Genomic DNA, 51,939 nt, shown 5'->3' on the forward strand with positions numbered 1-51,939 from the left:
AATAATTTTGATACTTTCAACCTGTAGGCCGATAATAAAAAATCTGTGATCACCAGTAGTTTTTCAACTACCCTGATCACAGATTTTATTTTTTCTTAAAATCTTTATCAAATCGTGTCAGCCAGCGAGAAGGACTCACCGATTGACTAGTTGTCTCATTTAAGATAAGTTCATCCATACTAATTTCATAGATTGAATGCAACTGACGCAAGATAGTTAGACTTGGCTCAGATTCGCCACTTTCCCACTTGGCAACCTGATTAAGACTAACACCCAGTTCTTTGGCTAAGGCACTTCTCGTGTAACCAGCCCGTTTTCGTTGACTGGTCAGTTGGTCTGCAAAAGTCATAACGAGTCCTCCTTCTGGCACAGAGTATGGTAGTAACTTTTATAAGTGTTTAGAGATGTTATATTTGGTTCCGTGTTTATCTTTATTATTCGCAGGATCAACCGCATCTTTGGCGTAAAAAATCAGATACTCTTCATCGTTTTTAGGATCCGTTGCGATCACTAATTCATGAGGCGTTTCATCCTTATGCCGGTATAGTTGACCACTACGGACTGCTTCGTTGTAATCATGAAAATTTCCTAAAGAATCACCAGGATTAAAAAATACAATTTCACTTGCCATAACTAACAGCTCCTTTGGACAATCAAAAATATTGGAAAACACAAGCAAACTTTAGAAATCAGTTTATTTGAATAAACTTGTCTGTGCTTTAACTAGAATATAAACTAAAACATTATAGAAAGCAAAAGATTTGGTTAATTTACTGCTGACTTTTTAACCCACTTTATAATAAGTTTAGAATTTGGCGTTTGTAGTCGAGAAACGACGTGCTCAACTCGAAATCGGGTTGTTTTTTTAGTTCAGAATCAATTATGATTTCCTTTGTAATTGATGCGGGTGTGCCACTTAAAATGTAAATTCGGTCAGATAAGAGGATCGCTTCTTCAACGTCGTGTGTAATGAGTAAAGTTGATAAATTAATTTTACTCATTAAGTTGAGATACCAAGCGTGTACCTGATGTTTTGTGATTTCATCTAGAGCACTGAAAGGTTCATCCAATAAAGCGACTTCTTTATTGAACATGTAAGTTCGCAATAGGGCAGCTCGTTGGCGCATCCCGCCAGATAAAGCCTGAGGGTACCGTTTTTCGGTATGTTGCAATCCAAAGAGTTTAAACAACGGAGCGGCCTTCGCTTCGGCTACTTTTTTTGAGGTGCCCCGCATCAAAGCCGGTAGAATAACGTTGCCCATAATTGTTCGGTAGGGTAGCAGAAGGTCTTTTTGCAGCATGTAACTGAGTTGACCCGTTTTATTTGTAATGGGTTGATTTTTAAGCAGAACCTCACCATTTTCTGGGGAAAGCAGACCAGCAATAATGTTGAAAAGAGTGGTTTTCCCGATACCGCTGACACCAAGAATACTAACTAATTCACCTTGATTTAGCTGAATATTAATATCGGCAAGTATCTGGTGATCCGAATATGTTTTAGAAATATGATGCGTTTGTAATAACGCCATAGTTAAGACCTCATTTAGAAAGATATTGATTTGTGAATCCCTGATTTTTCTTGAGTTTGACGGAAACAAGTTTATGTTGATTTAGCCACTGATAGAATCGATTCCAGCGAGTTGATGAAATTTTTCCCCATTGCTTTGAACCTAAGGTGTACTGTTTGGAAAGGTAGGTTTGACTCGCATAAATTAACTTTTGGTTGCTTTTAAGCTCAGGCACCTGATCCATTAAAATGGTGGCCGATTGATGGGGATGGTTAGCCACATAGGTATATCCCTTAGCAGTTGCTTTCATGAAATCTTTAGCCAGTTTAGGATGGGCCTTTAAAAATTGGTTGTTGCCAATGAGGGTCGGCGTGTAATAATCAAAAACCTTGTTCAAAGAACGAAATGAAAAATAATTGATGGGAAGGTTTTTAATTTTAGCATTTTCGCCAGCCCAACCATAAAACACCCAGATCAAGTCAGCTTGTTTTGTCTTTAAGGCCGCCACCTCATCGGTAATGTTATTAGGAATTTTTTTAATTTTGCTATATTGGCCGCCATCATCTTCGACTACTTGTTTGATAGTTGCTTGCTCAATTGGCAAGTCCCAAGTTGCATAACGTTTACCCATCATTTTTTTCGGTGAAGTAATCCCATCTGCTTTGCGCGACATGATCCCCGAAGTGTTGTGCTGAATAATGGCCCCGATTGTGGTGATAGGCAATGGGTCACGACGGGCAATCGCCCCAGCAAACGTATCTTGTGCAGAAATACCAATTTGAGCTTTGCCACTCGCAACAAGCTGTTCGGCGCCATCTTTGGGTGGTTGTACAAACTTCACATTGAGATGATATTTTTTGTAGTAGCCTTTTTGTTTGGCAACATACATTCCGGTATGATTGGTGTTCGGTGTCCAATCCAAAACCACGGTAATCGTCTTCATTTGCGACTTATTAGAACTAGTTTTGCAGCCACCTAAAACCAACATCAATAAAAAACTCAAGCTTAAGTAGAGCCAAAAATGTTTGGAATGTTTCATTTTTTTACTGCCTCCCAGGGCATGACTTTATGTTGAATCAGAGTGACCAACCAAATTAAAAGCAAACTTAAAGCCGAAATTAAAAAGATGACGGCAAACATTTTGTCGTAGGCATAGGCCTTCATGACCCGCGTCATATAGACACCCAAGCCACTAAAACCACCAACCCATTCAGAAATTACGGCACTCACAATTGCATAAGATACAGAGATTTTTAAACTCGAGAAGAAATGATTCAACGAATTTGGAAACTTAACATAGTAATATAATTTCCATTTGCTTGCACCCATCGTTTTCATTAAATGAATTAAATCAGGATCGGTAGCGCGAAAGCCGGTCAGCATTTCCACGGCCACCGGGAAAAATGTCGTGATTGTGATTAAAACAATTTTTGGCAGCATGCCATAGCCAAACCATAAAATCAAAAGGGGCGCGATAGCCACCGCCGGAACAGTTTGACTGAGGACTAGCAGGGGATAAACAGCTTTATAGAGTGGATTAAACAAGTCCATAATTATGGCGATAAGCACACCACCAATGACGCCAATTAATAGTCCCCAGAACGCTTCCAAGAGGGTAACGCCGGCATTTTTCATAAGCAACGGAAAATCGGTGATAAAGGCTTTGACTACATTAACAGGTGAAGGCAGCATGAAAGTCGGGACGATTTGGAAATAACTGATTAATTGCCAGATAACTAAAAGCGCCAGAATGACCAAAATAGGTAGAAAATTAATGTTGATATTTGTCTGTTTTTTCATGGATTCCTAAGACCTTGCCCTCAGATTTATAATCAATTTTTACATAAGTCATCACTTGAGGGGCACCAGCATCAGCGGCAATTTTGGTAATGTTTTTAACAATTTCCATGAGTTGGTCGTAGTCACCTTCGAGTGTAGTTTCAAACGCACCGACTTCATATGAAACGCCCGTGGATTGAATGTACTCGATTGCTTTGTCCACAACAGCCACAACTTTTTTGTCGTCCTCTAACATTGGTAAAACTTGAATTGCAACACTTGTATTCATAAGATAGTTTCCTTTCTTGAAACAAAATAAAAAAGCCAACGACAACGCGCCAGCTTTTGATTGCATGTTTAAAATTGGTCATCAAATGACGGAATGTGAGCTGTCACTTGATCATCAAAACGATTAAACTTCCTGCGCTGGCATTATCCATATCAGGTTCGAGGGTCAAAAACCACTAGTTTTTATCTCAGCCGGATTGGATCCAGCACCCCTGTATTTGTTACGAATTCAGTATATCGATAAATATAAAATTCGGCAACTAATTTAATTCTCAGGGTGGTGTCTAATTTCAGTAGGGAATATTTCTAGATATCGTGATTTATAGAAATAATTTTTGATTTTTTGGTCTATACCCTTGCAATTTATAGAGGGAGAATATATAATTGGGCTATACCAATGTGAATGGGATTTTTATTCTTATAGATCTCATCGGAGTCGAAAAAGAAAATAAAAAGGAGCTTGATTATGCAAATTATTATTGTTAAAGATGAAGTTGAAGGCGGACAAGAAGGCTACAAGATTTTTGCTGATGCTAAGAAAAATGGTGCTCATACTTTTGGTTTAGCTACCGGAAGTACACCAATTACAACTTACAATGACATTATCGCTAGTGATCTTGATTTCAGCGATTCCATTTCTATCAATTTGGATGAATACATCGGGTTAGCTGCTGACAATGACCAAAGTTACAACTACTTTATGCATGAACATTTATTCAACAAAAAGCCATTTAAGAAATCTTACCTACCAAATGGTTTGGCTAAAGATATCGATGCTGAAGCAAAACGTTATGATAAAGTAATTGAGGACAACCCAATTGATTTACAAATCTTGGGTCTTGGCCGCAATGGTCATATTGGTTTCAACGAACCAGGAACTTCACGTGAAATTGGCACTCATCGTGTCTCATTAACTCAATCAACGATCGATGCTAATGCCCGTTTCTTCGCACATGAAGAAGACGTGCCTAAGGAAGCTTTATCAATGGGATTAGCTTCAATTATGAAATCAAAACATATCTTATTGGAAGCTTACGGTGAAGAAAAGGCTGATGCTGTTAAGGGAATGATCGAAGGCCCTAACACTCCAGACTTACCTGCAAGCGTGCTTCAAGACCATGACAACGTGACTGTTATTCTTGATGAAGCAGCTGCAAGCAAATTAACAAACAAATAAACTACCAAATTAATTGGCACAAAGAGATTTATCCTATACAAGTTAACGCTATATAGAATAAATCTCTTTTTTTAAATATTTAGTTTCTAATAACAAATAGGCATATGGTTTTCATGTTAAAAACAATAAGGTATAATTTATGTAAATGAGCGTTGAGAATTTAGGGCAAACGCGGTGGAGTGAAAGTATTAAAAGAAGATCGAATCGGATCCATAGAAAAGTGAGTGGGGGTTTACTTTGGAAAAAACAATTGCAATTAATGCAGGAAGTTCATCACTTAAGTTCAAACTGTTTGAGATGCCAAGCGAGAAAGTTCTCGCAAGTGGCCAGGTGGATCGAATTGGTATTGATGGCTCCACATTTACAATGATTTATGGCGATCAGGAAAACACGCGGTTTGAAGAGCCAGTTAAAGATCATGAAGTTGCGATCCATATGGTTCTAAAGGCTTTGATTGACCTGAAAATTATTCGAAGTTTTGATGAAATTACAGGCGTTGGTCATCGCGTTGTAGCGGGTGGCGAAATTTTCAATGGCTCCGTCGAGATTACAGAAAAAGTAATTAAGCAAATTGAGAGTTTATCGGAGTATGCTCCATTGCACAATCCGGCCAATGTGATTGGAATTCGGGCAGTGCAAAAGGTCCTGCCAAACGTCACAAGTGTTGCGGTGTTTGACACTTCTTTTCATGAAACATTACCCGCAAAAAATTATTTGTACAGTATTCCTTATGAATACTATGAAAAATATGGCGCACGTAAGTATGGTGCCCATGGTACGAGCCATCAATTAGTTGCTTTGGATGCGGCCAAACTACTTGGCAAACCATTAAGTTCTTTGAAGATGATCACCCTTCATTTAGGGGCCGGTTCCTCAATTGACGCTATTTTGAATGGCCAGTCATATGATACATCAATGGGCTTTACCCCGGTTTCTGGGATTACAATGGCAACCCGTTCAGGAGACATCGATGTTTCTTTAGTCAATTATTTGATGGAAAAACTAAAGATTACTGACTTTTCTGAAATGATTGAAATATTAAACACCAAGTCTGGATTGTTAGGTATTTCTGGAATCTCTTCTGACATGCGCGACGTTTTGGAGGCTAGACATAAGAGCCGTCGGGCTGAGTTGGCCGTTGAAATTTTTGTGAATAACATTGTGAAGTATATTGGGGCTTACATTGCTGAAATGCACGGAATTGATGTTTTAGTTTTCACAGCAGGCATTGGTGAGAATGGGATGTTAGTCCGAAAAATGATTGTTGATGAGTTGGATTATTTTGGACTTAAAATTGATAACGAAAAAAACCAGGTTCAAGGTGAGTTGCGAGATATTAGTGCTTCGGATTCTAAGGCAAAGGTGTTAGTTGTGCCTACGAACGAAGAATTGGCGATCGCCCGTGAAGTTGAACGATTTAAAAAAGAAACTAAGGCATAACCTATAATTAAATATAAAATTCTGTCTTTTATGGAAGGAGTTTCAAACATGGATTTATTTGACGGTTTAAAGGCAAAGATTAAGGGTCAAAATAGAACGGTTGTATTTCCAGAGGGGGACGATGTCAGAATTTACTCTGCGGCTGCGCGGTTGGCACAAGATGGGTTGGTCAAACCAATTCTGTTGGGCGATGCAAAGAAAATTGTAGAAAAGGCTTCAAAAGATGATGTTGATTTAAAAAATGTTGAAATTATTAATCCGGACAATTATTCGGAAGAAGAAAAGCAAGAAATGGTGGATGCTTTAGTAGAGCGGCGTAAGGGAAAGAACACTATTGAAGAAGTGCTGAAGATGTTAACTGACGTGAATTATTTTGGCACAATGTTGGTGTATCTGCACAAAGCAGATGCAATGGTTTCTGGAGCTGTGCACCCAACGGGAGATACAGTTCGTCCGGCGTTACAAATTATTAAAACAAAACCTGGTGTAAAACGAATTAGTGGTGCGTTTGTGATGCAGCGCAATAATGAACGTTATATTTTTGCGGATACGGCGATTAATATTGATCCAGATGCGGCAACACTGGCAGAAATTGCGGTGGAAAGTGCGCATACGGCTGAAATTTTTGATATTGAGCCTAAGGTAGCTATGTTGAGTTTTTCAACGAAGGGTTCGGCAAAGGGCGATATGGTCACAAAGGTGCAGGAAGCAACTAAATTGGCACAAGAGAAGGAACCGGAGATGGAGATTGATGGTGAGCTGCAGTTTGATGCGGCGTTTGTGCCGGATGTGGGTGCAAGTAAGGCACCAGATTCAAAGGTAGCGGGGCATGCAACGGTGTTTGTGTTCCCAGAATTGCAATCAGGAAATATTGGGTATAAGATTGCGCAGAGATTGGGACATTTTGAGGCAATAGGGCCAATTTTGCAGGGATTGAATGCGCCGGTGTCGGATTTGTCACGAGGAGCAAGTGAAGAAGACGTGTATAAAGTGGCGATAATGACGGCGGCACAGGTAAGGTAAGAGTAAAAGTGCGCGAGGCAAAATGGTAAAAGGCAAATCCTAAGTGCGACATATGCGGGATCGCAATCCCGCGGGAGTCGTACTTAGGATTTGCCTTTTATTTTGCCGAGCGGTCCTAGAGCTCAGCGGAAAGAAGCTATCCAAACAATAAACCATCCAAACTTAGTAGAGTGAGTTTGGATGGTTATTTGAATTCTTATTTTTTTAATTTAGCTTGGCATTCAGGACACAATCCATAAATTTCGAAGCGATTACCCGAAATTTGATAGCCTGTTTGTTGAGTCGCTTGTTTTTCCATCTTTCTCGCATCTTTTTGAAAGTCAGGATAAAAAACATCAGTGATTTTACCACAGTTTGTGCAAATTACGTGGTAATGCGGCTTATTGAAATAGTCGTAATGCACGCCATCTTCGCCGTTTGCCAGTTCAATGACAATTCCTAAGTCGACAAATAATTTTAATGTGTTGTAGATCGTTGCCAAACTCATATTTGGCGTGGTTTGTGCCAAGGCCTCGTGAATGGTTTCAACAGTTGGATGATTATGATGGGTGACTAAATAAGCCAAAATCGTGCGTCGCTGAGGGGTAATTCGAATGCGTTTACTTTGTAAATCTGTAATAGCTTCATCCACTTCTGCGTTTGCCATACCTAAACCTTCTTCCATTTCGTTAGTCACAATTAATAAGTACAATCAACTTAATCACTTTTTTAAGATGACTTCAACTCTATGCAGGCAATAAAATCGTTTAGAATTTTCAAATTCAGTTTACACCAGTCTAAATATGAAATACAATTAAATCGATTTAAAATGATTCTAACTTAGGCATAAGTTAGTGAGGAGTGAGTTTGATGGAAGAACGGCTTGGAATTTTTAAAGGGGATAAAAAACTTCGCAGTTGGTTTGTGGGGATCTTATTGGCGGGCACTTTTACAATGTCGATCAGTCAATCTTCATTATCAACGGCTTACCCAACTTTAATGCGCTATTTTGGTGTTACCGCGCCAACCATCCAGTGGCTGACGACAGGCTTCATGTTGGTTATGTGTATCATGATGCCTATCAGTCCCTGGCTATTAAGTAATGTACCGTTTAAACGGCTATTTCAAGCCGTGTTAGTGTTGTTTGACGTTGGAACGATTGTTATTTTATTTGCACCTAATTTTCCGATCATGATGTTTGGACGAGTCCTAGAAGCGATTGGCGTTGGGATCTTATTTCCGGCTTACCAGAGTGTCATGTTGACAATTACACCGGAAGAATCACGCGGGGTCACAATGGGCATTGTGGGGCTGGTGATGGGATCAGCATTAGCTGTAGGACCAATCATTTCTGGAATTGTTTTGAAATTTACGACCTGGCAAGGACTTTTTGTGATTTTTGCCATTATTATTACGCTAGTTTTTCTCTTGTCATTTAAATTCATTGCAAATGTCATGTCACTGAAACTAGATCGGTTAGATTTTATCTCGGTTTTTAGTTCGTTAGGGTTGATCGGACTGCTTTTTGTTATCAATCAACTAGGTAAAACTGGTGTTAACTGGACGAACCAGTTTGGTTTACTTGCCGTTAGTTTAGTGATGTTAGCCTATTTTGTGTTTCGTCAATTTCACATCAAAACGCCAATGCTCGAATTGCGTGTACTTAAAACGTTTAATTATGATTTAGCCGTGTTACTGACGGGCTTTTCTTACATTGCCTTAATTGTGACGACAATTATTTTTCCGCTTTATTATCAAGAGGTGCTTAAGTTATCGCCTTTTGCATCCGGAATGTCGCTTGTACCAGGGGCCGTATTTTTAAGTTTACTAAATCCTGTTACTGGCAAGTTGGCTGATCGATTCGGGTTCAAACGCGTGCTGTTAATAGGAATGAGCATGATTACAATAGGTTGGGGAATTTTGTTTGTATTCTCTAGTGAGCTAAATTTGATTGGCATGGTGATTTTGTCAATGTTGATCGAAGGCGGCAATGCGTTTGTCATGATGCCCGCGATGACACTGGGGGCAAACTCTTTGCCAGACAGTCTCATTGCTCATGGAACGGCCGTTATTACAACTGTTCGTCAAATACTTGGTTCGTTGGGAGTAGCGGTTGCCACCATTATATTAACGGCGATTACGCAAAGTGAGTTGACCAAAGGCAGTCACGTGGAAGTTGCTACTCAAATGGGATATCGGGCAGTGTTCTTTACTTTCTTTCTTGTAGAGGTTGTGGGATTATTGCTTTCAATTTTGATTAAAAATTCAGAAAAAAAGGGTTAACTTAGTAAATTGTTGTATACTATTAAAGTTAAATAAAAACGGGGTATATAACATGACTTGGAAGAGGTTTGGGCATAAATGTAAAACATATTGGCAAGGCTTTATGATGCGATTTAATCGTGCAGATGCCGCAAATAATGCAATTGTCCTTGCCTTCTATACGTTGCTTGCTATGTTTCCGGCAATTATCTTTGTAGGAAACTTGTTGCCACTGTTTCATATTGACGTGACAACAGTGCTGGAATACATTGAAACGGTTGTCCCAAGTACGATTTATCAGATTAGTCAGCCCATTGTCAAAGACTTTTTGGAAAAAGGAAACGGCGAGTTGATGTCCTTTGGTGCCATTTTGATGTTGTGGTCTGCTAGTCAGGCGGTTGCCGCGTTTCAAAGGTCGATTAATCGAGCGTATGGAGTGGCAAAATTTCAAAATCCGATTATAAATCGCGTCGTTTCATTCTTGTTTACTATTTTCTTTGCGGTTTTAATTAGTTTGATGATGTTTTTCTTTAGTTTTGGACAAACAATTGTTGCGTATTTGACGCCTATTCTGCAGTTACCGCATAGCCTTTTTCATATTGTGGGTAACGTGAAACTGCCATCAGCTTTGATCGTTATTTTTTTAAGTTTGATGATTTTGTATTATGTTGTTCCAAACGCCCGCATTAAGTTTAGATATGTGATCTGGGGAGCCGCAGCGGCAACCATTGGATTGATGGGTGTTTCTCAATTTTTTACTGCCTATTTGCGTTATTTTGCTCATTCTGTAAACAGTTATAAGACTTTAGGAACGTTTATTGCGTTGATGTTTTGGCTAGATTTTTCCGGCTTAGTGATTATGATTGGCGGCGTTATTAACGCGACAAGCCAAGAATTGCGCTTTGGAAATATGGAAGATACGACCAAGAATTGGAGTAAACGTTTTAAAAAATATTGAAAATAAGAAAAAAGTTATGGATTAGTGAAAGATCGCTAAATCCATAACCTTTTGAAGTTTTGTTTGCTATACTTAAACAGTTAACAATTTTGGAGGAGGTTGGGGAACTGTGTCAGCAAAAGAGAATGAAGCTTTATTTGAAGGTTCAATTGAAATTTACATGACTACATTGAAATTTTTAGAGTATGTCCTTTCGGAACCGACAAAGGAATATGAGATCTCGTTTGAACAATTTTTGGTTTTACGGGATATTCGCTACCAGGAAAATGTGACGCAGATGGGAATTGCGACCGAACGAAATGTTACTCGGAGCGCAGTTTCTAGACAAATTAAATCTTTATTGAAATTAAACTATATTTCTCAAACACCGGACCCAAAGGATCAAAGAAGGTTGTATCTTCACCTGACCCAGCGTGGTGCAGAAGTGGAAAAACTGATTGATCAAAAAGTGCATTTAGTTTTTGAGGGCTGGATCATTAAGTTTGGCCAAAAAAAGGTTGATATGCTACTCAAGCTACTAAAAGAGTTTGGCAACGAAGTGATTAATTTAAAATAGTGATAGAAAAGGGCAATTTCACTGATAGTACTCGGTGAAATTGCCCTTTTAATTTGAAATATGGGTTGCAAACTATTGTTTTTTATCCCCATTTTTTTAGTTAAAATCATTTACTCCGTGTAAAATGACATAATCTACTTTGCGGATGGCATCCAATGAGCGGCCACCAGCGTAAGAAATTGAGGACTGTAAATCTTGATGAATTTCTTCAAGGGTATCTTTAATGTGACCCCGATAAGGAACCAACATTTGACGACCTTCAACGTTTTTGTGTTGGCCTTTTTGCGTTTCAGAAGCTGAACCATAATACTGTTTATAGTTTTTGCCATCGATGGTAATCATGTTGCCAGGAGATTCTTGGTGGCCTGCCATCAAGGAGCCAATCATGACCATGGTAGCGCCAAATCGAATCGACTTGGCAATGTCACCATTTGTCCGAATGCCACCATCAGCAATGATGGGTTTGCTGGCAGCTTTGGCACACCAACGAATTGCAGCCAATTGCCAACCACCAGTTCCGAAACCGGTTTTGAGCTTAGTAATACAAGCTTTTCCAGGACCAATTCCAACTTTGGTTGCATCGGCACCAGCGTTTTCAAGTTCACGGACGGCTTCTGGCGTTCCGACATTTCCCGCAATTACGAACGCCTCAGGAAGCAGGTGCTTAATATGTTGAATCATGCGAATCACACTATTGGCATGCCCGTGGGCAATATCAATTGTAATAAATTCTGGTGTGATATTTTGATCAGCCAGTTGAGAAATGAAATCAAATTCCTCTTGTTTCACACCCACACTAATAGACGCGATTAATTTTTGCTCATGCATTTTATTGATAAAAGCCAACCGTGTTTCCGGTTCGAAACGGTGCATGACATAAAAGTAGCCATTTTTTGCCAGCCAAACGGATAACTCTTCGTTGATGACCGTGGCCATATTTGCGGGAACCACTGGAATTTTAAAGGAGTATTTTCCTAGTTTTACAGTGGTGTCCGCTTCAGAACGGCTGTCAATAATACATTTGTTAGGAATAAGTTGAACGTCTTCATAATCAAAAACTCTCATGGTTATCGCTCCTATTCAAAGTTAAAATTCTAAACGTTATTTTGCATTCCAAATATCAGTCAAAACGTTGGTTTGTTCGCGATCGGGTCCTACTGAAAATGTAGAAAGGGGAATACCAACTAATTCTGAAACGCGGTTCAGGTAATTACGCGCATTTTCAGGTAGTTCAGCCAGTGTTTTACAGTTAGTAATATCTTCTGTCCAGCCAGGAAGTTCTTCGTAAACTGGTTCACATTTTTCGATTTGCTTTTCAGAAGCGGGATAGTGATAAATTGTTTGACCATCCAACTGATAGGCTGTACAAATTTTAATCGTTTTTAAGTTAGTTAAAACATCCAAGCAGTTTAAGCATAAACTGGTTAGGCCACTTACTCGCGTTGCGTGGCGTAAAACGACAGTGTCTAACCAGCCAATGCGCCGGGGACGACCAGTAACTGTGCCGTATTCATGACCGGCTTCGCGAATGAAATCACCGGTTTCGTTTAATTGTTCAGTTGGGAAAGGACCATCACCCACGCGGGATGTGTAGGCCTTACATGCCCCGACAACTTGGTTAATGCGCCATGGACCAACACCGGCCCCCACAGCAGCACCACCGGCAGTGGGATTTGAAGAGGTGACATAAGGATAAGTCCCGTGATCGTAATCCAACATAACTCCCTGAGAGCCTTCGAATAGCACATGTTCGTTCTTATCAAGGGCCTCATTAATTAAAACCGAAGTATCGGTGACACGATCTTTGATTTCTTGACCGTATTGGTAGAAAGATTCAAAAATATCTTCAAATTTTAAAGGTTCTGTTTCATATAATCTGGTAAATAATAAGTTTTTATTTTTAAGGTTAGTTCTGAGTTTTTCTTCAAAAGTATCGCGTTCCAGCAAGTCACAAATTCGGATTCCGATTCGTTCCGCTTTATCCATATATGCTGGGCCGATTCCCTTGTGGGTAGTACCGATTTTGCCAGCTGCTTTAGACTGTTCTTGTAATTCATCTAAACGAATGTGGTAAGGCAAAATAACTTGAGCACGATCTGAAATCCGTAAATTATCAGTTGTGATACCGTTACTTTCTAAATAATGCAATTCGTTGTGTAAAGATTCAGGATTAACAACGACGCCATTGCCAATCACACTCAAACCATTACGGTTGAAGATTCCGGATGGAATAAGTTGTAATGCGAATTTTTTTCCTTTAAAGACGATGGAATGTCCGGCATTATCACCACCAGAGAAACGAACGGTTAAAGCCGCGTCACTCCCTAAGAAATCTGTTATTTTACCTTTTCCTTCATCGCCCCATTGGCTACCTACAACTACGATTGATGACATTTAATGACCCCCGAATAATATAATTTAAACAACCAAATAAGTGTAACAAGGTTTTTGACGAAAAGCAAGCAAAACACGAATTATATGTATGATGTATATTTTAAAGTACGGTTTATCACTGATAAATAGCAGGTGAGAAACCTCAATCAGTTTAATGTATGTGGAATATCCGATATATGTATGCTATAGTATTACACGGATATTTAAAGCACTTATTTTAAACTCGAAAATGTGAGGGATACGAATGTTAGAGAGATATACACGTGAAGAAATGGGTAATGTATGGAGTTTACACAACCAATATGCATCTTGGTTGAAAGTTGAAATTGCGGCCGTCAAAGCCTGGGGAAAATTAGGGAAGATCTCGGCGACCGATGTTGAAAAAATAACAAAGAATGCCCAATTTAGTGAAGAACGAATTGCCGAAATTGAAACTGTGACCCATCATGATGTAATTGCCTTTACCCGCGATGTTTCGGAATCTTTAGGTGAAGAGAAAAAGTGGGTACATTATGGTTTAACGAGTACCGATGTGGTGGATACCGCTCAGGGATATCGTTTAAAAGAAGCCAATGTGATTATTCGTAAAGACCTTGAAACTTTTAAAGATACCTTGGCATCACAAGCCAAAAAATACAAATATACCGTTATGATGGGAAGAACCCATGGCGTGCATGCAGAACCCATGACCTTTGGATTAAAATTGGCGCGCTGGTATTCAGAAATCAAACGAGATATTGAACGATTTGAGCATGCTGCAAAAGGGGTTGAAGCAGGTAAAATTAGTGGTGCTGTGGGGACTTTTGCTAATGTGCCACCGGAAGTTGAAGGATTTGTTTGTGAGGAGTTAGGTTTGAATGCACAAGAAATTTCGACTCAAATTTTACCCCGTGATTTACATGCCGAATATATTGCGACACTTGCGTTAATTGCCACAAGTGTAGAAGAGTTTGCCACTGAAATTCGCGGGTTACAAAAATCAGAAGTCCGTGAAGTGGAAGAACATTTTGCGCCAGGACAGAAAGGGTCTTCTGCAATGCCTCACAAACGTAATCCAATCGGTTCTGAGAACGTTTCCGGCTTGGCTCGGGTAATTAGAGGTCACGTTCAAACTGCGTACGAAGACGTCAATTTATGGCATGAACGCGACATTTCGCATTCTTCTGCAGAACGAATTATTTTGCCTGATACAACCATCTTGGTTGATTACATTTTACATCGGATGAACAGCATTATTGGTAACCTCACTGTATTTCCAGAACATATGAAAGCCAACATGCATCGGAGTTTTGGATTAATTTATAGTCAACGGGTGCTGTTAAAGTTAATTGATGCTGGGTTATCACGAGAGGCTGCTTATGATCGCATTCAACCATTAACCGCTAAAGCATGGGACGAAGAAATTCAGTTTAAGCCGTTGGTTGAATCTGATCCGGTGATTAAGAGTCATCTTTCGCCAAAAGAAATAGATGATGCCTTTGATTACAGGTATCATCTAAAAAATGTGGATTATATTTTTAATCGTGTTGGGCTAGATTAATGCAAATCTTTGAGCTTGTCAGTTAATTGAGGGAGCCGTTTATAAAAGAGTCCCGCAACCAAAATTAATAAAATTCCGGTGACAATCAAAATGTAACGGATCGCCACCACATCGGCTAAAGGCCCATAAAACAGCATGGCAATTGGGTAGATTCCGGTTGACACAATTTGGAGAATTGAGAAAACCCGTCCCATTTTGGTGGGCGAAACATTTTCTTGAATCAAAATGTTGGAAGTTGCCTGAATAACTGGCATGCAGATTCCTGAGAAAAACATGAAAAGTAGGTAGGTCCAAAATGGTTCAGGCAGTCCCATAACAGCAAAACTAATGCCAGATCCTGCAAAACCAATCGCAATCAACCGAATTTTATGGGGTAAATGTTTGTGAATGGTGATGTAAAAGCTACCAAGCAAGGCCCCCATGGTCCATAGCAGCTCATTTAACGTCAATCGCCAAACTGCAGAGCCAAAAGTTCGTTTCACATAAAGTGTCGATAGCTGGGATGATGGCGCGACCAGTACGAACGCGATCAAGGTAAACACCATAAAATTTCGTAAGTATTGATGAGAGAACGTGTATTTTAACCCTTCCCAGATACCTGGTAACCCAGCAACTTGATTTTGCTTTTCTTGTTTAAGCTGCTTCACATGAATGCATAACAATAAGGCGATTCCAGTAGTGGCGGTCACAAGGTCCACCACGAAAACAAAAATAATTCCGAGTTTTCCTAGGATAACACCGCTTAGAATTGGAGAGATTAGCAATAACACCGAGCTAACAAACTGATTCAAGCCGTTAATCCGCGAAAGCTCTTTTTTTGGTGTGATTTCTGGTAGAAGGGCATTTCCCGCTGGTGTTTGAATCCCGGATCCCAGCGAACGAATGGCGGCAATTAGTAACAACAACCATAAATTTCGAAAAACAAAAAAGTAAATTAACGCCGTAATAATAGTTAAGAATGTGACTAGTCCGCTAGATGCCACAATCAATTTTTTACGACTATATTGATCTGACCAGATGCCTGCCCACAGTGAAATTAGAATTTGTGGTAGCGTAGTGGCCATGGTGGCAAGCATGATCCAAGTTCCGGATGAAGTTTGGAGGGCAATGTACCAAAGAATGGCAAAGTAAACTGCTGATGAACCAAACAGAAAAAAATTTTGTGCCGTTAGAAAATAACCGACGTTTAATTTCTAGTGTCTTGAGTCTGTAGTTGTCATGAAAAACGTCCCCTTTGGAAATTAGTTTACCACGACCATCCCCAAAATTATTCAAAAAAGAAGTGAAAACTGTCATCAGTTTCAGTTGAAGCGGGTTTCTAACTAGTGGAAACTCAATATTTTTTTGATTGTCGTTCTGATGTTATCAAAGCGGACGACTAGTTGCGAGTGTATTGAAACATTGTATCCATTTCTCAAGAGGATGAGTTGCAACCATCTTTTGGAGCCGTTGCAGTTGTTGTTTGAAAACTCGTTACAATTTTATTTTTTGCTACTACACTTAATTAGAAAATTAATGGACACAAAGAATCCAAGAACTTCTTTTGCAAGAAATTCTTGGATTGAGGTATTTATTCGGTTGTTTTAAATTTTTTGTCCAAAGCTTCTGTGAGAATTTGAGAAACGTTTATACCCGTTTGTTTGGCCCAATCGTTTAAGTACTGAGGGATCGTCACATTTCGACGAATCCGTTTGGTGCTTTTGCCCGCGTATTCGTTAATTGGTAACATGATAATGTGTTCGCCTTCCACTAAATGATTATTGTTCATAACGGAAGGTTCAGGCAAATTTCCTTGGGCAGTAATTTGCTTTTCAGCTTTTTCGGTTGCCTTAACAAGGTTTTCACCTTCAATTAACATGCCCGGAAAATCTGGAATAAGTAACTCAACGATTCCATTTTGAACAGAGTAAACAGCTGGATAAATTTTCATACACATTCTCCTATCTTTTCTTCAGAGTGGATTTCTATAATGTGTATTATACATACATCTTTTTGATAAGTAAATTCATATGAATTCTATAACTAAGCCTTAAAGACGAGTTTGATTTCTTCACAAACGACGGGATCATTTGTAGAAAAAGTACGATCATATTTTTTCATTTGCTTAGCAAACTTTTCTTTGCTGCGTTCTTGCCAATCCGCGAGGGTCCGGTCACCCTCAGCCTCGTTGTATGCATGTTCGGCAGAAACGCGGAAGAAGGGAACCAGTTCGGAGACGACGGTTTCAATGATACCAACAGGATGCATGTCGGCGTTTAAAAGGACATAGTAGTCACCAACTTGAGGAATATGTTCACCCTCAGATGAATAGTAGCCTAAAGGTTTAGAAGTGGAAATTTTGTCCCCAGCAAGAATTTTGTCAGTTAAGTCTTGAACTTCGGTTGGATTGGATTGTTCACCAAACCAGCGAGTTTGAAAGGTAGTGTTGGTAAGGTGATGGGATTCGGAAAAGGCGGTCCAAATTTTTTCGGCAGTTGTAGCCATGTTAATCAGTCCTTATCTATTAGTATTTGTTGACTGTAGTGTAGCACGTGAATGAAGAAAAGTGAACGCAACGAATCGATAGGTTTTGAGTGCAAACAAAATGAAAGAAAGTGGCATTCTGTTTAAATTGGCAATATGCTGATAATTGCTATTCAACCAACAAGTAAGGTAGTATAGAAGCAATATTAAAACATAGGATGTGATCACATGCGCACAAAGTACTGGACGGATTTTGGCATCGCAGTTGTTGTCGTGATTGCCTGCATTGTGGGATGGTTTACGGGATACTTTCAAAGAAGTAATGATTATTCAGAAATCGAAAAAATGTTGATTCTTATTTTAGCCTTTAGTGTTTTATTTGGCCTTCGAGTAGACATGAAAGGTGCAAATCGTTGGGAAGCTGTTTCTGCAGCGTTTCTCGGAGTGGCATTCTTATTGGCAGTTGTGTTACTAGTATTTGTTTAAAAATCCAAAATGGACTCGGAAAATACAAGCTTTTCCGGGTCCATTTTTTATTCTGTATATAAACGTTGCAGTTCAGCAATATCTTCATCGGAAAGCATCATTGCGGTGTTTAAGAACTTATGCATGCTGCCATACCTTGTTTCAATTGCCATTTTGGCTAACCGTAAACTGTGTAAGTCAACGTTGCGTGCCTGATTCATTCGATCAATAGCGGCATTATTGGTTGTTTCAGTTTTAACTGTTCTGGTACCAAAAAGGACCTTATTTGAAAGTAAATAATCTTCTTCAATCGTATCTTGGTCAACACCCAAAGCACTTAAAATCAAAAAGCCGGCAATTCCTGTTCGATCTTTTCCCGCTGCACAGTGAAACAAAACGGACTCATTTGGCTGATCATTTTTCAAAAGGATTTGGAATAATTGGCGAAAAGCGCTCTGTGCGTGATTGTCTAAAACCATTAATTCATAGGGATCACTAAGTGCACTTGGTTTTTCAGTTTTGTTTTTTTGAAAGAGATTTTTGAAAAATTGTTTCAAGCTAGTAGAAGGGTGGTTGCTAAACGGGTATACCGAATCTGAAATTTGTCTGACATTGATCATTTGTGGGTCCGGATTACGGGTAATTTCATAATCGGATCGCAAATCGACCACATACCGCAGCCCATAATTCAAAAGAAAGTTGCGATCCTCTTTTTTGAGCACAGAAAGATAACCGGATCGTAGCAGTTTTTGCCACTTGATTGTCTTCCCATTGCGCGTGGGATATCCCCCAAGTTCGCGAAAGTTTAAACCCGATTCAATAGGTAAAACGCGCTGCTTTTTCATAATGTGCCTTCTTTAAGTTAAATAAATTCTTCTTAAATCATTTAAATCAGCTTCAGACAATCCCATCGCTTTAACAAAATAGTTACCATAGTCACCGTAATTATCAAGAATTGCCTGCTTGGCCACATCAAGTGTGTCACCTTGGACCTGAAATGCGGCATTCATTTGATTGACAAACTCTTCTGCTTTGTCATTTTGCAGACGCTTACGCAAAGTGTCTTGATCAAAGGTGCTGTAAACAATGTTTGTCAAAATGTAATCCTGTTTGATGGTGTCGTAATCTACTCCGAGAGCAGTTAGAATTAAAAATCCAGCAACACCAGTTCGATCTTTGCCAGCAGCACAGTGAAAAAGAAGTGATTGCTTCGGCTGATCATTTTTCAGCATATCTTGAAACATTGTTTTGAAAGCTAACTGACTTTGTGGATTTAAAATCATGAGTGCGTAGGGATGCGAATAATCAGCATTGTCTGAATTTTCCGGTACCTTTGGAAGGTCAGAGTGGTCATTTTGGGCAATTGGATAGACTGGATAAGAACGATAGATGGTGTTATCTGGTAAACGGTCCTTTAACCAGCTAGCTTCAGAAGGTGATCGTAAATCAATGTCGTAGTGCAACCCATAATTAGCCAACTTTTTCACATCTTTAGCAGTTAAACGGCTGAGATCTCCAGATCGCAATAGCTTTTGCCACTTAATTGTGCGGCCATCTTGCGTGGTGTATCCGCCGAGTTCACGAAAGTTGACACTACCGTCGATATCTAATAAGCGTTCTTTTTTCACTTTGATCCCTCCAAACTATCATTGGCTTCATTATACCAAATATGAATTGGTTCGTTTAAAAATCAAATTGTAAACAAAAAAAGACCCGATCATCACTGACCGGTCTCTTTATATAGGGGAGTAGGTTGTTATCATGAAAAACAATGAAATATAGTAACTTTGGAGGAGTATGCTATTTTCATATAGATAAAGTTGTTTAGCTCTTATCTATGTTTATTATAATACCCTCTATTTATGAATATTGTGTGACGAAAGATTTAAAGGTTTGTTAACTCGCAATCAGCCACGTTTTGACGGCATTTTAATTGAGAACTGCAACACCAATCGTTAAGTAAGTTGCAAACAAGATCCAAATTAGATAGGGAATTAGTAAGACTGAGGCAGCCCGGTTAACTTTATAATATTGTAAAATGCAACCTAGCACGACCAAATCCAAAATAATCACAATCACAACGCCAACCCAATAGTAGTTTCCACCGAAGAAAACAATACTCCAAACAAAGTTTAGGCCTAATTGAACGGCAAACAATAGGTAACTTGTTGTTTTTTCACCTTTAAAAGCAATTGATTGGTAAATAAGGTAGCCAGATATTGCAATTAACAAATAAAGGAGTGGCCAAACGATTCCAAAAAGATAATCTGGTGGTGCTAGTGGTGGGAGGGACAGTGAATTATAAATTTCTTTGATATTTCCGGCAAACAAAGAAGATAGGCTTCCAAGTACTTCGACGCCGACAATGAAAAGTAACAACGCTTTCCAATTAAATGATCTTTTTGTTTCCATATATGAAAATCCTCCTATGTCCTGGTTTAGTTGATATCTAAAGTTTAACATACCCTAAAGAAAAATGCTCAATAGATTAATCTTGGTTGAGCTTATACAATTAGTTAAAAAAAAGAGTAGACAAAACTAATTGTTTAGTCTATAATTTTACTTATGGTAATTATAACTAAATTTTAAAGGAGCGCTTTGCATGGAAAAAATAACAGTTTTATGGGGTCCAAGTTGTGGTTCAGCACGGAGAGCATGTCAATGGTTAGATGAACATAATTTAGCCTACAATAAAGTTAATGTTGTTTCACAGGCAATTTCGTTAGATACTTTAAAAAAAGTTTTATCACTGACAGAATACGGCGCCGATGAAATCATTTCGGAGAGATCTAAGATGTTTAAAAAATTTGGCCGTAAATATATCGATTCACTCACAATTACTGAATTGCACCGGTTGTTAGTGAACTATCCAAGTTTGATCAAAAAACCAATTATTTTCACCCATAATAAGTTACAAGTTGGTTTTAACGAAGATGAAATTCGAAGCTTTATCCCAAGAGAAACTAGACGCGTGACTTTCGCTCAAATGCTGGAAGTTTTACATGACGCTTAAAGGCAAAAAATGTATGGTAAGTTTCTAGCATCGTCCATCGTCGAAATATAAAAGAAAGAAATTACTGAAGACTATTAATTAAAAAGGTAAACATTTTAAATTTGCTTAAATAAAAACATGACACTTGGGAATCGTTCCTAGTGTCATGTTTATTTTATTTCACAGGTTAATCTGAATAGTTATCAATAAACCGTTGAATCTTAGCTTGATAAGCTTTTGGATTCATCCAGAAACTTTCAGCGTGGGATGCATTTGGCACAATCCAGATATCTTTTGGTTCAGGACAAGCTTCGAAACATTCGTCAACCATGTAAGTAGGGACATAAATGTCTTTTTCCCCGTGAATAAATAAAAACGGGCGGGTATTTTTACGAAGTTGTTTGACCGAGGAAACATCATCAATCGAAAAGCCCATTCGATGGTGATTAATTGCGTTTATGATCGGCACAAAAACGGTTGGTGACAAATGAAATTGGTGTTTCAGCAAATAAGCCAACTCAGAACGTAAATTTGAATAGCCACAATCGGAAATCATTAGTTTAACTTGAGGAGGGAGATTCTCGCCACTCGTCATTTGAATGGTTGCACCACCCATGCTAACGCCAAACATAATAATCTTGGAATCTTCGCCCACATTATTAATGACAGAATGTGCCCACTCCACAAAGTCGAGGCGATCAATCCAGCCAAAGTTAATGTAGTCACCTGAGCTATTGCCGTGGGCCCGATCATCTGGTAACAAGACGTTGTAACCCATGTCATAGAACATTTTAGCGTAGTTTGACATCGTCTCGCCATTACCTTTATAACCGTGAGCTATGATAACTGTCGTTTTGGCATTTTCACTTGCAGATGGAATAAAAGTCGCTTCGACACGGTTTTCTAAATCAGAAGGGTGAAGCGTCCACTGTTTCGTGGTTACCTTATGAAACCAGTTTACATATCTGTAATAATCATCTGCATATTTCTGTTTATCTGCTGAAGTTTCAGGAACGTAATCCACGCGCCGAAACGCGTAATCGTATAATTTAGCACTGGCAGCCGTTAGGGCAGAAACTCCTAAGGCCACTGGTGCCACAATTCCAAGTCCAATAAGATTCTTTCTTTTCATTCAATAGCCCTCTTTGTTTGTAGAAAATATTATTCTAAGTAAATGTGCCGTAAATCATGAATATCGTTCGTAGAAAGATTTAAATAGTCGTGGAGGTAAGTTGGCATGTCTCCTGAAACCTTTTGAATCTGATCCATCGCGGTATTATAGAAGGAAATTTGTACACTCTGTAAATCACGCATACTTTGAATGAAGGCTGATGGTGAATTCTTGAGTTTCAAGGTTTTAACCAAATTGTCTAACATTGGTTTTGTGGTTTTGTTTGTGAGTAAATAATCAGCCTTGATGGTGTCTTCATTTACACCAAGGGCGCTTAAAAAGAAAACGGCGCCCATGCCAGTGCGGTCTTTTCCGGCGGTACAGTGGAAAAGTAAGGTATCTTGTTGACCATCATTTTCCAACAAAACGTCAAAGAAACGTCGATAAGCTGTTTGTGAGTGGGGATTCGTGATGATATCTTGATAGACGTGATGCATTTGCTGACGACCAGTTGTGGGATCAGTGTCCATTTTGCGTTGTAAGCGATCCGTTTGCTTGGAGTTTTGGGTTTCATCAGTTGAAAATACTGGCATAAATAAATATTTAGTTTGGGCTGGGATTCGGTCTGGTGCTTGGGCCTTTTCTTCAGGCGAACGGAAGTCCACGTCATATTTTAATCCGTAAGTGTCCAAAAAAGAGACGTCTTGATCGGTTAAACTGCCGAGTTTTCCAGAACGAATTGCTTTATGCCACTTAATTGTGCGGCCATCCATTGTCTGATAACCACCAAGTTCTCGAAAATTGCCGCCTTTTTGTAACTGCAGTACCCGTGATCTCACCATGATAAATCCTCCCACATATCGTTTTTTTTATGAAATATCCTACATATAAAATGATAGCACAGTCCCGTTTTTCTTCCTACCAATTATGTCTAAACATTTAAGTGATGTTTAAGAGTTGTAAATACGTGGCGATCGGCCCAACCTGTTACGGCTCCTTGCAGGATGAAAGCAAGAATGGTACCTAAACCAATCGAGTAAATATGGTGGGTGACGATAAAGGTCAATAAAATGATTGAAATGGCTGGAATATAGCTGACCCACTGGGCAACCGCTGCTTTGCCGTTCATGAACTTGAAGCGAACGATGTAAGTTAAGTCATCGTTGGGATGTAACACGATGTTGGCCCGTTGATAAATGGAAACCGCTACGCCAATCCCCACGATTCCGAGGGCATCAGCGATAATACGGACACTTAATGGTAAGTTCAAAAAACCATGCGTATCTAAACCACTACTAATTGCTCCAACTAAATAAGAAAATGGCACCATAAATACTAAGTTTCCCAGCATGCGATGCCAGTCAAAATGTTTGAGTAGAAGACCATTTGCGATAACGACGGCGATTCCTTCGACAAATAAAACAGTTCCTAGTGGAAAATTAAACCATTCGCTCAAATTGACAGAAGAAGCCGTCCATAAGGCACTTCCACAGTGGCTCGCCACGGTTAACGCGTTGGAAAATGAGTTTAGGACAATGGAAATGGCTAAGAAAAATAGGCGTTTATTGAAATCAGATTTTTTATTCACAACGAGACTTCCTTAAATTAGCGTTTATATGCGTTTCTCATAGAATAATTTAGCGCGGAAACCAAATCTTTTTCAAGTCTAGTAGTTTTGCTTTATAATATAGATAATATTTGATAGGAGGATTTATTTTGGCAAAATTAACAAAATTAACAGATACCTATGAATTAAATAACGGCGTCAAGATTCCAATTGTTGGCTTTGGTACTTGGCAGACGCCGGATGGTGATGTGGCTGAGAAATCAGTTGAAGAGGCCATTGCAGCAGGTTATCGCCATATTGATACTGCCTTTGCTTATGGTAACGAAAAAAGTGTGGGTAAAGGTATTAAGGATAGTGGCGTTGCCCGTGATCAACTTTGGGTTACTTCAAAGTTGACTGGAAACGATCATGGATATGAAAATACCAAGAAGGCAATTGATAAATCTTTGAATAATTTAGGATTAGATTATTTGGATCTGTTCTTAATTCACTGGCCAAATCCAATTGCTTATCGTGATTCATGGGAAAAGACGAATGCGGATACTTGGCGCGCAATGGAAGAAGCTCAAAAAGCTGGCAAGTTGCGGACAATTGGAGTTTCTAACTTCCGTCCTAAGCATTTAGATGCATTGTTGAAGACGGCGACGGTTACACCGCAAGTTAACCAGATTTTCTTGAATCCGAGTGATTTGCAGCCAGAAGTTGTTGCGTATAATGATGCGCATGATATTTTGTCAGAAGCGTATAGTCCTCTTGGTACAGGTAAAATTTTTGCTGTGGATGAACTCAAGACAATGAGTGAGAAGTATAGCAAGACAGTTGCACAGGTAGTGTTGCGTTGGTCATTGCAACATGGATTTTTACCATTACCAAAGTCAGTGCATGAAGCACGTATTATTGAAAATACAAAGTTGTTTGACTTTGAGATTGATGAAGCAGATATGAAGACAATTGATGGGTTGCGTGGCGTTGCAGGATTGGCGACGGATCCGGATACGATTACTTGGTAAAAATAAAAGAGTGCTAAAAAGAGCGTTTAGCTTTCGAGCATAGCATAGATAGCCCAATGATTCGGTTTAGGAATCGTTGGGCTATCGTAGCTGAGCGGAGAAGGCTGCTCTTTTTAGCACGTTTCGGCTATAAAAATAGAAGCGCATTAGCCTAGAAAAATATCTACTCTTATAGCTGTTAAAATTAAAAACAGAAACCAAAACCGCCAAATTCATTTTTTGAATTTGGCGGTTTTGACTTTTAAAACTAATTAAACTTCTTTTGAGACGGTGTTTAAAACATTGTTTTTTTTCATTGTTTCGTAAATTCGTTTGCAGTCGGCGGTATTACCGCGTAACTCATAGTTGTCCAAATATTCAAAACCATAATCACGGGCATAACGTTTGGCGGTTAAACAGTACTGCAGGCCGAAGTTACGATTACCACTGCCAATAACCCCAAGACATAATTTGCGGTTATCTTTGTAGGCAATGTATTCGCCCAAAACGTTGGTCACGAGTTCTTTGACACCATTGTCAACGCCGTTTCCGCCATCTAGGTAAGTAGGTACAAACGCAAAATATGGTTCTTGTTCACTCTCAAAATCAGTTTCTTCAGAGACTTCTTTTAATGAAATGAGGGGATTAGTGGCATCTTTTGAATGTTGCTCCTCAGCATAGTCTTGGAGATCTTGTGTGAAGGAGCGTGTATTTCCAGCGACTGAGATGTATAAAATGTTAATAATCGACATGATGGAACCCCCTTAAACTTTACTATTTTTATTGTAGAACATTATTAACATTGTAACACTTAATTTTTTATAAAAAGATATTTTTTAAAAACGGTGGAACCGCTTTAGTAAAGTAGTAAACTAGGACTGTAGAGACAAAATTGAAAAAGAATTGAGGCTAACGCTTTGGAACCTTATATAGTATTTATGGATATTGATGGCACACTAATTTCACATAATCAAAATGTATCGGCAATGACAAAAAAGGTGATTGAACAGTTGCAGCAACAAGGATTTATCTTTTACATTGCAACGGGACGGATGCTTTCATTAGCACAGGTAATTCAAAAACGAATTAATTCGAAGGTAGAAGTAATTGCGTCGAATGGATCTGTTTATCAAAAAGGAAATCATTTGCATATGGATCATTTGGGTTGGAAAGCGATTAGTACGGTTTATGATGTGACAACTGAGCTTGGATTGTCGACCAATTTTTTTAGTACGGATCGAACTTTTTATACGAGACGTAAGCCATGGGATTTGAGTCGATTGGCGCGGATGCGAGTTATGCAAGATGGTGCTGGAAAATTTGAAGATGTGCATGACCGTGATCATTTGAACGATGTGAGTGATCAAATTATTAATGGAATTGTGATTGCAAAGGGTGAGTTGGATAAATTGGGGATTGCAAGGCAAAAATTGATAGATGCGCAGGTGTTAAATGTGTCGTCATCGAGTCCAGATAATATTGAGTTGATTCCGAAACGAGTGGATAAGGCGAGTGCGGTACGGGCGATAACGAACCAGTATGGAATTCCGGAGGATCATACGATTGCGTTTGGAAATGATAAGAATGATTTGGGAATGTTGAAGGCAGTTGGAACGGGTGTGGCAATGGGCAATAGTGCGGATGAAATAAAGGCCCAGGCGGATGAGGTAACGGAAGCAAGTGAAGATGACGGTTTGCCAAAGTATTTGAAGAGAAGGTTCTTAGATTAGTGGGCGAGGCAAAGCGTTAAGTAAGGGAAAAGTGAGCGTAACAAGTCGTAATAAAAGATCCCATAAGTATGATGGATGCGGGAGGAATCTCCCGCTGGAAGCATGCTTATGGGATCTTTTATGACTTGTGGAGCTGTCCTAAAAAAGTGAGCGGATGAAGACGAATAGTTCCAGAAATATAAACGTGCCGGCAGCAGGAAGAAGTCCTGCGCTAGGCGGGTTTATATTTCTGGAACTGTCTTGTGGAGCTGTCCTAAAAAGTGAGCGGATTGTGACGGTAAGTCAAACCAATATAACTGTGCCGATAGTGGGATGAAAGTCCCACGGTAAGGCATGGTTATATTGGTTTTGCTGTCGCAAGCAGCTGTCCTAAGTGAGCGAATTGTAACGTAAAATCAAACTCATAACAAAACAAAAAAGACACAAGCCAATTAACTCGACTTGTGTCTATCATTACAACATGCTATTCGTCTGCGTTTAACCGCTCATCTTCTGCATGTTTTTGTAACTTTTTATATTCTTCATCAGGAATTCTAGTGACGTGGAACCAATCAATATGCGCATTCTCATTATCAAGAACTTCAAAATCATAGCGATCAATACGGACCTGATCATGCACTTGAATGTTTGGATGATGATCGATGACATACCCACCAAGTGTCACCACATCTTCGCCCTCGAAACCGGGAACGTCAATGCCAAAGTACCGTTCAAAATCATACATGGTAGTTTTACCACTGACATGATAAGTGCCGTCAGCTTCTTTATGAATATAATCGCCAGAAACATCGTCAACTTCATCATTAATTGTTCCGAAAACTTCTTCATAAATATCTTTATCGGTAATAATACCGCTAGTACCACCATATTCATCAACAACAACGGAAATAGGCGTTTGTTTTTGGAGCATTTTTTGCAAAACGTCTTGCAAAGGTACAGTTTCAGGAACGGTAATGATATTCCGCAGTAACTTGCTGACCTTAATATCGCCATCTACTCGACTTTGACGAATCAAATCATAATTGTAAACATAGCCCAGAATTTTATCTTTGTTGTTATTTGCAACCACTGGGAAACGACTGAAACGCTTTTGCAGGTAAAGCAATAACGCTTCATCTACTGTAGCGTTCACATCCAGAACTACCAGTTGTGTACGATCAATCATAATATCTTTTGCGACTTTATCGTTAAAATCAAAAGCACGTTGCATATAAACGTAATCATTTTGATCAAGTTCACCGCCAGAAACAGCATTTTTAGAAAGACTCAGGATTTCCGCTTGAGAAAAGACCTCGTTGCTTTCATCAGCAGGCTCCATACCCACCATTTTGACGATGCCACTTGCAGAAACATTTAGTAACCAAACGAATGGATAAAATGCCGTGTGAAACCAATGTAATGGGGTCACAATCGACATTAAAACTTTCATGGGGACATCGATACTAATATTCTTTGGTACAATTTCTGTTAAAACGACTTCCAAGTAGGTTAGGAGTAAAACACCAATAATTGCTCCAATCGCATGTAGCGAAGCTTGATTAATGAGATGTGTGAATCCAAAAAAGCGAATAATGAAGTATTCTACAAACGATTCACCTATCCAACCTAAAATAATTCCACAGACTGACGTTCCAACCTGTGTGGTAGAAAGATATTCGTTTAAATTTGAAACCATGTGGATAGCTCGGTTAATTTTTTTGAGCCGCCCACCAACTGCTGTTTCCCGTGCTTCTTCCAATGCACTTAATCGACTTTCAACAAGTGCAAATTCTGCGGCAACGAAAAAATATGCCAGGATGAAGGTAATCAAAATGATAATACTATCGCTGATTATCTGACCACTGTCCAAGGAACATTCCCCATTTCTTTTGTAATTACATTATCTCTATATTATAGCGCGTCTGATAAGAAAAATCTTTCGGAATTGGCCACAGATATAAGTTATTTTGCGATAATTTAAGAATGAATATGAAAATAGTGTGAACAGTTTAAGATTTCTTATAAAACGGATAAGTTATCCTTTGACACTACACTTAAATTCAGATATGCTATTACTTACCAAAGATAATACCAGAATAAATTTTTACAGGAGGAGTTTTAAATTATGACAAAAAGTTCTGCTTCGGATAGTACCGACTATGGTGGGGAATTGAAAAAGGGTAAACCACCCCACCCGTATACGCAAACTGTGGATCAACTCTTAGGGCAAGACCAAATAGAGCTTGATCAAGGGCTCACAAGTTTAGAGGCCGAAAAACGACTCAAACAAAATGGACCCAACGCGTTGATTCAAAAGAAGCAAAGCAAGCTGAAACGGTTTTTCAAACAGTTCAACAATAGTATTACCTATATTCTTTTAGTTGCAGCTATTGCGACTTTCTTTTTAAGAGAATATTCAGATTCGATTGTTATTGGGCTGGTTGTGATTATAAATGCACTGATTGGTTATTTTCAAGAGAGTAAGGCTTCTGAAGCCATTGAAAAGATCAAACAAATGCTACAAGTTTCAGCAACGGTTATTCGTGATGGCAAACGAGAAGATATTGCTGCCGAAAACTTAGTCGTGGGTGACTTGGTTTTCCTAGAGGCTGGCGATAACGTTCCCGCGGATTTGCGAATTTTAACCGCCGATAATTTAAAAATTCAAGAATCTTCTTTGACAGGGGAAACTGATTCTGTTTTAAAAAATGATGACTTATTGACCGATCCGAAAACGCCTCTGGCAGATCGATTAAATATGGCATATGCGTCAACGGCTGTGACGAACGGTAGTGGTCTGGGCCTTGTAACTGCGACGGGTGCTGAAACCGAAATTGGTAAAATCAATGCCAGCATGGAAAAGGTGCAATCCAAAACAACACCGCTGATGCGTGAAATTAATGATTTGGGTAAGTATTTGTCATATGCGATTGTGGCCGTGGCAGTTTTGTTAACTGTTTTTGGGCTGATCACTCAAGTCTATTCGCTTTCCGTTTTAATGGTTGCCGTGATCACAATGGTGGTCGGGTCAATTCCTGAAGGTTTACCAGCAAGTACCTCGGTTGTGCTTGCCATGGGTGTGAAGAAGATGACAAAAGCTAATGCAATTGTCAAAACTTTGCCGGCCGTGGAGACTTTGGGAGCAGTGGACGTTATTAATACTGATAAAACAGGAACGTTGACTAAAAATGAAATGACCATTGATACCTTAATTACGAAAAAAGGTCACTACGAAGTTAGCGGAACTGGTTATCAACCAGATGGCAAAATTACGCAAAATGGTCAGTCCATTATTCCTGGACATGATGAAGATCTGGATCGTTTATTGGTGGCAGGACACGAGGCAAATGATACCCGGCTTATCGAAACAGAGGGTAAATGGGAAATTAATGGTGAGCCCACTGATGGTGCTTTTTTAACTTTGTATCATAAAGTATTTAAGAAAAACGAACCAGATTTAGTGGAGCTTGATAAAATTCCTTTCGATTCTGATTATCGATACATTGCAAAATTGGATGAAGATAGTGACGGTCAAAGAGTGATTTTAGTCAAAGGATCGCCTGATAAGGTGTTTGCAATGGCCAAACAAGCAGATCCGAAGTTTGACGTGGATGCCTGGACTAATCAAGTTTCCAAACTGGCACGCAATGGTGAGCGGGTGGTCGCTCTTGGCTATCGAAAAGTTGAACGTGAAGTTCACACTTTAACCCATGAGTTGGTGCTTGAAGGGGTTCAGTTCCTTGGAATTGCCGGGATTATCGATCCACCTCGTGAAGAAACAATTGTGGCTTTAAAAGAGATGCGCGAAGCTGGCGTTAAAGTAAAAATGATTACGGGTGACCATCCTGAAACAGCGGCAGCAATTGCCAAAAAACTGGGCCTAGATTCTAAAATCTCGGCCATTACAGGTGCCGAAATTGACGAACTTTCAGATGATCAACTGAAAAAAGTGATTCAAAACTATAATGTGTTTGCCCGAACGACACCTATGAATAAGTTACGAATTGTGGAAGCTTACCAGGCAAATGGTCTCGTTACAGCGATGACAGGTGATGGTGTGAATGATGCGCCTGCTTTGAAAAAGGCTGACATTGGAATTGCCATGGGAATTAAAGGAACCGATGTGGCCAAAGAGGCCGCGGATATGGTCTTAGCCGATGATAATTTTGCGACACTAACAACCGCAATTAAAGAGGGACGGCATGTTTATGACAACATCAAGAAGACAATCCGGTTCTTGTTGCCAACCAGTTTTGCAGAAGGTTTGATCGTTTTGATTTCGATTCTTTTACAGCAGGAAATACCGTTAGTGCCAACCCAGTTACTGTGGATTAACATGGTATCCGCCATTACGATCCAGTTTGCCTTTTTGTTTGAACCGGCCGAAGAGGGACTTATGAAACGCATGCCACGAAAGAGTAACCAAGCCTTCTTAAATCGAAAAGATGTGTGGCAGATTGTCTATGTTTCCTTTTTAATTGCTGGTTTGGGAATCAGTGCTTTCAAGTGGTTGACATTGCAAGATATTAGTACTGTGGTTGCAAGTACAGTGACGTTAAATGTGATTGTTGTCGGTAAGATTTTTTATCTGTTTAATATTCGAACACCCAAACCTGCGTTGTCAAAAGATATTTTCCGAAATCCGATGGCGTTTGCCATTATTGCGGTTCTCCTGATTCTGCAGGCCGGAATCACATACTTGCCATTTATGCAGGTGATTTTTAGTACTGCTAATTTAGACTGGCACTTATGGTTGATTCCAGTGTTTGCCGGAATTGTTGTCTTGATTGTAACCGAGCTAGATAAGCTGTGGGGAATTCGGCGGCAAAAACGCATGATTGCGACGTGGAATCAAAAATAAAGCGCTTTTTCTTAACGATTCAAAAAAGTAGTGCTAGGATGAGGTCGTAAAAATATAAATAAGGAGATCTCAGAAATGGCAAAAGATGATGGAATTAAAGTAGAAACAGATGAAGAACAGATTGCAAAGATTGACTTCGATAAAGAAGACGTCAAACAAGCAGCTGACATGATTGCAGAGAAGGGCTTCGTTACCAAAAATGATTTTCCTGATATGCATGACCGTTTATGGAGCCAAGGATTCTACGAAAAAATTGAAGACGAATTTCATCATCGTGATAATGAAGATCCTTACATTTTCTGTGAACGATTTGACTTCATTGGTGGTGCGATTGAATCAATTATCTTTGATATGGATCAAGTCAAGACTCGTGAGAAGGCATTACACATTTTAGGTGAGGCGCTAGATTTGAAAGTTCAAGACAAACCTAACGAAACGCATAAAATGGTTACTTACTAAAACTAAAAGTTCAAACAGCTATTTTCCAGTTAATGGAGATAGTTGTTTTTTTGATGATAGCAAAGATTTGACGCTAATTATTCTAGGCTTAGTTTGAAAATGCTGAAATTGAAATGGCTCAACCGCGGGATCCTATCTAATCACTTTAGCACTCTTAAATGTGGAGTGCTAAATTCTTGCATTCGATTTTAGATGGTCTTACTATATAGTTGTACCGAGGAAATGAGGTACGAAAAATTATATAAAAAAGGAGTCTTGAATTATGGCTAACGAGTTGAGAAACAGAGATTTTGATGATTTTGCACCACTTGATTTTTTCGATAATTTTGGGAAGAATTTCTTCAAATCAATGACTGAAGGTAGCTCAATGAAGACGGACATCCGTGAAAATGAAAAGGATTATCAAGTTTCAGCAGAACTGCCCGGTTTCAAGAAAGAAAATATTGATTTGAATTATGATAATGATACATTGACGGTTACGGGCAAACATAATGTTGATAAGGAACAAAAGGACGAAAAAGGTAATTTAATTCGTCAAGAACGTAGTTACAGCAATGTGTCTCGTCAATTCTATCTTCCAAATATTGATCGTGATAAGATTAGTGCTTCCTATGACGGTGGTGTTTTGAAGGTTACATTGCCAAAGAGTGAAGAAAAGCTTCAAAGTGGCAAACAAATTCCAATCAACTAAAGTTTAATTAAATTTGATGAAAGAGACCATCACAGTTGTTGTGATGGTCTCTTTTTTAATCTCAAGTTGAAGAAACATATAGATATTGTAACCGATGCCAAATTAATTTAGTTTTAGTTTGAAAGGTGGTAAGCTGGTAGCTGGATAGTATAAATTTAATTTTAGGAGTGATACTTTTGAAACAAATTACAATTGGTGGCAAAAAAGTTTCTAACGTTGCGTTAGGAATTATGCGTATGGATGCGTTGGATACGGATGCTGCAACAAAAGTAATTGAAACAGCTGTTGATAATGGTGTGAACTTTATTGATACTGCTGATATTTATGGTGGTGGCAAATCAGATCTCGTTTTTAGGGATGCTTTAGACAAGTCATCTGTAAGTCGTGATAATTTATGGATTCAATCTAAGGTTGGGATTCGTAATGGTAACGATGATGGCTCTGGTAAGCCTTATGGAAATCGTTATGATTTTTCAAAACAACATATTATTGATGCTGTTAATCATGAATTACAAAGCTTGAATTTAGATTATTTGGATTCAGTTTTACTTCATCGTCCAGATCCATTGATGGAACCAGACAAGATTGCGGAGGCGTTTGATGAATTACAAACGGCGGGGAAGGTTCGTCATTTTGGTGTTTCAAACTTTAACCCAATGCAATTTGAATTGTTACAACGTTCTGTTTCACAGAAATTGATGTTTAACCAACTTCAATTCGGAATTATGCATAGTAATATGATTGATTTCGGAATGCATACAAATATGCAGGATGAGCGTGGTGTGGATCATGATGGACAATTTTTAGAGTATTCACGGATTCATGATATTGTGATTCAGGCGTGGTCACCGTATCAATGGGGAAACTTTAACGGACCGTTTATTGATAATCCGAAGTTTCCAGAGTTGAATAAAAAGATGCAGGAATTGGCAGACCAGTATGGGGTGACAAAGAATGCGATTGCAACGGCATGGATTCTCCGTCATCCGGCGAAGTTCCAAGTGTTGGTGGGATCAATGAATCCACAGCATATTAAGGAATCGTTGGTTGGTAGTGATGTGGAAATGACCGGGCAAGAATGGTATGACATTTATTACGCGGCTGGAAATGATATGCCATAAAAATAGTGGGCGAAGAGTAGCGATAAGTGCCCATAAATAAGAGCGTGCCGTAAGCGGGAGAATTCCCGCAGTAGGCATGCTTTTATTTATGGGCACTTGCTACTCTGAGCCGTCCTAGAGCTCAGCGGAAATAAAAAAATATCCGTCTAAACCAAAAATGATTTAAACGGATATTTTAGAATCTAAACTATTCTGTAGCGTATTGCCGTGTTGCAACTAATTGATGATGTGAATCATAAAATTTAATCTTTACAGGGGCACCGTTTTTTGCGAGTTCCCATGAGCCTTCTGCATTAAGTGTTTTACCTGACTTGACTTCGTTGACTGAAGAATTTTCAAGTGAGTCATCCTTAGTTGTACTGGTTGAAAATGGTAATGAGCCTTGGACAAGCTTTTTGGTCTTACCATTGACTGTTTGGGTGGCTTTGAGGTATTTATACCAATAATCTGAAGGAACTAATTGAGATTTACTAGAATTAGTAAAAGTATATCGTAAAATCAAAACTTTTTTCCCGGCGGTGGCTGAAGCTGTCACATGATTTTCTGTAATTACAAACAAACCTTGTGGCGTCTGGAATTTTTGACCAGTTAAAGATGCTGTTTTTTTGATGACCTTTTTTGAAGAAGATTGGGCTTTTTTTGAACTAGTTACTTTTTCTTTGGTAGAACTTGAATTTGTTTGGTTACCACAGGCAACTAAATTGACGCTCAAAAGGCCTAAAGCAATAATTAAAGTAATTTTTTTAAGATTTTTCAAGATCTTGGATTACTCCTTTGATTGCTTGTTTAGTTCGCTGATGCTCATCGATAGCGTCTTTGGCTTATCTTTGACGACAATGATGGTACCTTGGCCAAGAAACTTCTTTTCGCCACTGTAGGCAATGTCATATTCTTTGGCTACAGCACCGGAATTTTGGAGACCCATGACATAAATTGTATCCTCGGTATAGTCATCGCTAAACACAAATGCAATAACTGGAGAAACTATAAGTTTATCAGTTTTCATTTGTTTCAGAGTTTTCCAGATGCCATCGATTACTGGTTGGGGAATGATTTCTTTAACTTCATCTGCTACACGTCGTTTTTTTGTAAATTCAAACAAAATAAGTGCCTCAATTCATAAGTATTTTTTTAAGAATAGCACATTTTTACCCGATTCGTCACGAAAATAGGATATGAACGGTCAATCTAGTTCTAAAAACTAGATGATCATGATATAATGAAGCTAACATCTATGGACGGGGTGAATGAAATGAGTGAATTAGAATCGTATAATCATTGGTTGAAAACAGTAAGAGAAGTTAGACTTCCACATTGGGATGAGTTGCCAAATTTTGATTTGTATATGGACCAGGTAGTGGCGTTGTTAACGGGATATACAGGACCATTGGTAATGGGTCCGGTAACGCCAACGATGATTAATAATTATGTGAAGCAAAAAGCGGTGGTAGCACCGACTAAGAAAAAATATCAGGTGATGCAGGTAGCGGATATTTTGTTGATTACATTGTTGAAGCAGTCGTTTCCGATAGTGGTGATTAGATCGGGGATTGACCGAATAACGGCGACGGATTATCCAAAGCAGGCATATGATCGGTTTATTGATATTGTGAATCAGAAGATTGCACGAATCGGGATGGAGCATACGACGACGGTTGCGAAGAATTTGGCGGAACAGTTGATGCAGGTGACATCGAATATGATTGTGGATCAGGTGCAAACGGGTGAGTTGATCCGCTTGTTGCAAAAGTCAGTGGAGCATAAGCCGACTAAATTAAAGTGAGCGAGGCAAAACGATAAGAGGGAGAATATAAATGTGCCGTAAGCGGGGGAAATCCCCGCAGTAGGCATGCTTATATTCTCCCTCTTGTTTTGCCGAGCTGTCCTAAAAAAGTGAGTGGCACAAGTCGGGAGCAATTAGAAGATAAGCGAGATGGAGGCGGGATCGCAATCCCGCTGGAAGCTTGTTTATCTTCTAATTGCTGACTTGAAAAACTGTCCTAAAAAAGACAATTAATTCCCACAATTGGACCGTTCCATTTCATAACTAAATACCTCCCATAAAGGTAACAGTTCTACCAATTTTTAGAAAGTTTGTGAAGTAAGCGATTACTTTTTGTGCTTAATTTCACAAACAATATTAATATCAGTCATTTTGAAGAGATGAATTATTCACAAAGTCCAAATCCTTTGATAGCATAGGAAACAATGATTTCTATCAATTTTAGATTATGTAAACAATTGGCATTTACAAAAGAATATTAGAAAGATACAATTATAATTGTGAAGCGAATAACATACTCATTCTGAGAGGAAGAATAATATAATATGATTAAAGATTTGGATAACAAGAAGGAAATTGATGAACCACAAGTAATGGTCAATGAACTTGTTAAGAAAGCTCATATTGCTTTAGATCGTCTCAGTGTCATGGATCAAGAACAAATTGACAAGATTGTGCACGCAATGGCAGAAGCTGGCTACCATGCTCGTCAAAAGCTTGCAAAAATGGCGGTTGATGAAACTGGTCGTGGGGTTTATGAGGATAAAGTTATTAAGAACCAATTCGCAACTAAAGATATTTATAATTCAATTAAAAATGATCGTACGGTTGGTATCATTATGGATGATAAAGAAACTGGTCTTATGAAAATTGCTGAGCCGGTTGGTGTAATTGCGAGTGCCACACCTGTTACAAATCCAAGTTCAACTGTATTTCACAATGCTTTGTTGGCAATTAAAACACGAAACCCAATCGTATTTGCTTTTCACCCATTTGCTCAAAAGACATGTGTTGAAACTGGTAAAGTCATTGCTGAAGCTGCTGTAAAAGCTGGAGCTCCCGAAGACTGTGTTCAGTGGATTACAAAACCAAGTATGGCTGCTACCACTGATTTAATGAACCATGATGGGATCGCCACGGTTGTCGCAACTGGTGGTGCCGGGATGGTTAAGTCAGCTTATTCAACAGGTAAACCGGCTTTAGGTGTTGGTCCTGGTAATGTACCAGTATACGTAGAAAAATCTGCTAACCTCAAACAATCACTGGATGACATTGTTTTGTCTAAGTCGTTTGATAACGGGATGATTTGTGCATCTGAATCCAATATGGTAGTTGACGCTGACATTTATGATGATGTCAAAAAAGGTTTGAAAGAGCGTGGTGCTTATTTTGTAAAGCCTGCTGATATGGAAAACTTTGAGTCAACTGTTATGAATCGTGAAAAAGAATCTGTTAACCCGAAGGTTGCTGGTCAATCAGCCTATGCAATTGCTCAGTGGTCTGGCATTGAGGATTGTCCAGAAGATGCCAAATTCCTTGTCGCCGAAATGCCTAGTCTTGGTGGTGATTACATTCTTTCTCATGAAAAGTTATCACCAGTTTTGACAATGGTTAAAGCAACTAATCAAGATGATGCCATTCATTTAATGAAACGGGGACTAAATCTTGGTGGCTTAGGTCATACTGTTGGCTTGCATACTGAAGACGACGAGCTAATTACCAAGTTTGCTTTACAGATGGATGCCTGCCGAATTTTAATCAATACACCAACTTCTCAAGGTGCAATTGGTTACAAATACAATAACATCACACCTTCTTTAACATTGGGCTGTGGATCATGGGGCAAGAACTCTATTTCTCATAACTTGGAAGACTGGGATCTATTGAATATTAAGACAGTTGCAAAACGTTTACCAAAATTACGTCATGAAAGTTTAGATTTCTAAAAAAGTTTGTTTAAAAATAACGTCTGTTTTGCTGAAAAGCTAATTTCGGTATAAAACGGGCGCTATTTTTTTGAACAGCGATAAATGGATAACGCTTTCTGTTATAATCGAATTAGAAACTCATATTAAATTAAAAAGGTGGGATTTTATGTATTACTTTTTAAATACAACAATTCCTTTAAATAAATCTGGTATCGAACATGCTCAAATTAAACGAGTAAATTTATTTAACGATAGTGGTGTTGCAAACAAAATTGTTACACGAAATTTTGAAGTGGATTTACATCATAATTTAGAAGTTGCCGGAATTTCTGAAGAAAATCATATTAATTTATTTGAATTTTTGCAGGGATCTGGGGATTTTAAGCCGCGCAAATTCACAGCTAAAGACGTTAAATTACCTCATGGTTGTAAGCTACGTGGAGATAAAGGTGCGGCAACATATACGGCCAAGGATTTAAAAGGAAGAATCGCTGTTCGGATTGAGCCATGGAGTGATCATGACGCACAGGTTCAAGTGATCACTTACTTTGATTATGCCGGCAACCTTTTACGACGGGAAAGATATGATCACCGTGGGTTTAAGTCAATTGCTGAAATTCACAACCCGCAAGGTGGGGTAAGCAGTGAACAGATTTTTTCTCCCGAAGGCAAACTTGTATACGAATCTTTCTACTTTAATGATGGGCAAGGGAAAGTTCAAAACTCCTTGCTACGGGTAGTTGATTTTCACGGCCAAGATTATGAATTTACAGGGTTAAAGGGTCTACAACGGTTCTTCTTTGATCAACTCAATAAGGTTGATGATGGCCATAATATCTTTATTTCTGATCGGGCAGTTGAAACTGAGTGGGTGTTGTTACACATGAAGACTAAGGCATATAAAGTCTTATTTCTACATAATGCGCACACTGCAGATCCGAACAACCCAATGGACCCCGTGTTGAACAATAATTTTGAGTTCTCACTGGATAATTTTTACGATTGGAATGCGGTGGTGGATTCCACCCATCGTCAAACTGCAGATGCCAAATTACGTTTTGATGCTAAACGCACACCAATATTTACGATTCCGGTTGGGATTGTGCCCAACGAACTGATGAAAAAAGATAAGGTTCGTTTTACGGATCGGACGTTGGGTAAAATTATTGTTGTTGCGCGTCTTTTCCCAGAAAAGCGTTTAGATCATTTGGTCAAGGCGTTTGCAATTGTGCATAAGAAGTTGCCACAAACGACACTTGATTTCTGGGGCTATGGTGACGGAAAAACAGATAAAGCACTGGAACAACAAGTTAAAGAGCTGAAATTGGATGATGCGGTTCAGTTTAAAGGATACACACCTAATATTGGTGAAATCATGGATAAAGCTCAGGTCTCGGTTTTGACCAGTCGGGTTGAAGGCTTTGCTCTTGCCGTTTTGGAGGCTCAATCACATGGATTACCAGTTGTTGCCTATGACATTCCGTATGGGCCTTCTGATATTATTGAGGATGATTTTAGCGGAAAATTAGTTAAAGATGGCGACTACAAGGCGTTTGCGAAGGCATTGATTGCCCTTATGGAGAATCAGGATACGTTACAAAAGTATAGTGATAATGCCTATGTTAGTCGTGAACGTTTCAGTGAAAAGGCGATCTGGAAAGCATGGCAACAATTAATTACTGATGCAGATCGTTTCTTTAGCGAAGATTTAAAAAATGGGGAGGCGAAGTAGATGATTTACTTTTTAAATGAATATTTAATGGGTTTAAATTCCGGCGTTGAATACACTGAAATTAGCCGAATTCACCTTTTCAATAATAATCATGTGGATGCCAAGATTGTGACGCGAGATTATAATCAAGAGTTGCATCGAAACATGGATACACTAGGATTAGCAGACGCTGACGTTGTGAATATGTTTGACTTTTTCCAAAATACGGAACATATTGAAAAGCCAAAGACACTTAAAACTGTTGATTTGAATCTTCCCAAAGATTACGAAATTGATCAGGGCGCTGATTTTAGTCGTGTGTACGATGGCGACCGAGTCGTCGGGGATATCTACTTTGCCAGTGGTACTTTTGGGCAAGTTTCTCACATCAATTATTATGATGCGTATGGCCATACTGCCAAAACCGAGTTTTATGATTGGCGTGGATTCAAATCGATGGACAAATACTTTGGGCCAACGGGTAATGCTGTTGCTGAATTTATGTTTACACCAGAAGGCAAACGGGTTTACGAGTCCTACTATATGAATGATGCCAATGGAAATCCTGTAAATTCATTATTGAAGTTGATTGATTATAAGGGTGAAGATTATAATTTTGATAATCTCGATGAACTATTTACATTTTTCTTAGATGAATTAAATCGAAGAAGTGGCAGTCATCAAACTTTTATTGCCGATCGCCCAGCACAAACCAATTTGCCGATGTTGAACATGGTGACACTGGCACACAAATACGTATCATTGCCAATTGTACACGCCGTTAATCCACAAGAACCCGTTCGTAGTGCATTTGATCCATCATATGAACCAGTGTTTGGGGCTCGAATTGGCGAATTAGATGGTATTATTGTGATGACGGAAGCACAAAAAAAGGATTTGGCGCAAAAATTAAATCATACACAAACCCCAATTTATGTTATTCCGGGAACAACCGTTTTAAATGCAACACGTAATGAAGCACATGTGGCCCACAGAAGTCGTGTGGCTGATCGCTTACTGTACGTTGGCCGGTTATCCTCAGAAAAACGAATTGACCGTTTAATTCGGAGTTTAGCGATTGTAAGCAATAAAATTCCGAACGTGACGTTGGACCTTTATGGTTATGGCAGTCCTCAAGATGTGGATGGCTTGAAGAAGTTGGCACAAGATTTAAAAGTAGACAAACAAGTGAATTTCCGCGGGTTTGTTTATGATTTGAGCCCAGTCTATAATCAAGCCGAACTCTTTGTCAGCGCAAGCGGGTCAGATGCCATGCCACTGGCGATGATTGAAGCCATGTCACATGGGCTTCCAGCGGTAGCTATTAACAGTAATTATGGACCAAGTGAGATCATCAAAGATAAAGAAAACGGTCGGTTGATTGAAGAAGACGATGTGGATGAGTTCTTGTTCAGTCGAGCTATCATTGATTTGTTAAGTGATCCAGATGTCTTAGAAAAATACAGTGAAAAAGCATACGAAATTGGCGACCGTTATTCAGAAGAAAACGCAATGAAGAGCTGGCAATCAGTTTTAAAGAATCAAGAATAAGTAAATTTTCTAAAAAAAGATTAGGATCACCTTTTTGAAGATCCCAAGCCAAGATAGGCCTGGTTTCAAGAAGATGATGCTAATCTTTTTTACTGAATAAGACTAAAATTTTATGATAATTTTCGAATTATCAGTTACTTAATTGCACTAAATAAATCGTTAAACGCTTCCGTCATGGTTGGATGGGAGTAGATTTGATCTCGCAATACTTCATAATGAATATGTTGATGCATCGCTAATGAAATGGTGTTGATCAATTCTTGTGAATCTTCACAGTATAATGTGGCACCTAAAATTTCGTGAGAGTCAGGTGAGACTAAGACCTTTAAATATCCGGTTGTGTTTCCTAAAACATGAGTCTTGGGAACAGAAGCTGCCGCAATTTTTCCGACTTTATAGGACACATTTTGGGCCTTAGCTTGTTCTTCGTTCAACCCAATTGTCGCAACTGGAGTATCCAAAAAGACAACATGAGGAACTAATTCTTGTTCCGCTAAAGTACGTTTGCCTTCGCCAACTAATTGGTCAAGCACGATGCGATAATCATCTAGTGAAATATAAGTGAACTGCGCACCGCCGCGGACATCACCCATTGCCCAGATGTTTTTGATATTGGTTTGAAGGTGTTCATTTACCACAACGCCACGGTGGTTGGTTTCGACACCAGCTCTGTCTAGTCCCAAGTGATCAATGTTTGCTCGACGGCCAGTTGCAACTAAAATTGTGTCCACTGAGAGCTGGCGTGCTTGACCATTTTGAGTGAAACTGATGCGAGCCCCACCAGCATGATCTTCAATTTGGTCAATTTTGGCATTGAACTCAAACTGAACATCTTTTTTAGCCAAGTTTTGTTTAACTTCTGTGGCCAATTCCCGTTCATCACGGGGCATAAACTTATCACCGGCATCTAAAATTGTGACTTTAGATCCGAAGTTGGCATAAATCGATGCGAATTCTAGTCCAATATAACCGCCACCAATTATGGCGAGATGGGTTGGTAAACGCCGCTGGTCCATTAAACTTTCACTAGTTTTGACGAATTTGCTTTCTTGAAGCCCTGGAATATTCGGTAAAATTGGGGTGCTACCTGTATTGATAAAAATGCGTTCGCCAGAGATTTCATCTGTTTTGCCATTTTTGTAAGTGACTTTAAGTTGGGTAGCACTTTCAAATTCTGCACGCCCATTTAAAACAGTCACGGTTGATTTGTCAGAAATCTTATGAAGATTACTTTCACGCAAAGTGCCGGTAACGTCATTTTTGTTAATAATGGCATTCAAATAGTTTTTTTGCGCATTTCCTAATTGGTTGTTCTGGGAACTTGTCAATAACGTTTTAGTGGGAATACAAGCAACGTTAATGCAGGTTCCACCATACATTTTATCTGAAACTTCAATCATAATAACGGATTCGCCGTGGGCTGCTAGAGCTCCGGCAAGTGTTTTGGCTGCTTTACCAAACCCAATAAAAACGTTTTTTGCTGTAATCATTTTAAATCCTCCTATTGATGTGTATATGCATATCACTGTACATACATAGTAAATGTCTGTTATACTTTTTGTCAACGGATCTGTTTGAGGAGGAATAAAATGACATCAGTTTTAAAAAATTGTACGTACTTTGTCTCAAATCGGTTAGCAAGAGATACCGAAAAAATTGCCAAAAAAATTTATGAACCAACGGGGATGAATCCCACATATAGCTACGTATTAATGGCGATCGATGAGCAGAAAACAGTGTTATTACACGAGCTGGCCGATCAGATGGGTTACTCGCCATCCACAATGTCGCGATTTGTAGACACTTTAGTGAAAAAAGGCGTTATCAAAAAGCAATATGATTGGCGAAAAGTCACATTATCATTGACGGAATCTGGTAAAGCGATGGTTAAAATTTCCCATGCCTGTTTGGCAAAGATGGACGAAGCTACTTGTCAGTTGTTTGGGAGCGCGGAACAACGAAACGTCGTTGTAAATTCTTTGAATGACTGGACGAAGACAATTGAAAAACAGATCAAATGAGCGAGTCATTTGGTCTGTTTTTGTTATTCTGTTAAATCAGAAAAAGTTGCGTGGACTAATTTTTTTAGATCGTTTGCGTCAATTTTGATCGAGCGACCAATTTTTCCTGAAGAAACAATAATTTCACCCTGTTTTTGGGCAATATCAGAAATATAGATTGGGAAATGTTTGGTTTCGTAAATACCGATCGGGGTATTTGCACCGTGTTCGTATCCGGTTGTTTTGACCAATTCTTTAAGCGGAATCATGCCAACTTTTTTATTACCAGATGCTTTTGCAAGTTTCTTATAACTAAGATGTTCATCAATTGGTAGAACGCCAACCAACGGACCAGTCTTATTACCAGTTAAAGCAAGGGTTTTATAAATGCGATGTTCATCTTCTTTAAGATGGTCAACCTGAAGCTGTTCAACGTCGCCTTCTTGCTTGGTGGGAAAAATGATTTGTTCATACTTCATATTAGCTTTGTCTAGAATTTTTTCAACGAGTGTTTTATCAATTTTATTTTTCTTATTTTTTTTAGAAATGATGTTCACCTTCCTAGATTTCATTTTAGCATAAGTCAGTAAGAGACGTGGATATGCTATAATCTAAAGTATAAATAAACGATAAGTTAAAGAGGTGGCGCGTGTTGGCTGATTTGGTGTACAAAACAATTTTAAAAGATTTGGAAAAACGAATCTTCGATAACGAGTTCCCGGCAAAGAAATTGCCAGATGAGCGAACCCTTACCAGTCAGTATGGCGTGAGTCGAAGCTCCATCAAACGGGCTTTGAACGTTCTTGCAAATGAAGGGATCGTGTTTAAAAAACGTGGTTCTGGTACATTTGTGAATCCACTTTATCTGAAAAATCGGTCCTTGTTTAACTATGAGGGTTCCAATTTGGGTGTGACTGACAGTATGCGTGCAAATGGCAAGAGGCCAGGCATAAAAGTATTGGACTTTTCCGTCATTCCAGCTACTAAAGAAATGCAAACGGATCTCTTTTTAGCTTCAGAGGATTTTGTGTACCGAATTCGCCGTTTACGGCTTTTGGACGACCAACCAGTGATGATTGAAACAGGATATATTCCGATTAAGATTGTACCGGAGTTATCACGAACAATTGTCTCGGGTTCCATTTTTAATTATTTAGAGGATAAAAAGAATCAGACAGTCACAAAATCATTTTTGTCGATTGAGGCGCAACCGTCTACAAAAGAGGACCAAGAACTTCTGAATTTAAGTTCTAATGAGCCAGTGGGAGTGATGTCAGGCATCTTTTTCTTAGATGATGGAACACCGTTTGAACTATCAAATATGCGTTTGCACTACAAATATATGAAATATAATGCGTTAGTGGAACTGAAATAAACAAGTTATGTAAAAATTGAAGAATTGACACTTGCTGATTAATCACAATAGATGTGATTAATCTTTTTTTCGGTTAAAATAGAATTCAAATGAGGCGGTAGTTTATATAGATTCGGAAAGGTTTAAAAATGTACCCACAGCGTGTCAGCCTGTTTTCTAATCTAAAAATGATGCTTACAAATACAAAGCATAATTTTTAAAATTGGACCGTATCAATTTTCAAATTAGTTGACCATCACGATAAATCGGGTTATTATAGTGATGTATTCGATAACAAAACTTAAAAGTTAACGTTTGAAAGGAGCACTACAATGGCTGTTGATTATTCATCAAAATCATATTTTGAAAATCTAGATAAATTTTGGCGTGCAGCAAATTATCTGTCAGTGGGGCAACTTTATTTAAAAGACAATCCCTTACTTAAACGTCCGTTAAAAAAGGATGATGTAAAAGTTCATCCAATTGGACATTGGGGCACAATTTCTGGACAAAATTATCTCTATGCCCATTTAAACCGAGTCATTAATAAATATAACTTAAACATGTTTTACGTTGAGGGACCAGGTCATGGTGGCCAAGTAATGGTTTCTAACTCTTATTTAGATGGTAGTTACACTGAGGTTTATCCTGAAATTACAGAGGATGAAGCCGGTATGAAGAAACTGTTTAAACAGTTTTCATGGCCAGGTGGTGTGGCTTCTCATGCCGCTCCTGTCACTCCTGGTTCTATTCATGAAGGTGGCGAGCTTGGCTATTCGCTTTCTCATGGAACAGGAGCAATTTTAGATAATCCTGACCAAATTGCGGCGGTTGTTGTTGGTGATGGTGAGGCTGAAACTGGCCCATTAGCAACTTCATGGCAATCAAACAAATTTATTAATCCCATTAATGATGGGGCTGTTTTACCGATTCTGGATATTAATGGCTATAAATTAAGTAACCCAACGTTGTTTAGCCGGATGTCTGATGAAAAAATTAAGCAGTACTTTGAAGGCCTAAACTGGAATCCTATTTTCGTTGAGGTTAAAGATCAAGGAATCGAAAAATTGAATTTAGAAATGGCCAAGGCAATGGACTCAGCTGTAGAACAAATTTTGGCTATTCAAAAACATGCGCGTGAAAATAACGATCCAACGCTGCCAAATTGGCCAGTAATTATTTTCCGTTCACCAAAGGGCTGGACTGGTCCTAAGACTTGGGATGGCGCGGTTATTGAAGGTACGTTCCGTGCTCACCAGATTCCAATTCCTGTTGATCAAGCCGACATGCAACATTCCGATGCACTGGTAGATTGGTTGAAATCTTATAAACCTGAAGAACTATTTGATGAGAACGGCAAACTCAAACCAGAAATCGCCGCTATTGCACCAAAGGGTGATAAACGAATGGCTGCCAATCCAATTACGAATGGTGGCGTTAAGCCACATGATTTACGTTTGCCAGATTATCGTAATTATGCGGTTGACACGACTAAACGGGGTCAAAATGTCAAACAAGATATGATTGTTTGGTCAGATTATCTTCGTGATGTCATTAAGTTAAATCCTGAAAACTTTCGGATGTTTGGTCCAGATGAAACGATGTCAAACCGCCTTTATGGCTTGTTTGAAACCACAAATCGTCAGTGGATCGATCCAATTAAGAAGGATTGGGATGAAGATCTTGCTCCTGCTGGTCGAATTTTGGATGCCCAACTCTCTGAACATCAAGCTGAAGGTTGGCTCGAAGGCTACACGTTGACTGGACGGCACGGAATCTTTACAAGTTATGAGGCATTCTTAAGAGTTGTGGATTCCATGTTAACACAGCATTTCAAGTGGTTACGTAAGGCTAGTGAGTTGAAATGGCGAAAAGATTATCCATCTTTGAATGTTGTTTCAACTTCCACGAGTTTCCAACAGGATCATAATGGTTATACCCATCAAGATCCAGGAATTTTGACCCACATGGCTGAAAAGAAACCTGCATTCATTCGTGAATACCTACCAGCTGATGCCAATTCGTTATTGGCAGTTAGCCCATTAATTATGAATGATCGAGAAAAGGTCAATGTTTTGGTCACATCTAAACAACCACGACCACAGTTTTATTCCATTGAGGAAGCAGAAGTGCTTGCTAAAAATGGTTTAGGAATTATTGATTGGGCAAGTACTGATCAAGGCACAAAGCCAGATATTATCTTTGCGGCTGCGGGTACAGAGCCTAACATGGAAAGCTTGGCAGCAATTAACATTTTGCATGACAATTTCCCAGACTTGAAGATTCGATTTATTAATGTGATCGACTTACTCAAGTTACAAAGTCCGAAAGTCAATTCACGTGGATTGTCTGATGAAGAATTTGATCACTACTTTACCAAAGATACTCCTGTAATCTTTGCTTTCCATGGTTACGAAGATTTGATCAAGTCCATTTTCTTTGATCGCCATAATCACAACATTCATGTGCACGGTTATCGTGAAGATGGTGACATTACAACCTCATTCGACATGCGGGTGGTTAACCAACTAGATCGCTTTGATTTAGCTAAGGAAGCCATTACAGATGTCCCTGAATATGCAGAAAAGGGAGCCGACTTTATTCAGAAAATGGATAACAAGTTGGTCGAACATTATAATTATATTCGTGATAATGGTGATGATCTTCCTGAAGTTAAGGATTGGACTTGGAGACCCTTAGACTAAAAGTTAGATATTGTTTTGACAAAAACTTGAATTATGCGCAACAAAAGTCTTGGTGATAAATTAACCAAGGCTTTTTTGCGATAAAAATAATAAAGATTTGAATAATATGCACCAACTATAAGTATTAGTTGAATATTTTATAAGAATTTATTATAATATGGGCGTAAATATTGAACGCCGAAATGATAGCATGGCGTATTGTTAATAGAAAAAATTAAATAATCAAGATTAAAACGATGGTTGGACGGTGATCAGGTGGTACCGATGGTAGGGAAGAAATTTGGACGATTATTGGTTGTACAGCGGGCAGGAAGTAATCCGGCCAATGGCAATGTAAGGTGGTTGTGTCAGTGTGAATGTGGTAATAAAATGGTTGTGGATGGATATTCATTGCGCTGTGGGCAAACTAAAAGTTGTGGCTGTTTGAAGCGTGAAATTTCTAAACAAAGTAGTAAGTGTAATCCGGCGTTTCAAAAGAATGTGGGTAAAGCCACTAATTTAGTAAATAAAGATGGCATTAGTTTTACATCTAGTAAGTTTACGAAACGAAATAAGAGTGGCGTGATTGGTGTGTCTTATGACAAACAGTCTGATTCGTGGTACGCCCATTTAATGATTGATTATAAATATGTGTTATCAAAAACGTTTAAACACTTTGAAGATGCTGTAGCAGCACGTAGAGAAGCTGAAAAAAAGTATTATGGCAAAAAGTTGGATAACTAGAAAAAGCGGACGAAGAGTTAGTTGTAAACTCTGTCCGCTTTTTCTTGTTGATTAATTTTCAAAAAAACCTTGGTTTTTCAAAATAGATAGAATTTCGGAACGTTTCTTAGGACTTACTTGCATGTCATGAATGATATGATGTCTGAAGGTCTCATTACGAGTGTTTGAATCGCGATGTGTATAATAAGACCGAATAGTTTGATCATAGGCATCTAATGTTTGTTTATCTGGTTCTTGATAATGGTTTTCAAAATGGACACTTTCAAGTGGCAAGCGGGGTTTCAAATTTGGCTTCTCATCAGGGTAGCCAACAGCGATTCCAAAGACGGGAAAAGTTAGCTTGGGTAAGTGAAGAAGATCAATTACTTGTTGGGCGTCATTTAATATGCTGCCAAGGATTACGGCTCCAAGTCCCATACTTTCGGCAGCAGTTACAATGCTTTGGCCAGCCAACGCAGCGTCGTCAAAAGCGGCCAAACTGCGATCACCATTATGGAGTAATTTGGTATTTTCATGTGCCTCTTCTCCAATAAATTCATTGCGATGTTGATCGGCAATCATAATGAATAAATGGCCGTTACTTTGTGTAAATGGATAGGTAGTAATTTCGGCAAATTGCTGTTTTAATTGAGGATCGGTGACGCTAATCACGCTGAATTGTTGCATGAACATACTTGAAGATGTTCGTTGAGCAGCAGTTAACAAGGTTTGAATGGTGTCACGATCTAAAGACTGGTTTTTAAAACGGCGAATTGACCGATGGTGGGTTAATAAATGTAAGGTTTCGTTAGTTGTCAAAATTATCAAACTTCTTTCTAGTAGGATTATTTTTTAGTTGAAAATGTTCTGGAATCGGTGCAGTAATTGTTTTTACTTCGCTAGAAAACGGCAACGGAAAGCTGATTTTCCACGAATGTAAGGCTAAACGCTGCCCGGAGTGATATTCGGGATTATACAAAGGATCGCCAACGACGGGATGGCCCAAACTGGCAAAATGCACCCGAATTTGATGTGTGCGACCCGTATGTAATTGAATTTCCACGAGCGAATGATGAGCTGACATTTGGATTACGTGATAACTGGTTTTAGCCATCGCGGCATTGGTGCCATTTACCACGCGCTGACGTTTGTCAAAAAGGGTTTCGCCAATTGGCAGGGAGATTTCACCGTTGGGGACTGAAAACTGGCCCTGAACAACCGCAAGGTAGGTTCGATGGACCTGTTTGGTTTTGATTAATCGATTGTAAATAGGAATTAAAACGGGATTCTTGACTACTAGAATAGCACCACTGGTTTGTTGATCCAAACGATGCACATTGTAAGGATGAAAAGGAGTGCCCTTTAAATGAGCAGCTAAATGGTTCATCAGACTGCCAATTTCATTTGGTTGGTTTGAATGCGTTTTAACCCCATTGGCTTTGTTGGCAATGATAAGATCCTCTGTTTCAAACAAAACATCTAAATTTGCGGCACTGTCTGGTAAAAAGCTTGGAATTGGGGTCGAAAAGTTTGCCGAATCAAAACTGAGATTGACTTGATCGCCAGCCTTGACGGCAGTGTTGATTGATTGATAGTGACCATTTATAAGGATCGAACGATTGATACGCAAAAAATGCACTTCTTTTCGTGAAAGTGCCCAATTGTGTTGCAATAAGTTTCGGATAGATGTGGTTTTAAAACTAGGTGGAAGAACGCGTTGATATTGCCAATTCATGATGTCTCACTCCATAACAAAAAGGCCCAAACAAATGAATTGTTTGGCTGGCCTTTTGAATTTAAGGATTAGTGTTTATTTTGACTCCGGTTTGACAACTAACACATCGCAAATGGCGTTACGACTGACGTAGGTTGCTACAGAGCCGACCATTAACCTTTCTAATGCGTTTAAACCAGTTGAACCGATCATGATAAGTTCGTTGTGGTGATCTTTGGGAAACTCAGTTGCAATAACGGGTTTAGGATTACCAAAACGAACGTGGACACTGACGTCTGAGAGGCCGGCATCTTCGGCTTGTTTCTTTAGTTCGGCTAAGCGTTTTTGAACGTCTTCAGAGAGTTTGTAGATGACGTCACCGCTGACGGCACCGCCATAGGTATCACTGAATTGATTGACTTCAAGTACGTTTAGGATGTCAAGATGGGTGTCATTGCGTTTGGCGACCTCAATGGCCTTTTTCAAGACGGTGTCTGTAACTTTTGATCCATCAATTGGAGCTAAAATGTTTTTATATTGTTGTAACATGTTACTCACCTTCCATTCTCATGGGTTCTTATGAATATCATATCATTATTTCGGAAAAATGTAAGTGTTTTAGTTCAAAAGTGGGCGAAGAGTAGCGATAGAAAGCAGAGAATAACCGTGACGTTAGTGGGATCGTAATCCTACGGTAGTCATGGTTATTCTCTGCTTTCTGCTACTCTGAGCCGTCCTAAAGCTCAGCGGAAACAAACAAGGCGAAGTGACGGAGACGGGATCGCAATCCCGCGGAATCGTGCTTAGCATTCACTTTCTGGCTTGCTGAGCCGTCCAAAAAGATGAGCAGAACCCTATATTTATTTAAATCGGGAATTTCTGTACACGGAAGCCACTTCTTTTTTTATAGTTTGGTCGCTAATACATAATGGGAACAGATTCCTTATTTATGATTACAGACTAGTTTTTTTCCCAGTCTCTTGCTTCAATACGTAGCTTTCAACCTTTAATTTTTGTGTTTAAAATGATAATAGAATTAATATTCTAATCATTTACAAATAATATTCATGGTGGTATTCTTCTTTTAAGCGTTAACCTAAAATAAATAGTACACGGTATTTATGCTCTAACAGCCGAGCTTTTTGACAAAATATTAGAATTTATAGTTCTAGGAGATATTAAAGAGTTGAGGAACAAAGTTTGGATTGAGAAAACAGGATCATATTTGAAATTTTGATATGGAGCGGAAGAAGGCGATTTTATGAATATACGCGAAATTTTTAAGTTGGTTCCCCAAAACAGGTACCTGTGGTTAGTTCTAAGCAAATTATACATGAGCGGCTTTAATTTATTTGTGTCAATAATGGTTCAAGTTGGAATTACTATAGCTTTTGGGAAAAATATTTTTCAGTTATGGTATGTTTGGGCAGCACTAATTGCAGAATCCGTTGTTTATGGAATTATTTATTTTAATTATTCTATGTTATTGGAAAAAACCAAAAAGCACGTTAGCGAGACGGTGAGTTTAAAACTTATGAATAATGTAATAAGTTCTAGTCAGAGGCAAGAAGTTAAGGAAGGCGAACTAGTTAATTTAATTAACCAGGATGCCGAAACAATAGCAAATTACTTATATTCAGGGGTTTCACCGCTGTTTGATTTCTTTTTGTCAATGCTAATGGGATTGTGCTATGTTTTCTTTTATTCGTGGATATCCGGCGTATTTTATTTATGTATTGGGTTAACTTTTTTTGTATTAGTACGTTATTTTTTTGAAAAACAAGCGCATGTGCGTCAAATATTCGAAAACTATGATGACGAACATAAACGTTTTTTTGCTGAGTTATATAAGAATATACCATTGCTTAGAATTTTCGGGAGCACACAATGGGCACTTACTAAGCATCAGTATTTCTTCGCGAAAAAGTTCCCATATTGGACGAAAAATGTCAACACTGCAGCTATTAACAGTAGTTTATTTGTAGGTGGGGTTTATTTTGTTGAGGTTAGTTCGCTTATTGGGGGATTATTATTAGTGAAAAACAATAATCTGCAACTCAGTGTAATGGTTGGAATTTGGAATGCTGGTATTGGTTCAATTTTAGATCCATTCATGTCGCTGCCTGGTGTGATTTCGTATTTATCTCAACAACATGTAGCAATCAAAAGAGTCAACAACCGAATGTCGGTTTACCAGGAAGACCACAATGTTATTGGATCAAAGGCCGATCAAGCAATGAATCTCGAAAAAATTTTGATTAGAAATTTGTACTTTAGTTACGCCGATGATGGAGAAGAAATATTTAAAAATTTAAATCTTACCATACCGAGATCTAAGATCACATTTATTGTTGGAGATAACGGAGCTGGAAAAACTACCATAATAAAACTTATTTTGGGATTGATTGAACCTACGAGTGGAAGGATTTTTGCATCGGATACTAATAACCGTGAACAAACTGGTTTTAGTTTGAAACTAGCTTATGTACCACAAAAAAATATTCTTTTTAATACAACCATTTATCGCAATCTCACTCTTGATAAACCAATTGATCTGAGCACAATAAAGAATGTGCTTGAAGCAGTTCATATGAGTCATCAAATTGAACAACTTTCAAATGGGTTAAATACTGTCGTTGGTGACGAAACTAATTTTTCAGAAGGTCAAATGCGACGGCTTTCAATTGCACGGGCTGTACTGTCGAACAAACAGTTCGTGGTAATGGATGAACCATTTTCCGATTTAGATAGAGAGAATCAGACAGCATTGATGCAAGAGCTGCGTTCAATTTCTAAACAAACCGGTATTTTAATTATCACGCATACTTTTGATTTAATCGAACCCTCAGACAATGTTATCAGAATAGGAGGGCTAACATGAAAGTAGAGAGTGTCAAATTTTATGTGTAAATGAAAAAGCCTCTCACTTTTGAACTAAAACATTGATTTTAAAGTGTCTTGAACTAGGTTGAACCCTTTATGTGTTCGTCGACCAAATTTGTCATTGTAATCAAGAATTACAGTCATTAAGGTTCTTTCCAAAGATTCTTCATTGGGAAATTGTTCACGTTTCTTTGTTTGTCGCTTAAATTTTTTGTTAAATGATTCGATAAGATTGGTACTATAAATACTAGAACGGATAGCCGGTGGAAAATTAAA

At 38.8% G+C, this 51,939-nt stretch carries 51 protein-coding genes, 1 pseudogene and 1 riboswitch; of the genes and pseudogenes, 24 read left to right on the forward strand and 28 right to left on the reverse strand.

Annotated elements, in window-relative coordinates; all coding sequences use genetic code 11:
• Positions 1–85: 85 nt before the first annotated feature.
• The 6 genes from DD627_RS02970 to DD627_RS02995 all read right to left on the reverse strand — a co-directional run bounded on the left by DD627_RS02970 (position 86) and on the right by DD627_RS02995 (position 3,576).
• Positions 86–349, reverse strand: coding sequence for a helix-turn-helix domain-containing protein (locus tag DD627_RS02970; RefSeq protein WP_057782868.1), 264 nt, complete (start codon positions 347–349; stop codon positions 86–88).
• A gap of 39 nt (positions 350–388) precedes the next feature.
• On the reverse strand, positions 389–631 hold the full coding sequence (locus tag DD627_RS02975) for a hypothetical protein (RefSeq protein ID WP_068806147.1): 243 nt from the start codon (positions 629–631) through the stop codon (positions 389–391).
• A 163-nt stretch (positions 632–794) separates the two neighbouring features.
• The gene (locus tag DD627_RS02980; RefSeq protein WP_057782872.1) at positions 795–1,529 is read right to left on the reverse strand and encodes an ABC transporter ATP-binding protein; all 735 of its coding nucleotides are present in this window, start codon (positions 1,527–1,529) and stop codon (positions 795–797) included.
• Positions 1,530–1,539: 10 nt separating this feature from the next.
• Positions 1,540–2,547 (reverse strand): ABC transporter substrate-binding protein, encoded by a 1,008-nt coding sequence (locus DD627_RS02985; protein ID WP_260274650.1) that lies wholly within the window; start codon positions 2,545–2,547, stop codon positions 1,540–1,542.
• The gene (locus tag DD627_RS02990) at positions 2,544–3,308 is read right to left on the reverse strand and encodes an ABC transporter permease (protein WP_068806157.1); all 765 of its coding nucleotides are present in this window, start codon (positions 3,306–3,308) and stop codon (positions 2,544–2,546) included. Before DD627_RS02990 ends, DD627_RS02985 begins: the two co-directional genes overlap by 4 nt.
• Entirely contained in the window at positions 3,280–3,576 is a 297-nt protein-coding gene (locus tag DD627_RS02995) for a thiamine-binding protein (protein ID WP_068806160.1), read from the reverse strand. The genes DD627_RS02990 and DD627_RS02995 overlap by 29 nt, the downstream gene beginning before the upstream one ends.
• Positions 3,577–3,688: 112 nt before the next feature.
• A riboswitch (TPP riboswitch) is annotated at positions 3,689–3,799 on the reverse strand.
• 242 nt (positions 3,800–4,041) lie between these two features.
• Here DD627_RS02995 and DD627_RS03000 point away from each other — a divergent pair.
• The 3 genes from DD627_RS03000 (at position 4,042) to pta (ending at position 7,215) form a co-directional block, all read left to right on the forward strand.
• A complete protein-coding gene (locus DD627_RS03000) occupies positions 4,042–4,752 on the forward strand; it encodes a glucosamine-6-phosphate deaminase (RefSeq protein WP_068806163.1) in 711 nt (236 codons plus the stop codon).
• 237 nt (positions 4,753–4,989) lie between these two features.
• Positions 4,990–6,192: an acetate/propionate family kinase gene (locus DD627_RS03005; RefSeq protein WP_260274651.1), complete on the forward strand. Its 1,203-nt coding sequence runs from the start codon at positions 4,990–4,992 to the stop codon at positions 6,190–6,192.
• Between the two features lie 48 nt (positions 6,193–6,240).
• The gene (gene pta / locus DD627_RS03010) at positions 6,241–7,215 is read left to right on the forward strand and encodes a phosphate acetyltransferase (protein ID WP_068806169.1); all 975 of its coding nucleotides are present in this window, start codon (positions 6,241–6,243) and stop codon (positions 7,213–7,215) included.
• Positions 7,216–7,411: 196 nt separating this feature from the next.
• On the opposite strand, the gene DD627_RS03015 is transcribed toward pta, so the two are convergent.
• Entirely contained in the window at positions 7,412–7,861 is a 450-nt protein-coding gene (locus DD627_RS03015; RefSeq protein WP_068806173.1) for a Fur family transcriptional regulator, read from the reverse strand.
• Positions 7,862–8,064: 203 nt separating this feature from the next.
• Between DD627_RS03015 and DD627_RS03020 the strand changes: the two genes are divergently transcribed.
• The 3 genes from DD627_RS03020 to DD627_RS03030 all read left to right on the forward strand — a co-directional run bounded on the left by DD627_RS03020 (position 8,065) and on the right by DD627_RS03030 (position 10,970).
• A complete protein-coding gene (locus DD627_RS03020; protein WP_260274652.1) occupies positions 8,065–9,477 on the forward strand; it encodes an MFS transporter in 1,413 nt (470 codons plus the stop codon).
• Between the two features lie 52 nt (positions 9,478–9,529).
• Positions 9,530–10,414 (forward strand): YihY/virulence factor BrkB family protein, encoded by an 885-nt coding sequence (locus DD627_RS03025; protein ID WP_260266728.1) that lies wholly within the window; start codon positions 9,530–9,532, stop codon positions 10,412–10,414.
• A 109-nt stretch (positions 10,415–10,523) separates the two neighbouring features.
• On the forward strand, positions 10,524–10,970 hold the full coding sequence (locus tag DD627_RS03030; protein WP_084254273.1) for a MarR family transcriptional regulator: 447 nt from the start codon (positions 10,524–10,526) through the stop codon (positions 10,968–10,970).
• Between the two features lie 96 nt (positions 10,971–11,066).
• Here the strand turns inward: DD627_RS03030 and DD627_RS03035 are convergent, their stop codons facing one another.
• Together DD627_RS03035 and DD627_RS03040 are read right to left on the reverse strand one after the other, a co-directional pair.
• On the reverse strand, positions 11,067–12,035 hold the full coding sequence (locus DD627_RS03035; RefSeq protein ID WP_260266727.1) for a GMP reductase: 969 nt from the start codon (positions 12,033–12,035) through the stop codon (positions 11,067–11,069).
• Positions 12,036–12,071: 36 nt separating this feature from the next.
• Entirely contained in the window at positions 12,072–13,364 is a 1,293-nt protein-coding gene (locus DD627_RS03040; protein ID WP_057782895.1) for an adenylosuccinate synthase, read from the reverse strand.
• A gap of 244 nt (positions 13,365–13,608) precedes the next feature.
• Here DD627_RS03040 and purB point away from each other — a divergent pair, with 244 nt between their 5' ends.
• Complete coding sequence (gene purB / locus DD627_RS03045; RefSeq protein WP_057782897.1) at positions 13,609–14,904, forward strand: adenylosuccinate lyase; 1,296 nt, start codon at positions 13,609–13,611, stop codon at positions 14,902–14,904.
• On the opposite strand, the pseudogene DD627_RS03050 reads toward purB, so the two are convergent.
• The 3 genes and pseudogenes from DD627_RS03050 to DD627_RS03060 all read right to left on the reverse strand — a co-directional run.
• Positions 14,901–16,079: pseudogene (locus tag DD627_RS03050) on the reverse strand (MFS transporter); the annotation flags it as partial. The gene purB and the pseudogene DD627_RS03050 overlap by 4 nt on opposite strands.
• 395 nt (positions 16,080–16,474) lie before the next feature.
• Positions 16,475–16,834, reverse strand: a complete 360-nt coding sequence (locus DD627_RS03055) for a type II toxin-antitoxin system HicB family antitoxin (protein ID WP_260266724.1) — start codon at positions 16,832–16,834, stop codon at positions 16,475–16,477.
• A gap of 92 nt (positions 16,835–16,926) precedes the next feature.
• Positions 16,927–17,388, reverse strand: coding sequence for an ASCH domain-containing protein (locus DD627_RS03060; protein ID WP_260274653.1), 462 nt, complete (start codon positions 17,386–17,388; stop codon positions 16,927–16,929).
• A 207-nt stretch (positions 17,389–17,595) separates the two neighbouring features.
• Between DD627_RS03060 and DD627_RS03065 the strand changes: the two genes are divergently transcribed.
• Positions 17,596–17,853 (forward strand): hypothetical protein, encoded by a 258-nt coding sequence (locus DD627_RS03065; protein WP_068806190.1) that lies wholly within the window; start codon positions 17,596–17,598, stop codon positions 17,851–17,853.
• A 47-nt stretch (positions 17,854–17,900) separates the two neighbouring features.
• On the opposite strand, the gene DD627_RS03070 is transcribed toward DD627_RS03065, so the two are convergent.
• The 3 genes from DD627_RS03070 to DD627_RS03080 all read right to left on the reverse strand — a co-directional run bounded on the left by DD627_RS03070 (position 17,901) and on the right by DD627_RS03080 (position 20,244).
• Positions 17,901–18,677 (reverse strand): tyrosine-protein phosphatase, encoded by a 777-nt coding sequence (locus DD627_RS03070; RefSeq protein WP_260274654.1) that lies wholly within the window; start codon positions 18,675–18,677, stop codon positions 17,901–17,903.
• A 12-nt stretch (positions 18,678–18,689) separates the two neighbouring features.
• Entirely contained in the window at positions 18,690–19,460 is a 771-nt protein-coding gene (locus DD627_RS03075; protein ID WP_260266721.1) for a tyrosine-protein phosphatase, read from the reverse strand.
• A 301-nt stretch (positions 19,461–19,761) separates the two neighbouring features.
• Positions 19,762–20,244 (reverse strand): TspO/MBR family protein, encoded by a 483-nt coding sequence (locus DD627_RS03080; RefSeq protein WP_068804825.1) that lies wholly within the window; start codon positions 20,242–20,244, stop codon positions 19,762–19,764.
• A gap of 190 nt (positions 20,245–20,434) precedes the next feature.
• Between DD627_RS03080 and DD627_RS03085 the strand changes: the two genes are divergently transcribed.
• Positions 20,435–20,845: a Spx/MgsR family RNA polymerase-binding regulatory protein gene (locus DD627_RS03085; protein WP_260266720.1), complete on the forward strand. Its 411-nt coding sequence runs from the start codon at positions 20,435–20,437 to the stop codon at positions 20,843–20,845.
• 166 nt (positions 20,846–21,011) lie between these two features.
• Here the strand turns inward: DD627_RS03085 and DD627_RS03090 are convergent, their stop codons facing one another.
• From DD627_RS03090 to DD627_RS03100, 3 genes are all read right to left on the reverse strand, one after another.
• Positions 21,012–21,956: an alpha/beta hydrolase gene (locus DD627_RS03090; RefSeq protein WP_068806996.1), complete on the reverse strand. Its 945-nt coding sequence runs from the start codon at positions 21,954–21,956 to the stop codon at positions 21,012–21,014.
• Positions 21,957–21,985: 29 nt separating this feature from the next.
• On the reverse strand, positions 21,986–22,777 hold the full coding sequence (locus tag DD627_RS03095; protein WP_260266719.1) for a tyrosine-protein phosphatase: 792 nt from the start codon (positions 22,775–22,777) through the stop codon (positions 21,986–21,988).
• An 89-nt stretch (positions 22,778–22,866) separates the two neighbouring features.
• Positions 22,867–23,523, reverse strand: coding sequence for a YczE/YyaS/YitT family protein (locus DD627_RS03100; RefSeq protein WP_068807002.1), 657 nt, complete (start codon positions 23,521–23,523; stop codon positions 22,867–22,869).
• A 128-nt stretch (positions 23,524–23,651) separates the two neighbouring features.
• Here DD627_RS03100 and DD627_RS03105 point away from each other — a divergent pair, with 128 nt between their 5' ends.
• Positions 23,652–24,512: an aldo/keto reductase gene (locus DD627_RS03105; RefSeq protein ID WP_068807006.1), complete on the forward strand. Its 861-nt coding sequence runs from the start codon at positions 23,652–23,654 to the stop codon at positions 24,510–24,512.
• 251 nt (positions 24,513–24,763) lie between these two features.
• Here the strand turns inward: DD627_RS03105 and nrdI are convergent, their stop codons facing one another.
• A complete protein-coding gene (gene nrdI, locus DD627_RS03110; RefSeq protein WP_260274655.1) occupies positions 24,764–25,243 on the reverse strand; it encodes a class Ib ribonucleoside-diphosphate reductase assembly flavoprotein NrdI in 480 nt (159 codons plus the stop codon).
• A gap of 165 nt (positions 25,244–25,408) precedes the next feature.
• On the opposite strand from nrdI, the gene DD627_RS03115 reads away from it, so the two are divergent.
• Positions 25,409–26,221, forward strand: coding sequence for an HAD family hydrolase (locus tag DD627_RS03115; protein ID WP_260274656.1), 813 nt, complete (start codon positions 25,409–25,411; stop codon positions 26,219–26,221).
• A 463-nt stretch (positions 26,222–26,684) separates the two neighbouring features.
• On the opposite strand, the gene DD627_RS03120 is transcribed toward DD627_RS03115, so the two are convergent.
• The gene (locus tag DD627_RS03120) at positions 26,685–28,070 is read right to left on the reverse strand and encodes a hemolysin family protein (RefSeq protein ID WP_068807015.1); all 1,386 of its coding nucleotides are present in this window, start codon (positions 28,068–28,070) and stop codon (positions 26,685–26,687) included.
• A gap of 255 nt (positions 28,071–28,325) precedes the next feature.
• On the opposite strand from DD627_RS03120, the gene DD627_RS03125 reads away from it, so the two are divergent.
• The 4 genes from DD627_RS03125 (at position 28,326) to DD627_RS03140 (ending at position 33,332) form a co-directional block, all read left to right on the forward strand.
• On the forward strand, positions 28,326–31,061 hold the full coding sequence (locus DD627_RS03125; protein ID WP_260274657.1) for an HAD-IC family P-type ATPase: 2,736 nt from the start codon (positions 28,326–28,328) through the stop codon (positions 31,059–31,061).
• Between the two features lie 75 nt (positions 31,062–31,136).
• Positions 31,137–31,520 carry a hypothetical protein gene (locus tag DD627_RS03130; RefSeq protein ID WP_084254268.1) on the forward strand — a complete coding sequence of 128 codons (384 nt, stop codon included), beginning with the start codon at positions 31,137–31,139 and terminating at the stop codon, positions 31,518–31,520.
• A gap of 262 nt (positions 31,521–31,782) precedes the next feature.
• Positions 31,783–32,211 (forward strand): Hsp20/alpha crystallin family protein, encoded by a 429-nt coding sequence (locus DD627_RS03135; protein WP_057785018.1) that lies wholly within the window; start codon positions 31,783–31,785, stop codon positions 32,209–32,211.
• 176 nt (positions 32,212–32,387) lie between these two features.
• Positions 32,388–33,332 carry an aldo/keto reductase gene (locus DD627_RS03140; protein WP_260274658.1) on the forward strand — a complete coding sequence of 315 codons (945 nt, stop codon included), beginning with the start codon at positions 32,388–32,390 and terminating at the stop codon, positions 33,330–33,332.
• A 187-nt stretch (positions 33,333–33,519) separates the two neighbouring features.
• Here the strand turns inward: DD627_RS03140 and DD627_RS03145 are convergent, their stop codons facing one another.
• Together DD627_RS03145 and DD627_RS03150 are read right to left on the reverse strand one after the other, a co-directional pair.
• Positions 33,520–34,089 (reverse strand): DUF5067 domain-containing protein, encoded by a 570-nt coding sequence (locus DD627_RS03145; protein WP_057784699.1) that lies wholly within the window; start codon positions 34,087–34,089, stop codon positions 33,520–33,522.
• 9 nt (positions 34,090–34,098) lie between these two features.
• Positions 34,099–34,434, reverse strand: a complete 336-nt coding sequence (locus DD627_RS03150; RefSeq protein WP_057784698.1) for a hypothetical protein — start codon at positions 34,432–34,434, stop codon at positions 34,099–34,101.
• A gap of 150 nt (positions 34,435–34,584) precedes the next feature.
• Between DD627_RS03150 and DD627_RS03155 the strand changes: the two genes are divergently transcribed.
• The 4 genes from DD627_RS03155 (at position 34,585) to asp1 (ending at position 40,305) form a co-directional block, all read left to right on the forward strand.
• Entirely contained in the window at positions 34,585–35,115 is a 531-nt protein-coding gene (locus DD627_RS03155) for a DUF1836 domain-containing protein (RefSeq protein ID WP_260274717.1), read from the forward strand.
• A 545-nt stretch (positions 35,116–35,660) separates the two neighbouring features.
• A complete protein-coding gene (locus tag DD627_RS03160) occupies positions 35,661–37,061 on the forward strand; it encodes an aldehyde dehydrogenase family protein (protein ID WP_260274718.1) in 1,401 nt (466 codons plus the stop codon).
• A gap of 148 nt (positions 37,062–37,209) precedes the next feature.
• Positions 37,210–38,775 carry a glycosyltransferase gene (locus tag DD627_RS03165; RefSeq protein ID WP_260274719.1) on the forward strand — a complete coding sequence of 522 codons (1,566 nt, stop codon included), beginning with the start codon at positions 37,210–37,212 and terminating at the stop codon, positions 38,773–38,775.
• Entirely contained in the window at positions 38,776–40,305 is a 1,530-nt protein-coding gene (asp1, locus tag DD627_RS03170) for an accessory Sec system glycosyltransferase Asp1 (RefSeq protein WP_260274720.1), read from the forward strand.
• Positions 40,306–40,439: 134 nt separating this feature from the next.
• On the opposite strand, the gene DD627_RS03175 is transcribed toward asp1, so the two are convergent.
• Entirely contained in the window at positions 40,440–41,795 is a 1,356-nt protein-coding gene (locus DD627_RS03175) for an FAD-dependent oxidoreductase (protein WP_057784694.1), read from the reverse strand.
• A 99-nt stretch (positions 41,796–41,894) separates the two neighbouring features.
• On the opposite strand from DD627_RS03175, the gene DD627_RS03180 reads away from it, so the two are divergent.
• Positions 41,895–42,326 carry a MarR family winged helix-turn-helix transcriptional regulator gene (locus DD627_RS03180; protein ID WP_068806077.1) on the forward strand — a complete coding sequence of 144 codons (432 nt, stop codon included), beginning with the start codon at positions 41,895–41,897 and terminating at the stop codon, positions 42,324–42,326.
• 23 nt (positions 42,327–42,349) lie between these two features.
• Here the strand turns inward: DD627_RS03180 and ybaK are convergent, their stop codons facing one another.
• Positions 42,350–42,853, reverse strand: a complete 504-nt coding sequence (gene ybaK, locus DD627_RS03185; protein ID WP_260274727.1) for a Cys-tRNA(Pro) deacylase — start codon at positions 42,851–42,853, stop codon at positions 42,350–42,352.
• 104 nt (positions 42,854–42,957) lie between these two features.
• On the opposite strand from ybaK, the gene DD627_RS03190 reads away from it, so the two are divergent.
• The 3 genes from DD627_RS03190 to DD627_RS03200 all read left to right on the forward strand — a co-directional run bounded on the left by DD627_RS03190 (position 42,958) and on the right by DD627_RS03200 (position 47,087).
• Positions 42,958–43,680: a GntR family transcriptional regulator gene (locus DD627_RS03190; RefSeq protein WP_057784701.1), complete on the forward strand. Its 723-nt coding sequence runs from the start codon at positions 42,958–42,960 to the stop codon at positions 43,678–43,680.
• 311 nt (positions 43,681–43,991) lie between these two features.
• The gene (locus DD627_RS03195) at positions 43,992–46,364 is read left to right on the forward strand and encodes a phosphoketolase family protein (RefSeq protein WP_260274721.1); all 2,373 of its coding nucleotides are present in this window, start codon (positions 43,992–43,994) and stop codon (positions 46,362–46,364) included.
• Positions 46,365–46,628: 264 nt separating this feature from the next.
• Positions 46,629–47,087, forward strand: a complete 459-nt coding sequence (locus DD627_RS03200) for an AP2 domain-containing protein (RefSeq protein ID WP_260274722.1) — start codon at positions 46,629–46,631, stop codon at positions 47,085–47,087.
• A gap of 51 nt (positions 47,088–47,138) precedes the next feature.
• Here the strand turns inward: DD627_RS03200 and DD627_RS03205 are convergent, their stop codons facing one another.
• The 3 genes from DD627_RS03205 to DD627_RS03215 form a co-directional block, all read right to left on the reverse strand.
• Entirely contained in the window at positions 47,139–47,885 is a 747-nt protein-coding gene (locus DD627_RS03205) for a nitroreductase family protein (protein ID WP_260274723.1), read from the reverse strand.
• Positions 47,875–48,801, reverse strand: a complete 927-nt coding sequence (locus DD627_RS03210) for an RluA family pseudouridine synthase (RefSeq protein WP_260274724.1) — start codon at positions 48,799–48,801, stop codon at positions 47,875–47,877. Before DD627_RS03210 ends, DD627_RS03205 begins: the two co-directional genes overlap by 11 nt.
• Before the next feature lie 75 nt (positions 48,802–48,876).
• A complete protein-coding gene (locus tag DD627_RS03215; protein WP_260266707.1) occupies positions 48,877–49,329 on the reverse strand; it encodes a universal stress protein in 453 nt (150 codons plus the stop codon).
• Positions 49,330–50,041: 712 nt separating this feature from the next.
• On the opposite strand from DD627_RS03215, the gene DD627_RS03220 reads away from it, so the two are divergent.
• Positions 50,042–51,661, forward strand: coding sequence for an ATP-binding cassette domain-containing protein (locus DD627_RS03220; protein WP_260274725.1), 1,620 nt, complete (start codon positions 50,042–50,044; stop codon positions 51,659–51,661).
• Positions 51,662–51,714: 53 nt separating this feature from the next.
• Here the strand turns inward: DD627_RS03220 and DD627_RS03225 are convergent.
• The coding region (locus DD627_RS03225) for a transposase (RefSeq protein WP_286984572.1) at positions 51,715–51,939 on the reverse strand (225 nt) is incomplete at its 5' end.

Source organism: Pediococcus sp. (assembly GCF_003533255.1).
GTDB lineage: Bacteria > Bacillota > Bacilli > Lactobacillales > Lactobacillaceae > Pediococcus > Pediococcus parvulus.

Excerpts from the sequence above, each read along its gene's own strand:
- DD627_RS02970 (WP_057782868.1), bottom strand. The coding sequence starts at position 349 with ATGACTTTTGCAGACCAACTGACCAGTCAACGAAAACGGGCTGGTTAC.
- DD627_RS02975 (WP_068806147.1), bottom strand. The coding sequence starts at position 631 with ATGGCAAGTGAAATTGTATTTTTTAATCCTGGTGATTCTTTAGGAAAT.
- DD627_RS02980 (WP_057782872.1), bottom strand. The coding sequence starts at position 1,529 with ATGGCGTTATTACAAACGCATCATATTTCTAAAACATATTCGGATCAC.
- DD627_RS02985 (WP_260274650.1), bottom strand. The coding sequence starts at position 2,547 with ATGAAACATTCCAAACATTTTTGGCTCTACTTAAGCTTGAGTTTTTTA.
- DD627_RS02990 (WP_068806157.1), bottom strand. The coding sequence starts at position 3,308 with ATGAAAAAACAGACAAATATCAACATTAATTTTCTACCTATTTTGGTC.
- DD627_RS02995 (WP_068806160.1), bottom strand. The coding sequence starts at position 3,576 with ATGAATACAAGTGTTGCAATTCAAGTTTTACCAATGTTAGAGGACGAC.
- DD627_RS03000 (WP_068806163.1), top strand. The coding sequence starts at position 4,042 with ATGCAAATTATTATTGTTAAAGATGAAGTTGAAGGCGGACAAGAAGGC.
- pta (WP_068806169.1), top strand. The coding sequence starts at position 6,241 with ATGGATTTATTTGACGGTTTAAAGGCAAAGATTAAGGGTCAAAATAGA.
- DD627_RS03015 (WP_068806173.1), bottom strand. The coding sequence starts at position 7,861 with ATGGCAAACGCAGAAGTGGATGAAGCTATTACAGATTTACAAAGTAAA.
- DD627_RS03020 (WP_260274652.1), top strand. The coding sequence starts at position 8,065 with ATGGAAGAACGGCTTGGAATTTTTAAAGGGGATAAAAAACTTCGCAGT.
- DD627_RS03025 (WP_260266728.1), top strand. The coding sequence starts at position 9,530 with ATGACTTGGAAGAGGTTTGGGCATAAATGTAAAACATATTGGCAAGGC.
- DD627_RS03035 (WP_260266727.1), bottom strand. The coding sequence starts at position 12,035 with ATGAGAGTTTTTGATTATGAAGACGTTCAACTTATTCCTAACAAATGT.
- DD627_RS03040 (WP_057782895.1), bottom strand. The coding sequence starts at position 13,364 with ATGTCATCAATCGTAGTTGTAGGTAGCCAATGGGGCGATGAAGGAAAA.
- purB (WP_057782897.1), top strand. The coding sequence starts at position 13,609 with ATGTTAGAGAGATATACACGTGAAGAAATGGGTAATGTATGGAGTTTA.
- DD627_RS03055 (WP_260266724.1), bottom strand. The coding sequence starts at position 16,834 with ATGAAAATTTATCCAGCTGTTTACTCTGTTCAAAATGGAATCGTTGAG.
- DD627_RS03060 (WP_260274653.1), bottom strand. The coding sequence starts at position 17,388 with ATGGCTACAACTGCCGAAAAAATTTGGACCGCCTTTTCCGAATCCCAT.
- DD627_RS03065 (WP_068806190.1), top strand. The coding sequence starts at position 17,596 with ATGCGCACAAAGTACTGGACGGATTTTGGCATCGCAGTTGTTGTCGTG.
- DD627_RS03070 (WP_260274654.1), bottom strand. The coding sequence starts at position 18,677 with ATGAAAAAGCAGCGCGTTTTACCTATTGAATCGGGTTTAAACTTTCGC.
- DD627_RS03080 (WP_068804825.1), bottom strand. The coding sequence starts at position 20,244 with ATGGAAACAAAAAGATCATTTAATTGGAAAGCGTTGTTACTTTTCATT.
- DD627_RS03085 (WP_260266720.1), top strand. The coding sequence starts at position 20,435 with ATGGAAAAAATAACAGTTTTATGGGGTCCAAGTTGTGGTTCAGCACGG.
- DD627_RS03090 (WP_068806996.1), bottom strand. The coding sequence starts at position 21,956 with ATGAAAAGAAAGAATCTTATTGGACTTGGAATTGTGGCACCAGTGGCC.
- DD627_RS03095 (WP_260266719.1), bottom strand. The coding sequence starts at position 22,777 with ATGGTGAGATCACGGGTACTGCAGTTACAAAAAGGCGGCAATTTTCGA.
- nrdI (WP_260274655.1), bottom strand. The coding sequence starts at position 25,243 with ATGTCGATTATTAACATTTTATACATCTCAGTCGCTGGAAATACACGC.
- DD627_RS03125 (WP_260274657.1), top strand. The coding sequence starts at position 28,326 with ATGACAAAAAGTTCTGCTTCGGATAGTACCGACTATGGTGGGGAATTG.
- DD627_RS03130 (WP_084254268.1), top strand. The coding sequence starts at position 31,137 with ATGGCAAAAGATGATGGAATTAAAGTAGAAACAGATGAAGAACAGATT.
- DD627_RS03135 (WP_057785018.1), top strand. The coding sequence starts at position 31,783 with ATGGCTAACGAGTTGAGAAACAGAGATTTTGATGATTTTGCACCACTT.
- DD627_RS03155 (WP_260274717.1), top strand. The coding sequence starts at position 34,585 with ATGAGTGAATTAGAATCGTATAATCATTGGTTGAAAACAGTAAGAGAA.
- DD627_RS03160 (WP_260274718.1), top strand. The coding sequence starts at position 35,661 with ATGATTAAAGATTTGGATAACAAGAAGGAAATTGATGAACCACAAGTA.
- DD627_RS03165 (WP_260274719.1), top strand. The coding sequence starts at position 37,210 with ATGTATTACTTTTTAAATACAACAATTCCTTTAAATAAATCTGGTATC.
- asp1 (WP_260274720.1), top strand. The coding sequence starts at position 38,776 with ATGATTTACTTTTTAAATGAATATTTAATGGGTTTAAATTCCGGCGTT.
- DD627_RS03175 (WP_057784694.1), bottom strand. The coding sequence starts at position 41,795 with ATGATTACAGCAAAAAACGTTTTTATTGGGTTTGGTAAAGCAGCCAAA.
- DD627_RS03180 (WP_068806077.1), top strand. The coding sequence starts at position 41,895 with ATGACATCAGTTTTAAAAAATTGTACGTACTTTGTCTCAAATCGGTTA.
- DD627_RS03195 (WP_260274721.1), top strand. The coding sequence starts at position 43,992 with ATGGCTGTTGATTATTCATCAAAATCATATTTTGAAAATCTAGATAAA.
- DD627_RS03200 (WP_260274722.1), top strand. The coding sequence starts at position 46,629 with ATGGTAGGGAAGAAATTTGGACGATTATTGGTTGTACAGCGGGCAGGA.
- DD627_RS03210 (WP_260274724.1), bottom strand. The coding sequence starts at position 48,801 with ATGAATTGGCAATATCAACGCGTTCTTCCACCTAGTTTTAAAACCACA.
- DD627_RS03215 (WP_260266707.1), bottom strand. The coding sequence starts at position 49,329 with ATGTTACAACAATATAAAAACATTTTAGCTCCAATTGATGGATCAAAA.
- DD627_RS03220 (WP_260274725.1), top strand. The coding sequence starts at position 50,042 with ATGAATATACGCGAAATTTTTAAGTTGGTTCCCCAAAACAGGTACCTG.